Origin of the sequence: Clostridium sp. Ade.TY, from assembly GCF_000498355.1 — a bacterium.
Lineage (GTDB): Bacteria > Bacillota > Clostridia > Clostridiales > Clostridiaceae > Clostridium.
This window is the reverse complement of the sequence record NZ_AVSV01000022.1, coordinates 57,672-115,342: the sequence shown is the minus strand read 5'-3', so window position 1 is coordinate 115,342 and position 57,671 is coordinate 57,672. Positions and strand designations below refer to the sequence as shown.

General features: G+C 27.9%; 65 protein-coding genes, 2 riboswitches and 1 other annotated feature (2 of these 68 cut by a window edge). Of the genes, 5 read left to right on the top strand and 60 right to left on the bottom strand.

Annotated features, from left to right (window positions below):
• From O212_RS0107840 to O212_RS0107750, 19 genes are all read right to left on the bottom strand, one after another.
• Positions 1 to 882 carry the 5' portion of a penicillin-binding transpeptidase domain-containing protein gene (locus O212_RS0107840; protein ID WP_029699248.1) on the bottom strand. Its footprint begins 720 nt before the window's first position, so only the first 882 of its 1,602 coding nucleotides appear in the window; it begins with the start codon at positions 880 to 882; its stop codon lies off the left edge, out of view.
• A gap of 58 nt (positions 883 to 940) precedes the next feature.
• A complete protein-coding gene (gene udk, locus O212_RS0107835) occupies positions 941 to 1,558 on the bottom strand; it encodes a uridine kinase (protein WP_024614567.1) in 618 nt (205 codons plus the stop codon).
• 11 nt (positions 1,559 to 1,569) lie between these two features.
• Positions 1,570 to 2,814 (bottom strand): U32 family peptidase, encoded by a 1,245-nt coding sequence (locus O212_RS0107830; protein WP_024614566.1) that lies wholly within the window; start codon positions 2,812 to 2,814, stop codon positions 1,570 to 1,572.
• Between the two features lie 7 nt (positions 2,815 to 2,821).
• Positions 2,822 to 3,466 (bottom strand): O-methyltransferase, encoded by a 645-nt coding sequence (locus tag O212_RS0107825; RefSeq protein WP_024614565.1) that lies wholly within the window; start codon positions 3,464 to 3,466, stop codon positions 2,822 to 2,824.
• A 17-nt stretch (positions 3,467 to 3,483) separates the two neighbouring features.
• The gene (gene mltG, locus O212_RS0107820) at positions 3,484 to 4,494 is read right to left on the bottom strand and encodes an endolytic transglycosylase MltG (RefSeq protein WP_024614564.1); all 1,011 of its coding nucleotides are present in this window, start codon (positions 4,492 to 4,494) and stop codon (positions 3,484 to 3,486) included.
• Positions 4,495 to 4,592: 98 nt separating this feature from the next.
• Complete coding sequence (typA, locus tag O212_RS0107815) at positions 4,593 to 6,419, bottom strand: translational GTPase TypA (protein ID WP_024614563.1); 1,827 nt, start codon at positions 6,417 to 6,419, stop codon at positions 4,593 to 4,595.
• Positions 6,420 to 6,592: 173 nt separating this feature from the next.
• Positions 6,593 to 8,260, bottom strand: a complete 1,668-nt coding sequence (locus tag O212_RS0107810) for a ribonuclease J (protein WP_024614562.1) — start codon at positions 8,258 to 8,260, stop codon at positions 6,593 to 6,595.
• Positions 8,261 to 8,330: 70 nt separating this feature from the next.
• Positions 8,331 to 8,792, bottom strand: a complete 462-nt coding sequence (locus O212_RS0107805; RefSeq protein ID WP_024614561.1) for a Fur family transcriptional regulator — start codon at positions 8,790 to 8,792, stop codon at positions 8,331 to 8,333.
• Between the two features lie 21 nt (positions 8,793 to 8,813).
• Positions 8,814 to 9,077: a DUF1292 domain-containing protein gene (locus tag O212_RS0107800; RefSeq protein WP_024614560.1), complete on the bottom strand. Its 264-nt coding sequence runs from the start codon at positions 9,075 to 9,077 to the stop codon at positions 8,814 to 8,816.
• A 76-nt stretch (positions 9,078 to 9,153) separates the two neighbouring features.
• Positions 9,154 to 9,570 carry a Holliday junction resolvase RuvX gene (gene ruvX / locus O212_RS0107795; RefSeq protein ID WP_024614559.1) on the bottom strand — a complete coding sequence of 139 codons (417 nt, stop codon included), beginning with the start codon at positions 9,568 to 9,570 and terminating at the stop codon, positions 9,154 to 9,156.
• Positions 9,571 to 9,618: 48 nt separating this feature from the next.
• Positions 9,619 to 9,876: an IreB family regulatory phosphoprotein gene (locus tag O212_RS0107790; RefSeq protein ID WP_024614558.1), complete on the bottom strand. Its 258-nt coding sequence runs from the start codon at positions 9,874 to 9,876 to the stop codon at positions 9,619 to 9,621.
• Positions 9,877 to 10,015: 139 nt separating this feature from the next.
• A complete protein-coding gene (gene alaS / locus O212_RS0107785) occupies positions 10,016 to 12,664 on the bottom strand; it encodes an alanine--tRNA ligase (protein WP_024614557.1) in 2,649 nt (882 codons plus the stop codon).
• A 50-nt stretch (positions 12,665 to 12,714) separates the two neighbouring features.
• Positions 12,715 to 12,898: a binding site (T-box leader), on the bottom strand.
• Between the two features lie 96 nt (positions 12,899 to 12,994).
• On the bottom strand, positions 12,995 to 14,026 hold the full coding sequence (locus O212_RS0107780; protein WP_024614556.1) for an AI-2E family transporter: 1,032 nt from the start codon (positions 14,024 to 14,026) through the stop codon (positions 12,995 to 12,997).
• Positions 14,010 to 14,504, bottom strand: coding sequence for a PRC-barrel domain-containing protein (locus O212_RS0107775; RefSeq protein WP_024614555.1), 495 nt, complete (start codon positions 14,502 to 14,504; stop codon positions 14,010 to 14,012). Before O212_RS0107775 ends, O212_RS0107780 begins: the two co-directional genes overlap by 17 nt.
• A gap of 108 nt (positions 14,505 to 14,612) precedes the next feature.
• Entirely contained in the window at positions 14,613 to 15,275 is a 663-nt protein-coding gene (locus O212_RS0107770; protein WP_024614554.1) for a hypothetical protein, read from the bottom strand.
• 58 nt (positions 15,276 to 15,333) lie between these two features.
• The gene (mnmA, locus tag O212_RS0107765) at positions 15,334 to 16,413 is read right to left on the bottom strand and encodes a tRNA 2-thiouridine(34) synthase MnmA (RefSeq protein WP_024614553.1); all 1,080 of its coding nucleotides are present in this window, start codon (positions 16,411 to 16,413) and stop codon (positions 15,334 to 15,336) included.
• Positions 16,414 to 16,421: 8 nt separating this feature from the next.
• Entirely contained in the window at positions 16,422 to 16,856 is a 435-nt protein-coding gene (nifU, locus tag O212_RS0107760) for a Fe-S cluster assembly scaffold protein NifU (protein ID WP_024614552.1), read from the bottom strand.
• Positions 16,857 to 16,858: 2 nt separating this feature from the next.
• Positions 16,859 to 18,040, bottom strand: a complete 1,182-nt coding sequence (gene nifS, locus O212_RS0107755) for a cysteine desulfurase NifS (protein WP_024614551.1) — start codon at positions 18,038 to 18,040, stop codon at positions 16,859 to 16,861.
• A 1-nt stretch (position 18,041) separates the two neighbouring features.
• Positions 18,042 to 18,494 carry an Rrf2 family transcriptional regulator gene (locus tag O212_RS0107750; protein ID WP_024614550.1) on the bottom strand — a complete coding sequence of 151 codons (453 nt, stop codon included), beginning with the start codon at positions 18,492 to 18,494 and terminating at the stop codon, positions 18,042 to 18,044.
• Between the two features lie 223 nt (positions 18,495 to 18,717).
• On the opposite strand from O212_RS0107750, the gene O212_RS0107745 reads away from it, so the two are divergent.
• On the top strand, positions 18,718 to 19,434 hold the full coding sequence (locus tag O212_RS0107745; protein WP_024614549.1) for a hypothetical protein: 717 nt from the start codon (positions 18,718 to 18,720) through the stop codon (positions 19,432 to 19,434).
• A gap of 67 nt (positions 19,435 to 19,501) precedes the next feature.
• Here the strand turns inward: O212_RS0107745 and O212_RS0107740 are convergent, their stop codons facing one another.
• A complete protein-coding gene (locus O212_RS0107740; protein WP_024614548.1) occupies positions 19,502 to 20,749 on the bottom strand; it encodes a replication-associated recombination protein A in 1,248 nt (415 codons plus the stop codon).
• A 106-nt stretch (positions 20,750 to 20,855) separates the two neighbouring features.
• Positions 20,856 to 21,122 carry a hypothetical protein gene (locus tag O212_RS0107735; protein WP_051372996.1) on the bottom strand — a complete coding sequence of 89 codons (267 nt, stop codon included), beginning with the start codon at positions 21,120 to 21,122 and terminating at the stop codon, positions 20,856 to 20,858.
• 145 nt (positions 21,123 to 21,267) lie between these two features.
• On the opposite strand from O212_RS0107735, the gene O212_RS0107730 reads away from it, so the two are divergent.
• Positions 21,268 to 21,597: a thioredoxin family protein gene (locus O212_RS0107730; protein WP_024614546.1), complete on the top strand. Its 330-nt coding sequence runs from the start codon at positions 21,268 to 21,270 to the stop codon at positions 21,595 to 21,597.
• 47 nt (positions 21,598 to 21,644) lie between these two features.
• Here O212_RS0107730 and O212_RS0107725 read toward each other — a convergent pair whose 3' ends face one another.
• From O212_RS0107725 to O212_RS0107595, 27 genes are all read right to left on the bottom strand, one after another.
• Entirely contained in the window at positions 21,645 to 22,058 is a 414-nt protein-coding gene (locus O212_RS0107725; protein WP_024614545.1) for a hypothetical protein, read from the bottom strand.
• A 34-nt stretch (positions 22,059 to 22,092) separates the two neighbouring features.
• Positions 22,093 to 22,506 carry a HutP family protein gene (locus tag O212_RS0107720; RefSeq protein WP_024614544.1) on the bottom strand — a complete coding sequence of 138 codons (414 nt, stop codon included), beginning with the start codon at positions 22,504 to 22,506 and terminating at the stop codon, positions 22,093 to 22,095.
• A 33-nt stretch (positions 22,507 to 22,539) separates the two neighbouring features.
• Complete coding sequence (locus O212_RS0107715; protein ID WP_024614543.1) at positions 22,540 to 23,499, bottom strand: DUF4003 family protein; 960 nt, start codon at positions 23,497 to 23,499, stop codon at positions 22,540 to 22,542.
• Positions 23,500 to 23,629: 130 nt separating this feature from the next.
• Positions 23,630 to 24,445, bottom strand: coding sequence for an acetyl-CoA carboxylase carboxyltransferase subunit alpha (locus O212_RS0107710; RefSeq protein WP_024614542.1), 816 nt, complete (start codon positions 24,443 to 24,445; stop codon positions 23,630 to 23,632).
• On the bottom strand, positions 24,438 to 25,307 hold the full coding sequence (gene accD / locus O212_RS0107705) for an acetyl-CoA carboxylase, carboxyltransferase subunit beta (RefSeq protein ID WP_024614541.1): 870 nt from the start codon (positions 25,305 to 25,307) through the stop codon (positions 24,438 to 24,440). The genes O212_RS0107710 and accD overlap by 8 nt, the downstream gene beginning before the upstream one ends.
• Positions 25,300 to 26,652 (bottom strand): acetyl-CoA carboxylase biotin carboxylase subunit, encoded by a 1,353-nt coding sequence (locus O212_RS0107700; protein WP_024614540.1) that lies wholly within the window; start codon positions 26,650 to 26,652, stop codon positions 25,300 to 25,302. The genes accD and O212_RS0107700 overlap by 8 nt, the downstream gene beginning before the upstream one ends.
• Positions 26,653 to 26,661: 9 nt before the next feature.
• Positions 26,662 to 27,084 carry a 3-hydroxyacyl-ACP dehydratase FabZ gene (fabZ, locus tag O212_RS0107695; protein ID WP_024614539.1) on the bottom strand — a complete coding sequence of 141 codons (423 nt, stop codon included), beginning with the start codon at positions 27,082 to 27,084 and terminating at the stop codon, positions 26,662 to 26,664.
• 1 nt (position 27,085) lies between these two features.
• A complete protein-coding gene (gene accB, locus O212_RS0107690; RefSeq protein WP_024614538.1) occupies positions 27,086 to 27,580 on the bottom strand; it encodes an acetyl-CoA carboxylase biotin carboxyl carrier protein in 495 nt (164 codons plus the stop codon).
• An 11-nt stretch (positions 27,581 to 27,591) separates the two neighbouring features.
• A complete protein-coding gene (fabF, locus tag O212_RS0107685; protein ID WP_024614537.1) occupies positions 27,592 to 28,830 on the bottom strand; it encodes a beta-ketoacyl-ACP synthase II in 1,239 nt (412 codons plus the stop codon).
• Positions 28,831 to 28,843: 13 nt separating this feature from the next.
• On the bottom strand, positions 28,844 to 29,584 hold the full coding sequence (gene fabG, locus O212_RS0107680; protein WP_024614536.1) for a 3-oxoacyl-[acyl-carrier-protein] reductase: 741 nt from the start codon (positions 29,582 to 29,584) through the stop codon (positions 28,844 to 28,846).
• Between the two features lie 13 nt (positions 29,585 to 29,597).
• Positions 29,598 to 30,539: an ACP S-malonyltransferase gene (gene fabD, locus O212_RS0107675; RefSeq protein ID WP_024614535.1), complete on the bottom strand. Its 942-nt coding sequence runs from the start codon at positions 30,537 to 30,539 to the stop codon at positions 29,598 to 29,600.
• Positions 30,532 to 31,470: an enoyl-[acyl-carrier-protein] reductase FabK gene (fabK, locus tag O212_RS0107670; protein ID WP_024614534.1), complete on the bottom strand. Its 939-nt coding sequence runs from the start codon at positions 31,468 to 31,470 to the stop codon at positions 30,532 to 30,534. The genes fabD and fabK overlap by 8 nt, the downstream gene beginning before the upstream one ends.
• 155 nt (positions 31,471 to 31,625) lie before the next feature.
• Complete coding sequence (locus tag O212_RS0107665; protein WP_024614533.1) at positions 31,626 to 31,850, bottom strand: acyl carrier protein; 225 nt, start codon at positions 31,848 to 31,850, stop codon at positions 31,626 to 31,628.
• Positions 31,851 to 31,926: 76 nt separating this feature from the next.
• Positions 31,927 to 32,904 (bottom strand): beta-ketoacyl-ACP synthase III, encoded by a 978-nt coding sequence (locus O212_RS0107660; protein ID WP_024614532.1) that lies wholly within the window; start codon positions 32,902 to 32,904, stop codon positions 31,927 to 31,929.
• 10 nt (positions 32,905 to 32,914) lie between these two features.
• Complete coding sequence (locus O212_RS0107655; RefSeq protein WP_024614531.1) at positions 32,915 to 33,364, bottom strand: MarR family transcriptional regulator; 450 nt, start codon at positions 33,362 to 33,364, stop codon at positions 32,915 to 32,917.
• A gap of 212 nt (positions 33,365 to 33,576) precedes the next feature.
• Positions 33,577 to 34,404, bottom strand: a complete 828-nt coding sequence (locus O212_RS0107650) for an MBL fold metallo-hydrolase (protein WP_024614530.1) — start codon at positions 34,402 to 34,404, stop codon at positions 33,577 to 33,579.
• A gap of 22 nt (positions 34,405 to 34,426) precedes the next feature.
• Complete coding sequence (locus O212_RS0107645) at positions 34,427 to 34,771, bottom strand: tetratricopeptide repeat protein (RefSeq protein WP_024614529.1); 345 nt, start codon at positions 34,769 to 34,771, stop codon at positions 34,427 to 34,429.
• A gap of 83 nt (positions 34,772 to 34,854) precedes the next feature.
• Entirely contained in the window at positions 34,855 to 35,559 is a 705-nt protein-coding gene (locus O212_RS0107640; protein ID WP_024614528.1) for a response regulator transcription factor, read from the bottom strand.
• The gene (locus O212_RS0107635) at positions 35,534 to 38,242 is read right to left on the bottom strand and encodes a sensor histidine kinase KdpD (RefSeq protein WP_024614527.1); all 2,709 of its coding nucleotides are present in this window, start codon (positions 38,240 to 38,242) and stop codon (positions 35,534 to 35,536) included. Before O212_RS0107635 ends, O212_RS0107640 begins: the two co-directional genes overlap by 26 nt.
• Positions 38,243 to 38,261: 19 nt before the next feature.
• Positions 38,262 to 38,852, bottom strand: a complete 591-nt coding sequence (gene kdpC / locus O212_RS0107630) for a potassium-transporting ATPase subunit KdpC (protein ID WP_024614526.1) — start codon at positions 38,850 to 38,852, stop codon at positions 38,262 to 38,264.
• Positions 38,853 to 38,865: 13 nt separating this feature from the next.
• Complete coding sequence (gene kdpB / locus O212_RS0107625) at positions 38,866 to 40,929, bottom strand: potassium-transporting ATPase subunit KdpB (RefSeq protein ID WP_024614525.1); 2,064 nt, start codon at positions 40,927 to 40,929, stop codon at positions 38,866 to 38,868.
• Positions 40,930 to 40,944: 15 nt separating this feature from the next.
• Positions 40,945 to 42,684 (bottom strand): potassium-transporting ATPase subunit KdpA, encoded by a 1,740-nt coding sequence (gene kdpA / locus O212_RS0107620; protein WP_024614524.1) that lies wholly within the window; start codon positions 42,682 to 42,684, stop codon positions 40,945 to 40,947.
• On the bottom strand, positions 42,677 to 42,769 hold the full coding sequence (gene kdpF / locus O212_RS16410) for a K(+)-transporting ATPase subunit F (RefSeq protein ID WP_081705820.1): 93 nt from the start codon (positions 42,767 to 42,769) through the stop codon (positions 42,677 to 42,679). The genes kdpA and kdpF overlap by 8 nt, the downstream gene beginning before the upstream one ends.
• Before the next feature lie 185 nt (positions 42,770 to 42,954).
• Positions 42,955 to 44,349 (bottom strand): NCS2 family permease, encoded by a 1,395-nt coding sequence (locus O212_RS0107610; RefSeq protein ID WP_024614523.1) that lies wholly within the window; start codon positions 44,347 to 44,349, stop codon positions 42,955 to 42,957.
• An 85-nt stretch (positions 44,350 to 44,434) separates the two neighbouring features.
• Positions 44,435 to 44,536: riboswitch (purine riboswitch) on the bottom strand.
• A 42-nt stretch (positions 44,537 to 44,578) separates the two neighbouring features.
• Entirely contained in the window at positions 44,579 to 44,995 is a 417-nt protein-coding gene (locus O212_RS0107605) for a DUF3592 domain-containing protein (RefSeq protein WP_024614522.1), read from the bottom strand.
• Between the two features lie 116 nt (positions 44,996 to 45,111).
• Positions 45,112 to 45,984, bottom strand: a complete 873-nt coding sequence (locus O212_RS0107600; protein WP_029699246.1) for an NAD-dependent epimerase/dehydratase family protein — start codon at positions 45,982 to 45,984, stop codon at positions 45,112 to 45,114.
• Positions 45,985 to 46,164: 180 nt separating this feature from the next.
• Positions 46,165 to 46,401, bottom strand: coding sequence for a hypothetical protein (locus O212_RS0107595; RefSeq protein ID WP_024614521.1), 237 nt, complete (start codon positions 46,399 to 46,401; stop codon positions 46,165 to 46,167).
• A gap of 153 nt (positions 46,402 to 46,554) precedes the next feature.
• Here O212_RS0107595 and O212_RS17030 point away from each other — a divergent pair, with 153 nt between their 5' ends.
• The gene (locus O212_RS17030; RefSeq protein ID WP_278244695.1) at positions 46,555 to 46,686 is read left to right on the top strand and encodes a hypothetical protein; all 132 of its coding nucleotides are present in this window, start codon (positions 46,555 to 46,557) and stop codon (positions 46,684 to 46,686) included.
• A gap of 83 nt (positions 46,687 to 46,769) precedes the next feature.
• Here O212_RS17030 and O212_RS0107585 read toward each other — a convergent pair whose 3' ends face one another.
• The 4 genes from O212_RS0107585 to O212_RS0107570 form a co-directional block, all read right to left on the bottom strand.
• Positions 46,770 to 46,979, bottom strand: a complete 210-nt coding sequence (locus O212_RS0107585) for a hypothetical protein (protein WP_024614520.1) — start codon at positions 46,977 to 46,979, stop codon at positions 46,770 to 46,772.
• A 79-nt stretch (positions 46,980 to 47,058) separates the two neighbouring features.
• Positions 47,059 to 47,823 carry a peroxide stress protein YaaA gene (gene yaaA, locus O212_RS0107580; protein ID WP_024614519.1) on the bottom strand — a complete coding sequence of 255 codons (765 nt, stop codon included), beginning with the start codon at positions 47,821 to 47,823 and terminating at the stop codon, positions 47,059 to 47,061.
• Positions 47,824 to 47,835: 12 nt separating this feature from the next.
• Complete coding sequence (locus O212_RS0107575) at positions 47,836 to 48,495, bottom strand: hypothetical protein (RefSeq protein ID WP_024614518.1); 660 nt, start codon at positions 48,493 to 48,495, stop codon at positions 47,836 to 47,838.
• Positions 48,496 to 48,500: 5 nt separating this feature from the next.
• Positions 48,501 to 48,704, bottom strand: a complete 204-nt coding sequence (locus O212_RS0107570) for a helix-turn-helix transcriptional regulator (RefSeq protein ID WP_024614517.1) — start codon at positions 48,702 to 48,704, stop codon at positions 48,501 to 48,503.
• 132 nt (positions 48,705 to 48,836) lie between these two features.
• On the opposite strand from O212_RS0107570, the gene O212_RS0107565 reads away from it, so the two are divergent.
• Entirely contained in the window at positions 48,837 to 49,268 is a 432-nt protein-coding gene (locus O212_RS0107565; protein WP_024614516.1) for a hypothetical protein, read from the top strand.
• Between the two features lie 34 nt (positions 49,269 to 49,302).
• Here O212_RS0107565 and O212_RS0107560 read toward each other — a convergent pair whose 3' ends face one another.
• Genes O212_RS0107560 through O212_RS0107550 form a run of 3 tightly spaced genes read right to left on the bottom strand, consistent with a single transcriptional unit; the run spans position 49,303 to position 52,503 of the window.
• Positions 49,303 to 50,226, bottom strand: coding sequence for an FAD-dependent oxidoreductase (locus O212_RS0107560; protein WP_024614515.1), 924 nt, complete (start codon positions 50,224 to 50,226; stop codon positions 49,303 to 49,305).
• Positions 50,227 to 51,657, bottom strand: a complete 1,431-nt coding sequence (locus tag O212_RS0107555; RefSeq protein ID WP_024614514.1) for an NAD(P)/FAD-dependent oxidoreductase — start codon at positions 51,655 to 51,657, stop codon at positions 50,227 to 50,229.
• Positions 51,658 to 51,681: 24 nt separating this feature from the next.
• A complete protein-coding gene (locus O212_RS0107550; protein ID WP_024614513.1) occupies positions 51,682 to 52,503 on the bottom strand; it encodes a Cof-type HAD-IIB family hydrolase in 822 nt (273 codons plus the stop codon).
• A 306-nt stretch (positions 52,504 to 52,809) separates the two neighbouring features.
• On the opposite strand from O212_RS0107550, the gene O212_RS0107545 reads away from it, so the two are divergent.
• On the top strand, positions 52,810 to 53,619 hold the full coding sequence (locus O212_RS0107545) for a hypothetical protein (protein ID WP_024614512.1): 810 nt from the start codon (positions 52,810 to 52,812) through the stop codon (positions 53,617 to 53,619).
• 78 nt (positions 53,620 to 53,697) lie between these two features.
• Here the strand turns inward: O212_RS0107545 and thiE are convergent, their stop codons facing one another.
• The 5 genes from thiE to O212_RS0107520 all read right to left on the bottom strand — a co-directional run.
• Positions 53,698 to 54,318: a thiamine phosphate synthase gene (gene thiE / locus O212_RS0107540; RefSeq protein ID WP_024614511.1), complete on the bottom strand. Its 621-nt coding sequence runs from the start codon at positions 54,316 to 54,318 to the stop codon at positions 53,698 to 53,700.
• The gene (gene thiM / locus O212_RS0107535; protein WP_024614510.1) at positions 54,308 to 55,141 is read right to left on the bottom strand and encodes a hydroxyethylthiazole kinase; all 834 of its coding nucleotides are present in this window, start codon (positions 55,139 to 55,141) and stop codon (positions 54,308 to 54,310) included. The genes thiE and thiM overlap by 11 nt, the downstream gene beginning before the upstream one ends.
• Positions 55,120 to 56,322, bottom strand: a complete 1,203-nt coding sequence (gene cytX / locus O212_RS0107530) for a putative hydroxymethylpyrimidine transporter CytX (RefSeq protein WP_024614509.1) — start codon at positions 56,320 to 56,322, stop codon at positions 55,120 to 55,122. Before cytX ends, thiM begins: the two co-directional genes overlap by 22 nt.
• A complete protein-coding gene (thiD, locus tag O212_RS0107525) occupies positions 56,315 to 57,142 on the bottom strand; it encodes a bifunctional hydroxymethylpyrimidine kinase/phosphomethylpyrimidine kinase (RefSeq protein ID WP_024614508.1) in 828 nt (275 codons plus the stop codon). The genes cytX and thiD overlap by 8 nt, the downstream gene beginning before the upstream one ends.
• A gap of 109 nt (positions 57,143 to 57,251) precedes the next feature.
• Positions 57,252 to 57,368: riboswitch (TPP riboswitch) on the bottom strand.
• Positions 57,369 to 57,423: 55 nt separating this feature from the next.
• Positions 57,424 to 57,671 carry the 3' portion of an acyl-CoA dehydratase activase gene (locus O212_RS0107520; protein WP_024614507.1) on the bottom strand. It continues 514 nt past the right edge of the window, so the window shows 248 of its 762 coding nt (coding positions 515–762); its start codon lies beyond the right edge, outside the window — the gene reads right to left on this strand; it ends in the stop codon at positions 57,424 to 57,426.

Here is a 57,671-nt window from a genome sequence, read left to right as displayed (position 1 = left end):
TATGAATCCTTCTTCCAAAGCTGCAGCATAAGTTATTAGCTTGTATATTGAGCCTGGTTCATACCCAACTCCTTCAATTCCTAAATTTATATTAGCTTGACTTTCATCTTTTTGAACCATAGCCTTAATCTTTCCTGTATTACTTTCAATTAAAGTAACACCAACATTTTTATAATCTATATATTCTTCTTTTGATAAAACTCCCCTTATAATATCTTCAAATTCTTTATCTATAGTTAATTTAACATTTCTATTTTCTTTATTTAAATTAAGTTCATCTATTGAATAAGTATTTTTTTCATCTAAGTAAAAATTTTTTTTAGGTATTATGTTGTTCTTTATATTATTGAAAACTTCTTCATTCAAAGAATCTTTATACAATCCTTCTTCACTTATATTTGAAAACATAGCACTTACAGACCACGCTTCTTTCATATCTATCTCATCACTTATAAATGTGTATACGCCTTTTAAATTATTTAATTTATTTATTTTATCATATGTTTCCTCTGATATTTCATAATATAACTTTCCTTGACTTCTCATAACATCAGTATAATTAAATTCTTCTGTTTCTGCCTTCATTATAAAATTTAAAGCCATAAGATCTTCTAATGTTTCTCCATAGTTGTTTAAGCTAAATGGCCTTGAATCAATTACTAAAACATATTTCTTTTTATATGTCATTAAATCTTTTCCATTAGTATCTAAAAGCATGTACTTACTATTACTTATATTTTCTGTTTGATGATTTTTATAATTTGCTTCTACCCTCTCTGTTGGATGAACAGTTAAAAAATATAATCTAACTGAAAGAATAGCAAATATGCATAGGATTAAAATTAATATTCCATTATATCTTCTCAAATTCTTTTTTCTCATAAAAAGGAAACACCTCCTCCTAGCTAATTCTTGACTAAGAAAAGGTGTTTTATTCAACCTATTTTAATATATCTTTTATTTTTGAAACTAAGATGTCTATCGCTACCTTATTATGTCCACCTTCTGGAACAATTATATCAGCATATCTCTTAGTTGGTTCAGTAAATTGCATATGCATTGGTCTAACTACTGAAAGGTATTGTTCAACAACTGAATCTACAGTTCTTCCTCTTTCATTTATGTCTCTTACAAGTCTTCTAAGTATTCTTATATCTGCATCTGTATCAACATAAACTTTAATATCTAATAAATCTCTAATTCTTTCATCTTCAAGTACTAATATACCTTCAACGATTATTATTTCTCTTGGTTTTACTAAATTTGTTTCTTTTGCTCTATTATGTATAGTAAAATCATATATTGGTTTTTGAATTTCTTCACCTGAAATTAATGTATTTAAATGTTCTAATAACAAATCATTATCAAAAGCTCTTGGATGATCATAATTAGTTTTTGTTCTTTCTTCCATGCTTAAATGACTTTGATCTTTATAATACGCATCTTGTTGTATCATTGCAATACATTCTTCATTAAAGCTATTAAATATTTCATCAGCTATTGTACTTTTTCCTGATCCTGTTCCACCAGTGATTCCAATAAGTATAGGTTTTTTCATTAAATTACCTCCTAGTTGTTAACAATCTCTAAAGATTCTTTTTGTTTAATTAGCATATCATTTACTTTTAATGGAGTATCAACTTTCATTTTGAAAATCATATGAGCTCTATTTGCAACATCTGTTTCAACATTCTTTTCAACATCATACATTGATTCCATTTCTATTGAAAAATTAGGTGTATAAGGTCTTAATATATCAACTTTATCTCCCTTAAACACTCTATTTTTTTGTATTATTGTAGCTGTTTTAGTTTCTTCATCATACTCTTTTACCATTCCAACTATATCATAGTCTCTTATATATGATGAATCATCATAATTTTGTTCTCCAGTTTTTCCAAAGTAGAATCCTGTATGATAAGGTCTATGACTAACCTTTAATAATATATCCATCCACTCTTCTTTAAATTTATAGTTTTCTGGATCTTCAAAGTAGCTATCTACGGCTTCTCTATAAGCTTTAACAACTGATGCTACATAAAATTCACTTTTCATTCTACCTTCAATTTTAAATGAATATATTCCACTTTCAACTAATTCAGGTATATGTTTTATCATACATAAATCTTTTGAGTTCATTATGTAAGTTCCTTTATCATCTTCTACAACAGGGAAATAGACACCTGGTCTTGTTTCTTCTACAAGATGATATTTATATCTACAAACATTAGCACATGTTCCCTTGTTTGAATCTCTTCCTAATAAGTAGTTTGATATTAAACATCTTCCTGAATATGCTATACACATTGAACCGTGTACAAATGCTTCTATATCACAACCTTCTGGAAGATTGTCTCTAAATCCATAAATTTCATTAAAAGACATTTCTCTCGCAAGAACTATTCTCTTAACTCCTAAATCATACCAGAATTTAGCTGCTCTCCAGTTAACTGTATTAGCTTGTGTACTTAAATGTATTTCAAAATTCGGTGCTACTTCTCTAGCAATTGCAATAATACCAGGGTCTGAAACTATAATCGCATCTACACCTAAACTTTCAAGTCCTTTTATGTAATCTTCAACGCCTGTTAAGTCAAAATTTCTTGGAAAAACATTCATTGTTACATAAAGTTTTCTTCCTCTTTCGTGGCAATATTTAACCCCTTCTGCAATTTCTTCATTTGTAAAATTACCTGCAAAAGCTCTTAAATTTAATCTATTACCACCTATATAAACAGCATCAGCTCCAAAATCTACTGCGATTTTTAATTTTTCAAGATTTCCAGCTGGTGCTAAAATTTCTGGCTTTCTCATTTAAAAATTACCTCCTCTTTGTTATAGCAATCCCATCGCTCATTGGAATTACAGATGTAATTAAATTTTCATCTTCTGAAACCATCTCTAAATATGTTCTCATTCTTTTTACTATAGTTATTTTTCTTCTTTTAACTAAATCTTGTGATGCAACCATTCCTCTAAATAAGACATTATCAGCTATTATTATACCATCTTTTTTCAAAAGTCTTAAGCAATGAGGTAAAAAATGATTATAATGTCCTTTTCCAGCATCCATAAATATTAGATCAAATTCTTCATTCAACCCCTCTAATATCTCAAGACAATCGCCTTCTTTTATAATAATCTTATCTTCTAAATTATATTTAGTTATATTTTGCTTTGCAAGTTCAATCATTTCCTTGCTTCTTTCTATAGTAATAATATCTGGATTAGTTTTTGCAGCCTCATACATAAGTATAGCTGAATATCCTATAGCAGTTCCAAGCTCTAATATTTTTAAAGGTTTTTTCATACTAACCATAAACTCTAAAAATTTTCCCGCTTCTTTTTGTACTATAGGAACTCCATTTTCTTTTGCAAATTCTTCAAGTTCTTTAAATTTACCAGTACTTTCACCAATTAGGCCTCTTAAATACTCTTCCATATAGTCATAAGTAATTCCGCTCATAATTGCCTCCAATAAAATTAATATCCAAATTCAGATTTTTTCTTTTCAAAATCTGAATAACTATTTGTAAAATAGTGCTCTCCTGTTTTAGGATCTAATAAATAATACAAATAATCAGTTTTTGCTGGTTTTAATGCAGCAATTAAAGATGCTTTTCCTGGACTTGCTATTGGTCCAATTGGTAAGCCTTTATCTTTATAAGTATTATATGGTGAATTTATCTCCAAATGCTTATATAAAACTTTATCAACATGTTTACCTAAGGCATATATAACTGTTGCATCTATTTGAAGAGGCATTCCTTTTTGTAACCTATTATCAATTACAGATGAAATTAAAGGTCTATCTCTTTCAGTCCTAGCTTCCTTTTCAATTAATGATGCTTTAGTAACTATTTCATATATTTTATCATTAGGAACAGTTACTCTAGTTTCCTTTTCAACTTGTTTAAAAACTTCTAAAAATTTATCATTCATTGTTTTTATAACTTCATCCGGAGTTACACCAATTTTAAAGGAATATGTATCTGGATATAAAAAACCTTCCAAAGGATATCTAATATCTTTATTATTTTTTATGTAATTTGGAAGTTTATAATTTTTAACCGCTTCTAAAAATACTTTCTTAGTGAATAATCCCTTTTCTTGAAACAAATCTCCCATTTGATCAATTGTATACCCCTCCGGTATAACAACGCTTACAGTTTTTTCTGTTTCTAATTCTTTTATAAGATCTTTTAAAGATATATCACTATTAATTGTATATGTACCTTCAACTAATTTAGGCTTTACATCATTGATTTTCAAGTAAAGTTTAATAAACATTTCATTTCTTATTAAACCCTTTTCTTTTAAATCATTTAGTAAAGTATAAAATCCTTCTCCTTTATCAATCTTAACAACTATATTATCATTATCAGACTTTAAGGGATTATTTACAGTATTAGAATACATAAAAATTACTGAACCTAAAATTATTGCAAGTATAACAATGCAAATAATTATTATTTTACTCTTTGATTTCTTCATAAAATCCCCCTATATATAAAAGTAAATAGCCAGTATTTCGGCTATTCACTTTATTATAATACTTTTTTTTCATTTTATAAAGATACAATTTTAGACTATTATTTCTTGCTTCTTGATAATCTTCTTCTTCTTTCAGCACTATCTAAAACAGTTTTTCTCATTCTTACATTTTCAGGAGTTACTTCTACTAATTCATCACTATTTATGAATTCTAAAGCTTTTTCTAAGCTCATTTGAATTGGTGGAACTAATTTTATTGCTTCATCAGCTCCTGATGATCTTGTATTTGTAAGTTTCTTACCTTTACATACATTTATATCAATATCATCTGCTCTACCACAAACTCCAACTATCATACCTTGGTATACTGGTGTTCCTGGTTCTATAAATAATGATCCTCTTTCTTGAGCATTAAATAATCCGTATGCAATAGCATCTCCTTGTTCAAATGATACAATTGATCCTCTACTTCTTCCTGGAATTTCTCCTTTATATTGTTCATATCCATGGAATACGTGGTTCATTATACCATTACCTTTAGTATCAGTCATGAATTCATTTCTAAATCCTATAAGACCTCTTGCTGGTATTACGAATTCTAATCTTGTATATCCATTTACAGCTGAAGTCATATTAACCATTTCACCTTTTCTTGGTCCAAGCTTTTCCATTACAGGTCCCATAAACTCTTCTGGAACATCTATTGTTAAGTATTCCATTGGTTCTAATTTCTTTCCGTCTTCTTCTTTAAAGATTACGTTAGCTTTTGATACTTGTAACTCATATCCTTCTCTTCTCATAGTTTCTATCAGAACTGATAAATGAAGTTCTCCTCTTCCTGATACTTCATAACAGTCTGGAGTTATTTCTCTAACTCTTAAACTTACGTTTGTTTCAAGTTCTTTCATTAATCTATCTCTTAAATGTCTTGAAGTTATGAAATCTCCTTCTTGACCTGCAAATGGTGAATCATTTACCATGAAATTCATACTAAGTGTTGGTTCATCAATTTCAACAAATGGTAATGCTTCTGGATTTTGAGCATCTGCTATTGTTTCTCCTATGTTAGCATCTGTAACTCCACTTAAAGCTATTATATCTCCCATTGATGCTTCATCAACTTCTTCTCTCTTTAATCCATTATATCCAAATAATGAAGTAGCTTTATAATTTGATGTGCTTCCATCTTTTCTTACTAACACAACTTGTTGATTTTTCTTAACAGTTCCTCTATGTATCTTACCAATTGCAATTCTTCCAACGAATGCATTTGAATCTAATGTAGTAACAAGCATTTGTAAAGGTCCATCTGCATATCCTTCTGGACATGGTACATGCTTTAATATTGTTTCAAATAATGGAGTCATGTTTTCATTTGTATCTTCAACATTATATCTTGCAAAACCATTTCTTGCTGAAGCATAAACTATTGGGAAGTCTAATTGTTCGTCATCTGCTCCTAACTCTAGGAATAATTCAAATACTTCATCTATAACTTCTTCTGGTCTAGCATCTGGTTTATCAATTTTATTTATAACTACTGCTGGTTTTAATCCTAATTCTAATGCCTTTTTAAGAACGAACTTAGTTTGTGGCATTGGTCCTTCGTATGAATCAACAACTAGTAAAACTGAATCAACCATTTTAAGTACACGTTCAACTTCTCCACCAAAGTCAGCATGTCCTGGAGTATCAACTATATTTATTTTTACTCCATTATATTTTACTGCTGTATTTTTTGAAAGAATTGTAATTCCTCTTTCTTTTTCTAAATCATTTGAGTCCATAGCTCTTTCTTCTACTTTTTCATTTTCTCTAAAAGTGTGGCTATCTTTTAATAATGCGTCAACTAAAGTAGTTTTACCATGGTCAACGTGGGCTATAATAGCAATGTTTCTAATATCTTCTCTTTTAATTAATTCCATTCTTCTCCTCCAAAATTAGCTTTACTTTTATATTTTTTCTATGTAAACCTATAATATTTTTTTTCAAAAAGAAAATTGGATACTCGTGTACCCAATTCTCGCACTATTTTATATTCTAATCTTTACTTTTTAAAAAGTCAACATAAATGATTGTTAATTAATCCATCAACTATCTATATTTCCATTATTATTGGAAGTATCATAGGTTTCCTCTTAGTCTTTTCATATAGGAAATTTCTAAGTTCATCTCTGATTCTACTCTTTATAGTAGCCCAATCAGTGATTTTTGATTTTTCACATTCATTTAATACTTCTTTGACAATTTCTCTAGCATCATCCATAAGACCTTCTGATTCTCTAACATATACGAATCCTCTAGAAATTATATCTGGTCCTGCAATAACTGATGCGCTCTCTCTATCTAAAGTAACAACAACAGTTAGTATACCATCTTGTGATAAATGTTTTCTATCTCTTAAAACTATGTGTCCTACATCACCAACACCTAATCCGTCAACTAGTATTTGGCCTGATGATACAGTACCATTTTTCTTAATTGAATTACGAGTAATTTCAATTAAATCACCTGTTTCAGGTAAAACATAATTTCTTTGATTTAATCCAACACTTACAGCAAGCTCAGCATGTTGCTTTAGGTGTCTAAATTCTCCATGAACTGGTATAAAGAATCTTGGTCTAACTATAGTTTGCATAAGTTTTAATTCTTCTTGACAAGCATGACCTGAAACATGGACATTCTCATCTGAACCATATATAACTTCTGCACCTTTTTTAAATAGTCTATTTATTACTTTTGATACTAACTTTTCATTACCAGGAATAGGAGTAGCTGATATTATTACAGTATCACCTTCAACTATAGTTATTTTTCTATGTTCAGCTGCTGCCATTCTAGCAAGTGCTGACATTGGTTCTCCTTGGCTTCCTGTTGTTATAATAACCATTTCTTCATTTTTATATTTTGAAATTCCATCAATAGTTACTAAAGTATCTTTTTGTATTTTTAAATATCCAAGTTCTATAGCTACTTGTACGATATTCTCCATACTTCTTCCTGAAACAGCAACCTTTTTTCCATACATTTCTGCAGCTGTTATTATTTGTTGAATTCTATGAACATTTGATGCAAATGTAGCAACTATAATTCTACCCTTTGCCTTTCCAAATAATCTTTTTAAATTTTCACCAACAACACTTTCAGATTTAGTATATCCTGGACGTTCTACATTTGTAGAATCCGCCATCATTACAAGTACTCCCTTTCTTCCTAATTCGGCAAGTCTTGCAAAATCTGTTCTTCCACCATCTATAGGAGTATGATCAATTTTAAAATCTCCTGTGTGTAGCACAACTCCAAGTGGTGTATGAATAGCAATAGCTACTGAATCTGCTATTGAGTGGTTAGTTTTAATAAATTCAACTGTTACATTTTGTAATTTTATTTTATCTTTTGGCTTTACTCTTATAAGTGTTGTAGTATCTAAAAGTCCGTGTTCTCTTAATTTAGTTTCTACAATACCTAAAGTAAGCTTTGTTCCATATATAGGTACATCTAGTTGTTTTAACACATACGGAAGTGCACCGATATGGTCCTCATGACCATGAGTTAAAAAGATTCCTCTAACTTTTTCCTTATTTTTTAATAAATAAGATATATCTGGTATTACGATATCTATTCCGTACATATCAGCTTCTGGAAATTTTAATCCACAGTCGATTATAACTATATCATCTTTATATTCAACAACTGTAAGATTTTTTCCAATCTCATCTATTCCGCCAAGAGGAATGATTTTAACCTTAGCTTTTTCATTCTTCATATTTCCCCTCCTTATTCAAGAATATATATAAACAAAAGAACTTTTCTCTTAATATGTAAAGAGATATCCTTTAATTTTTCTCGCCCTTATTACATTCATCACATATACCATAAAATTTTACGCTGTGATCTTGTATTTTAAATTTATATTTTGTTTCTATTCTATGCTCTAATTCTTCTAATAAATCTTCTTCAACCTCAAAGACTCTGTTACATTTGTTGCAAATTAAATGGTGATGTCTATGTTCTTCATCTTGGTGAATAATCTCATATCTACTACATCCGTCGCTTAAATCTAACCTTGATAACAAATTTACTTCCTCAAGTAATGCAACAGTCCTGTATACAGTTGCTAAACCTATTTCTGGACAGTCTTTCTTTACTTCATCATATATTTCTTCAGCAGTAAGATGTCTTCCCTCATTTTTTATAATAGTATCAACTATAGCTCTTCTTTGAGGCGTTAATTTATATCCTTTTTCTTTTAAGTTTTCTTTAAGTTCTTGCATATCCACGGAAACTGTGCTTCCCATTTACAACACCTCTTTTCATGTCTATTGTTCTTCTTGCATTAATAAATTGTAAGCTTCTTCTACCATTGCAAATTCTGCTTCATCTTCTATATTTACAAGAGTATCTTCTCCCTCTTCATCAGCAACAACTTTAAGTACTACTGCTTCATCACTATCTTCATCAGCTGGAGTTAAAACAACATACTCACTGTTTAAATCATCTATCTTAAAAAAGCTAACTACTTTAAACTTTAGCTCATTTCCTTCTTCATCTAATAAATCAATGTATTCTATATCTTTTTCCATTTTCCGCATCTCCTTTTTTTATATTTTAATTATATTTGTTTGATTTTGTCAATAATTATTTTCATTTAATAATCATTTATTTTCTTGATATTCTATCTAAATATCCTTGTAATATATAAGTTGCAGCCACTTTATCAACTATTTTTTTTCTTTTTCCTCTTGATAAATCTGCTTCAAGCATAGCTTTATGTGCAGCTACTGTTGTAAGTCTTTCATCCCAAAAAACTATTTCCAAATCAATAGATTCTTTAAGCAAATTGCTGAATTCTTGAATTTTTTCTCCAGCAAATCCAATTGATCCATCCATATTTTTAGGAAGTCCTACTACTATAGTTTCTACAGAATACTCGTTACATATTCTCACAACTTCTTTTATATCTTCAACTTTTTTTGTTCTTCTTATAGTTGTTATACCTTGAGCTGTGAATCCAAGTGGATCTGAGATTGCAACTCCTATAGTTTTTTGCCCAACATCTAATCCTAGTATTCTCATATTGTCTCCTCTAAAAAACAAAAGGTGCCCTTCAACAGGGCACCTTGTTTATTTTATCTCTAAATAAGATTTTATAACTTCTTCAAGAATTTCATCTCTTTCAAGTTTTCTTACTAAAGCTCTTGCTCCGTTGTAATTTGTAATGTAAGTAGGGTCACCTGATATTAAATAACCAACAAGCTGATTAATTGGATTATACCCTTTTTCTTGAAGTGAATTATAAACCTCTGTTAAAATGGCTTTTGTTAGCACTTCTTTATTCTTTGATACATCAAATTGCATTGTATGTTCTAAATTGTTGCTCATACTCCTCGCTGCTTCTAGCAGCTCACCCCCTTACCTAATTGTTAAAGGAAATCTATATATTTAATAGTATTGTCCATATATATTATTTTATATTCAAATGCTATGATTTAATTATAACCTATATAAATTTAAAAGTACACTATTTTAATAAACTTTCCACTACAGAATATACTTTTTGTACAGCTTCATTTATTTTTTCAGCATTTTTACCGCCGGCTTGAGCCATATCTGGTCTTCCACCACCGCCGCCTCCAACTACTGAAGCTACTTCTTTTATTATTTTTCCGCAATGAATACCATCTGCTACTGCTTCTTTAGTTGCCATAGCTACTAAGTTAACTTTTCCATTTACATTGCTAACTAAAACTACTACTGATTTTGGTGATTTATTTCTTATTTTATCTCCTAAATCTCTTAAAGCATTTCCATCTACATCTTCTAAAGCATATGAAATAACAGTAACTCCATCTATTTCTTTAGCTGATTTTAATATATCATCTTCTGCTCCGCTTGTAAGTTTTGATTTTAGTTCTAATATTTCTTTTTCTTTTTCTTTAATATCTGTAGCTTGTGCTGATATTTTATTTATTATGTCTTTTTCATTACACTTTAATGCAGCACATGCATCTTTAAGCATCTTTTGCTTTTCTTCCATGTATTTTATTGCACTAAATCCAGTTACAGCTTCTATTCTTCTGATTCCAGCTGCCACACCTGATTCATTAACTATTTTAAATAATCCAATTTGACCTGAATTATTAACATGCGTTCCTCCACATAGTTCTTTTGAATAATCTGATACTTCTACAACTCTAACTTCTGATCCATATTTGTCATCAAAAAGAGCTGTAACTCCTCTTTCTTTAGCATCATCTAATGACATAAGATTAGTTTCTACAGTAAATACATCCATTATTTTTGCATTTACTAAATCTTCAACCTTTTGTAATTCATCTAAAGTTAAACCTTGGAAATGAGTAAAGTCAAATCTTAATCTTTCATCATCAACATATGAACCTGCTTGATTTACATGATCTCCAACAACTATTTTTAAAGCTGAATGTAACATATGAGTTGCTGTATGATTTTTACGAATGTTATTTCTTCTATTAACATCTATTTTTAATTCAACTTCATCATTTAATTTAACTATACCATTGTTAATTTTTACATAATGAACTGTCTTTCCTGCAACGTTATTCTTTGTATCATAAACATATGCTTCAAAACTATGTCCTTTAATTATACCTTTATCACCAACTTGACCTCCCATTTCTGCATAAAATGGTGTCTTATCAGTTACAATATAACCTTTTTGACCTTCTTTTAATTCTTGTAAAGCTTCTTCATCATTTGCTAAGAAAAGAACTTTTCCAATAGCTTCATCATTATTATATCCAACAAATTCACATTCTATATCATTGCTAATTGAGTTTATTGGTGATTCTTCACTTCCCATGTAAGTGAATTCGCCTCTTGCACTTCTTGCTCTTTCTCTTTGATCTTGCATTTCTTTATCAAATGATGCTCTATCTATAGTCATATTTTTTTCTTCTAATATTTCTTCTGTTAATTCATATGGAAATCCATAAGTGTCATAAAGTTTAAATGCCTTTTCTCCACTTAATACAGTTTCCTTTTTACCTTCTAATTCTTCAATATATCCTAAAAGTATTCCCATTCCAGAATCTATTGTTTCATTAAATCTTTCTTCTTCTAATGTAACAATCTTCTCAATATAATCTTTTTTAGCTAAAAGTTCATCATATTCTGAAGCGTAATTTTCAACTACTGATTCTACAACATCTTTTAAGAATAATCCTTTAATCCCTAAAACTCTACCATGTCTTGCAGCTCTTCTTAGAAGTCTTCTTAAAACATATCCTCTTCCTTCATTACTTGGTTGAACACCATCTGATATCATCATAGTAACTGATTTGATATGGTCTGTTATTATTCTAAGTGAGATATCTTTATTTTTATCTTCACCATATTTAACTCCTGAAAGTTCTGAAACTTTACCTAATATATTTTTAACTGTATCAATTTCAAATATATTTTCAACTCCTTGCATTAAAGTTGCAAGTCTTTCAAGTCCCATACCTGTATCTATATTAGGATTTTGAAGTCTTTCGTAGTTTCCTTTTCCATCTCCGTCAAATTGAGTAAATACTAAATTCCAAAATTCTATTACTCTATCTTCATCACTTGCTTTTACAAATTCCTCAGCAGTCTTTACAGGTTCTACACCTTCTTCTGCTCTATCAAAATGAATTTCTGTACATGGACCACATGGACCTGATCCATGTTCCCAGAAGTTATCTTCTTTTCCAAGTCTAAATATTCTTTTTGGATCTATATCTGTTTTTGTAGTCCAAATATCAAAAGCCTCATCATCATCTAAATATATAGTTACATATAGTTTGTCCTTTGGCATTTTTAATACTTCTGTTATAAACTCCCATGCCCATGGAATTACTTCCTCTTTAAAATAATCTCCAAATGAGAAGTTTCCAAGCATTTCAAAAAAAGTACCATGTCTTGATGTTTTACCAACGTTTTCTATATCACCTGTTCTTATACACTTTTGACATGTTGTTATTCTTTTTCTTGGTGGCTCTTGCATACCTGTAAAATAAGGCTTAAGTGGAGCCATTCCTGCATTAATTAATAATAAACTTTTATCATTTTTTGGAACTAAAGAAAAGCTTTTTAATCTTAAATGATCTTTACTTTCAAAAAATTTCAAATAAGCTTCTCTTAAGTCATTTGTTCCCATATACTTCATATGTTTGTTCCCTCCAGTTCAATATAAAAAAGCCTTCATCCCTATAACTAGTAAGGGACGAAAGCTAAAAATTCTTCCGCGGTACCACCCTAATTATGTAAAATTAAATTCTACATCTCTTTTAATGGCTATAGCTCATAGGTAGCTTCAAAATGACTTATTTAGAAGTTCACACCTACCACTTCCTCTCTGAAAAATAAATTCAAATTTACTCATCCTAATCAACGCTAAATATTAAATTATAACTAATGAAATTATATTTTATATGCTTAAATATGTCAATATTTTTAGATTATTTATTAATTTTCAAAAACTATATATGAATAATTTTTAAAATAAATAATAATTTAAATCGTCATATATAACCTTTAATATAACTCCTACAGGAACTGCAAGTATCATTCCAAATACTCCACCAATCTTTTCTCCTACAAGTAAAATTATTATTATAATTATTGCATGTATATTTGTACTGTCAGCAGTAAGTTTTGGGGCTAATAAATTCCCTTCTATTTGTTGTATTATAAGTATTCCAATTATAGTCCAAAGTCCTTTTGCAGGAGAATCTATTAAAGCTATAAAAACTGCTGGTATACCTCCAAAAACTGCTCCAAAATAAGGAACTATATTAAAAATCCCATTTATTATAGCTAATAAAAATGCAAATTTTAAGTCTAAAATTAAAAATAAAATTAAACACATAATACCAGTTCCTAAAGATAATAAAACCTGACTTAATATATATCTTTCTAGTAACATATTTACATCATTTATAATATTTTTAGTTATACGTCTCTTTTCTAAGGGAACTAATAAATAAGCTTTATTTGATATGCTTTCACCATCTGCTAAAAAATAATATGAAACTATTGGTATAACAGCAATAGAAAATATATCGCTTGTGAATTCAACTATCCAATTTATTATAGAACGTGAAAGTTCCATTATATAACCCCATATTTTTGTTTCTAATTCTTTATATATAGTTCCAGTTAAAGATGAATCATCTATTTTCATCTTTTCTCCAAACTCTTTTATGTATAAAGAAAACTCATCTATTATATATGAAGAATTTGAAAATTCATTTATTATATTAGGAAGTAATATTGATAATAAAATAGTTACTAAAATTATTATTCCAAACATTACAATTAAAGTTGATTGCCTTTTTGAAAATATCCCTTTAGCCATAAGTAAATTCCTTAAAGGCCTTAAAACATATGCTAATATAGCAGATATAATAATTATATTTACTACTTCTCTAAAGATTTCCCAATTAAAATATAATATTATAAATGTAATTAAAAGTATTGCAATTAATATTTTCAATATAAATAATCTATTTTTAATTTGAAATTTCATTTTTTTCTTCTCTTCTTGGCATTGATTTTAAAGTTATATTTCTATTACCTAAATATAAAACATACTCTTCCCCAAGAATGCATTTATTTATTAATATAACTTCTTTTCCTTTTAATAACCTTTCGATAAGTCCTGTACTAACTACTAAACCCTTTATTGTTAAATCATTTTCATCTATTATAAAATCTTCAACTACTCCTTTTAAATTCCCATTTAAATCTATTATATCCATTCCCTTAACTTCTTGTAATCTAAGTCCTATACCTTCCTTTGCCTCTTTTACTAATATATCTTTATCAATAGATATGATATCACTAGTAAAAACACAATTTTTCTTTGTTAAAAAAGAATGGGTTGATATTTTAATACCTACAATATTCCCCTTAAAAAAATCTATATATATATCATCTACTACCCCTATCTTTTTCCCTTTAATGTCATAAACATTTTTAAGTAAAAATTCTTTACTTCTAAGCATAATACACCTCCTATACTCATTTATAAAATATCTTTCCCAAAACAGTTTGTTTTTAAACTGATATACATAAAAATAAGCAAATAAAAAAAGCCCTAAATTACAGAGCTTTTATGGATTCAATATTTTATGTTTTATAAATTTAGCATAATCTTTTGTTATTACAAGTATATCAATAGGGCCTCCACATGTTGCAAGCCTCATGTCAAATCTTTGATATTTTATAGTTAAGTCTATTAAAAATTCTGCTAAATCTATTCCATCTTTAAGTTGCATAAAATTAAAGTTAAATTGCATTGGAGGTTCCCCTAGAACAAGTTTTCTAAGTGCTTCCGGATCTCCATTCCATGTAAATCCATTTCTTACATTTCCATTTTGATCTATATTATTTCTAATAACTTCTCCATTTACTATTTTATACACATATGGAATATCATTAATATATCCAGAGACATGATATATTACTCCATTCCCATGTAATTTTTTAGTGTATTCATTAAGTTCATAGGCTATATCTTCTACAGTATCATTTTCTTTTATTTCTTTTATTTCAAACTCTCTAATAAAATCTCCTACAAATTTCCCACCTATTATAGCATCCCCACAACAAGCTATTCCTATAGTATTATTTTTAATTAAAAATAATTTTTGAGAATTATCACTTAAAGTATGTTTATATTTTGTTCCATCTTGCAATGTAGTAGTTCCACTCATTCTACTATCTGCTGCCATAGCTATTCCTTCTGGAACATACACCGTTGAAATTATTGACATACAAAAACTCCTTTCTAAAATAAAAAGCTACGACAAATTTAATTGTCATAGCTTTATTTTATACTAATCCTTCAATTATACCGCCACCAACAACTATTTCGCCATCATAAAATACAACTGATTGGCCTTTTGTTATTGCTCTTTGCTTTTCAGCAAATGAAACTTTAACTCTTCCATCAGGTAATGGTGATATTATAGCATCTGCTGGTTTTGCAGCATATCTAACTTTTGCTTGAACTTTTAATTCTCCCTTTAATTCATCAAAAGGAATAAAATTAACATCTTTTGCAATTAAATCAGTTTTAAATATATTTTCTTCTGAACCTATAACAATTTCATTTGTTTTTGGTTTTATATCAATTACAAAAACTGGTTTTCCAAGCGCAAGACCAAGTCCTTTTCTTTGCCCTATAGTATAGTATACTATTCCTTTATGTCTTCCTAATATGTTTCCTTTACTATCTACAAAATTACCTGGCTTAACTTCACCTGGACGTGCTTCTTTTATAAATCTACCATGATCATCATCTGGTATAAAACATATTTCTTCACTATCTTTTTTATTATGAACAGCAAGACCTATTTCTTTTGCTATTTCTCTTATCTTATCCTTTGTGTACTCTCCACAAGGCATTAAAGTATGAGCTAATTGATCTTGTGTAAAGTTATAAAGAGCATATGTTTGATCTTTTCTATCATCATCAGATCTTATTAAAAGATATCTTCCATCTCTTTCTTCTATTTTTGCATAATGGCCAGTTGCAACATAATCAGCACCTATACCCCTAGCCTTTCTTAAAAGCTCATCAAACTTTAAATGTTTATTACAAGCTATACATGGATTTGGTGTTTTACCATCTATATATTCTTGAACAAAATACTTAATTACTTTTTCTTTAAAAGAATCTCTAAAATTTAAAACGTAAAAAGGTATACCTAGCTTTTCACAAACTCTTCTTGCATCATCAACAGCAGATAAAGAACAACATCCACCTTCTTTTTCTTCATATTCTTTATCTTCTTGCCAAATTTGCATAGTTATACCTATAACATCATATCCTTGTTTTTTTAAAAGGTAAGCAGCGACGGAGCTATCAACTCCGCCGCTCATACCTACTACAACCTTCTTCTTTTCCATACTATCTCCTATTCATCTCCGTGAACGTGGTCGTGTAAGTCATCTCCGTGCTCTTCAAAATCCCAAGCTTCTAATCCTTCTGATTTTCTATAATCATTTATAGCTTTATGGATTGCTTCCTCTGCTAGAACTGAACAGTGCATTTTAACTGGTGGAAGTCCGTCTAATGCTTCTGCAACTGCTTTATTTGTAAGTTCCCAAGCTTCTTCAACAGTTTTTCCCTTTATTAAATCTGTTGCCATTGATGATGAAGCTATTGCTGATCCACATCCGAATGTTTCAAACTTAGCATCTTTTATTATATTATCTTCTATTTTTAAGTATACTCTCATGATGTCTCCGCATTTAGCATTTCCAACTTCTCCTATACCATTTGCATCTTCTATAACTCCTACATTTCTTGGATTTCTGAAATGATCCATAACTTTTTCACTATATATCATAATTATCTTTCTCCTCTCTTAATAAAGTCAGTCCATAATGGTGACATTTTTCTTAGTCTTTCGATTATTGGTGGTACAACTTCTAAAACATAATTTACATCTTCTTCTGTTGAACCATCACCTAATGTTAATCTTAATGATCCATGTGCTTTTTCATGTGGTAAACCTATAGCAAGTAAAACATGTGATGGATCTAATGATCCTGATGTACAAGCACTACCACTTGATGCACATACCCCTTCAAAATCTAATGAAAGAAGTATTGATTCCCCCTCTATAAATTCAAATGATACATTAACATTTCCAGGAAGTCTTTTATCTCCTCTTGGACCATTTAATCTAGTATAAGGGATTTTTAACAATCCATCTATTAATTCATCTCTTAGTTTAGTTAATCTCTTAGAATGTTCTTCTAAGTTTTGAGTAGCCATTTCAATAGCTTTTCCAAGACCAACTATTGCAGCAATATTTTCTGTTCCTGCTCTTCTATTTCTTTCTTGTCCACCGCCGTGAATTAAGTTGTGTATTCTAACACCTTTTCTTATATAAAGAACTCCAATTCCTTTTGGTCCATAAATTTTATGTCCTGCAATAGATAATAAATCTATGTTCATATCTTTTACATCAATTTCAACATTACCAATTGCTTGAACTGCATCTGTATGGAATAAGACTTTTCTTTCTCTACATATTTTTCCTATTTCTTTTATTGGTTCTATTGTTCCAATTTCATTATTTGCAAACATTATTGAAACTAATATAGTTTTATCAGTAATTGCATTTTTAAGTTCTTCTAAATTGATGAATCCTTCTTCATCAACATCTAAATAAGTAACTTCAAAACCTTGTTTTTCTAAATATTCACATGTATGTAATACAGCATGATGTTCTACTTTTGTTGTAATTATATGGTTTCCTTTATTCTTATAAGCTGACGCAATACCTTTAATTGCCCAGTTATCAGCCTCTGATCCACCACCTGTAAAATATATTTCATTAAGATCTGCATTTAAAGCATCAGCAACTTGACCTCTTGCTTTATCTACAGCCATCTTAGTTTCTCTTGATATTGCATAAAATGATGATGGGTTTCCGAATTTATTTGTAAAGTATGGAAGCATTTCTTCTAATACTTCTGGTTTAACATATGTTGTTGCAGCATAATCCATATATACTGATTTCATTTTATTCACCTCTGTCTAAAAGATTTAACTTTTCATTGTTTTGTTTTATTTGTTCATAATCATTAACTATATCTTGAAGTGTTATAGATTCCATAACACTATCTATACTGTCTTTTATTTTTTTCCAAAGAATTCTAGTTGCGCAGCAATCAATATTATTGCAGACAGCACCTTCTATACAGTCAGCTATCTCTATCGGTCCTTCTAATACATACATAATATCTGAAACTTTAATATCCTTAGGTTCCCTATTAAGTACATATCCTCCTTGAGCTCCTCTTATACTTTTAATAAGTTTTGCCTTTCTAAGGGGACTAAATAATTGCTCTAAATAATATTCTGATATATTTTGTCTTTTTGATATTGTTTTAATAGATACCGGAGCACCTCCATAGTTAATAGCTAAATCAACCATAGCTTTAACACCATATCTTCCTTTTGTTGAAAGTTTCATTTTCTCACCCCTTAAAGTAGAGTAACTTACTACGATTTCTGAATATATCATACCAAATCACTCGGTTATTGTCAACAATCTTATGTAAATTAATTATGAAGATTATATTTTTATTTTTATAGTACTTTTCTTATTAAAACCAATCACCCTTTTACATAATTGAACTATTATATTATTAGATAAATATTTATAATAAACTAAAGAATATGGAGATGATATTTTTATGTTAATTAAACTTTTAAGTTATGATTTTACTACTACTGGTTCATATAAGTTGAACGCTATATTACTTGACAATGATAATACTACAGCTATAAATACAACCACTCCACCAGATAAAGCCCTTTTTAGACTTGAAAGATTTCTTTCAATAACTCCAGCAACTATTACTATAACTAGTATAGCAGCTGGTACTACACCAGCAAGTGGAGAAATAGTTATAACTTTTGATGAAAGTGCAGTTAGTGATCAATCAACTAATGGAAATATAAAAATAGGTGATGTTTTAGTTCTTTCTCAAGGTACTACTGTAGGAACAACTCCTTATAGTAGAATAATGAATACAGCTTCAATGGATACAGGTCTTGGTACAACTCCCCTAACTGAAGTTGATCAATATACTGTCACTCCATCCCCTAATTCAACAAAAGATAAAAATTATAGTTACGGATTATCTTTCTTCCAAGAAGGAGGAACAGAAGTAGTTATTCCTCTTAATCAAATTTTAGGTGGACCTATTACAATTGCAGGAAAGACTATAAATAGTATAAGATTTTCAATGATTACTGCTTCTGATGTTTCAGGAAGCAAATATTCAAATGGCTTACCTGTTCAATTTAAAGCATTATTCTATACTTCAACTGATGGTTCAGGCACTCCATTAACACTTGAAGGTAATGCTAATGATATATTCTCAATGGCATTTATACCTGCCCAATAGATTTTAATATAAAAATTTGAGCTAGTATTTAAATACTAGCTCTTTATTATTTATTATTTATTATTTATTATTTATTTTTTACTATATCCCAATATTTTTTTATATTTTCTTCATACTTATTTTTTTGTGGTTTATAATATTCTCTTTTTCTTAATTCATTTGGTAAATATTCTTGTTCAACATAATGATTAACATAATCATGAGGATATTTATAACCTCCTACACCTAGTTTACAAGCTCCACTATAATGTGCATCCTTTAAATGACTTGGAACATCACCAATATTATTTTTCTTTAAGTCAGCAATTGCTTCATTTATAGCTAAATAAGCACTATTAGACTTTGGAAGTGTCGCTAAATATATAACAAGTTCTGATAAAATTATTCTAGCCTCTGGGAACCCTACTTTAAGAGCTAAATCAAGACCTGAATTGACTACTGTAAGTGCATTTGGATGAGCAAGCCCAATATCTTCAGCAACAATTACAGAAAGCCTTCTTGTTATTGCAATTATATTTCCACTTTCTATAAGTCTTGCTAAGTAATGAACAGAAGCATCAGGATCGCTTCCTCTTATACTTTTTTGAAGAGCACTTAAAAGGTTATAAAACTCATCTCCACTTGAATCTGCTCTCATATGAGATTGACCTAGACTTTCTACATATTCTATTGAAATATCTTTTTTAATTTTAAGTTGAGAATTAATAGCAAGTTCTAATATATTATAAGCTTTTCTATAATCTCCTTGTGCAATTTCTGATATATAATTTAATGCATCTATTGAGTATTCTATTTCTATTCCTTCTTCTATTAGTTTATGTAAAGCTCTCTCTAAACCTATAATTATATCTTTAGAACTTAAAGGTTCAAATTTAAATATATTACATCTACTTATAATAGCTTTATGTATTGCAAAATATGGATTTTCAGTTGTACTTGCTATTAATGTTACCCTTCCATTTTCAATAAATTCAAGTAATGCCTGTTGTTGCTTCTTGCTAAAATGTTGAAGTTCATCTATATAAATTACAACTCCATTATAATTAAGTAAATTATCTAAATTAGAAGTTATATCTTGTATATCCTTAACTGATGCCGTCGTTGCATTTAACTTATAAAACTTTTTATCAACATAATTTGCCATAATATTAGCTAATGTAGTTTTTCCAGTTCCAGGTGGACCGTATAATATGCAATTTGGAATAACTTTTTTACTTATTAAATTATATAAAGGCTTTCCTTTGCCTAATATTTGCTTTTGCCCAACAAAATCTTCTAAAGAGCTTGGTCTCATAAGCTCTGCCAATGGTTTCATACTTCCACCACTCTTTCATATTTTTAATAAATAGATTATATCACATAAAAATAAAGCTACTAAATAAAAATTCTATTTAATAACTTTATAAAATAATTATTAATTTTTAAAAATATCTGTTTCCATGAAATATGTTATTTTTGCATATAAGTTCTAAAATTTCTTTATCTGTTTTTTCTATAACTTCATATGAAAAACCACAATATAAAAGTCCTCCTATTGGTATAGATTTAAAATTTGATTCTGTAAGATAAATTATAACTATTCCGCCACCTATTAAAGAATATATAGCTATTCTTTCCTTTGTACAATATTTTTTAAGTTTATTTTTTATTCTTTTAGGAGTTGGAATAGTTATAGCCTTTATAATCATATATTCACCTAAAATATTACTACTCTTTTAATTTATATTCTTTTAATTTAAATATATTTATTAAAACTTCCATATCGTTTTCAATTATTTTCCAGGAAATATATTTGACAGTAGTGCTAAAATTAAATTAAAGGAGATGTTTTTTATGAAAATATTAAATGATAAATTAGAAATAGATAAAGTTTTAAAAGAAAAAGGAATGACTCTTTTATATTTTTCATCTGCTACTTGTAGTGCTTGTACTGCAATAAAATCTAAACTTGAAGTTGCACTTAAAAACTTTCCTAAGTTAAAAGCTTATGAAATACCCCCTTTTAATACAAACGAAATATTAGCTAGCTTTAGTATTTTTACATTTCCAGCAGTTCTTTTATATATAGATGGAAAAGAATACATAAGAGAAGCAAGATACTTTAGTGTTGAAAAACTTTTAAAAGATATTGATAGATATTATACTCTTTCATCACAAAATTAAAAATATAAAAAAATCGAGGCCAAAACCTCGATTTTTTAAACTAAAACTTATTCTACTTGTGTTAATAATCTTTTTAATACATCAAATAATTTATTTTCTTTTATTTCGTCATTTCCAACAACTAATATACCTCTAATATCATTATCTGATAAATCCCATTTATAAGTAACAAATCTAACTTGACTTTCATCTGGAAGATAATCCTCAACTTCCATAGCAATCTCCTCTGCTATTGCAACATACTCTTCAAAAAGAGTATCTTCATCAAGTTCTTCTATGTTATAATCATTTTCTATTTCCTCATTTAATATTTCTACAGGAATACTTAAATTATAAGCAGCAACATCTTCTCTCTTTGTTCCTTTACTCATATCCTTAAGAATTTTAAATTCAGTATTATCTTCTATATTTTTTGCTATATCTTTAGTATCTAATATTTTAGTTCCAAATACAATATACATAAATTTTCCTCTTTCTTTCTAGGTATATAATAAACTATTTTGAGATAGCTCTATGACCAATACCAATTACAACTTCATCTAAATGTAACAATCCAATACTTAAAAATATACAAATTGATATATGTTCCCCTTTTCTTGCTATACCAATTTTTCCACCAACATTTTGTCCACTAGCTCTCATTTGAACTTGCATTAATGCATCTCTAGTTGCTCCTATTATAGCCCCTTCATGAAGATGCTCTTCTCTTATAAGTCCATTTCTTTTAGATGCAACAAGAGCCCTTTCTAAAATTTTATGAATAGAATCATTTATATTACCACCAACATTTACAGCAGTAACTAAACATCCCTCTTGTTGATACATTATTTTTAATTCTTCTTCTTCCTCTCTGCTTGAAATTGCCATTCTTGTCGCAATTCTAGCAATATCAGTACTAGTATTTTTCATAATTAACATCTCCATCCTCTAAGAGAATTACTTTTATAAAATAATCGAAAAAACTATATATTCTTCAATTAAGTATATAAGGTCATCTTCTTCCATAGTATCAACATCTATTATATCACCTTTAATATATTCTAAGTACCTCATAAGTGTAATACTTAAAGAAATTTTTAAAATAGTATTATCAGTTAATCCAGTAGTTTTAAAATTATCCTCTTCAATTAACATGTTGTATATATCACATACACCTTTTGAAAATACATCAGCATTTTTTACAAAACTTGATGCTAGTCCTAAGAAAAGATATATGCTATCATCTATACAATTATATTTATCTATTAAATTGCATCTTATTTTCAAAGCTTTTTCTATTTTGCTTTCAAGCTTCGTATTTGTGACAAGTAATGCTAAATAAAATAAATTTAAGTTTTCAACCTCTTTTAAACTTATACTACTTAGTTTTGAATCTATATATTCAATACCTTCTATTAGTTTATCAAAATTTTTATATTCAATACCTAAATACGCATAGGACAAATAATCATCTTTTTTGAAAAAATTATAATTTGTCTCAATTAATTTTTCTTTTACAGTAAGCAATTTATTCAAGACTTCTTCAAGTTCATCTTCATCAAATTTCTTTGCTAACAAAAGTGATGTATATAAAGTATTTTTGTTATCCAAAAACCCTCTATCTACCAATAGTTCATTTATATATTTGACATTTTGAAAAACTTTCTCGTAATCTTTTCTATTGCTCATAAGAATAGAGAAAACATTCTTAAACTCACCTCTGAATTTAGAATTAAATTTAGTGTTTTTCATAACATACTTTCTTATACTTTTAATATTTTTTTCATCAAGTTCAAAACCTGCCTCATTTCCTATTAAAGCACCTAAGAAATTAATTTCTTTCTTATCCCACTTAAAATTTTTCTTTAATTCATTAGTAAGATCAATAAAAATTCTTACTTTCTCTTTCAGCTCAATATCCATTTCATCATCCTCATAAAATTATTTATATAATTATATATTATTTCTAATATAATCTCAATGTCAATAATATGTATTAAATTTTAAAAAGAATTAGAATAAATAAATTTACTCTAATTCTCATAAAAAAACACTATATAAGATTACCATATGATCTAAATTTATCATATCTTCTTTTTATAAGTTCTTCTTTGTCTAGTTTTTTAAGTATTTCAAGTTCTGTAAGTATAGCTTTTTTAAAGCTATTTACAGTTCTTTGAGGATTTTTATGTGCTCCTCCATTAGGCTCTTTTATAATAAAATCTATTACTTTAAAATCTTTCAAATCTTGAGCTGTAATTTTCATAACTTCTGCTGCTTCTTCTGCTCTATTTGCATCCTTCCATAAAATTGATGCAAAACCTTCTGGTGACAAAATAGAATAAATTGAATGTTCAAGCATTCCAACTGAATCAGAAACTGCAAGTGCTATAGCACCTCCACTTCCACCTTCCCCTGTAATTACAGAAATTATAGGTGTTTTTAACTTACTCATTTCAAAGAGATTAATAGCAATAGCTGATCCTTGACCTCTCTCTTCTGCATCAACTCCACAAAAAGCTCCTGGAGTATCAACTAAACAAATAACAGGTCTATTAAATTTTTCTGCCTGTTTCATAAGTCTAAGTGCCTTTCTATAACCTTCTGGCTTTGGCATTCCAAAATTTCTCTCTATATTTTCTTTTGTGTTTTCGCCTTTAGTTATAGATATAACAGTAACTGGAGTTCCACCTATTTCAGCAATTCCACCTACTATAGCCTTATCATCTCCAAAATTTCTATCACCATGAAGCTCTATAAAATCATCAAACATATTTTCTATATAAAACTTTCCTGTAGGTCTATCTTTATGTCTTGCAATAGATACTTTATCCCATGCTTTCATATTTTTTGCCATTCTTCTATTCATAGCTTTTCACCCCATGTAGCTTTAATATTTTATATACATATGTTCTTAAATCTTTTCTATCTATTATTTTATCTATAAATCCTTTTTCTAATAAAAATTCTGCTTTTTGAAAATCATCAGGCAATGTTTCTTTTATAGTATTTTCTATTACTCTTCTTCCTGCAAAACCAATTAAAGCGTTAGGTTCACTTAAGATTATATCACCTTCCATAGCAAAACTTGCAGTAACTCCACCTGTTGTAGGATCTGTAATTACTGTTATATATAAAAGTCCTGCATCACTTAATTTTGCTAAAGCAGCACTTACTTTAGCCATTTGCATAAGAGAAAAAATACCTTCTTGCATTCTTGCTCCACCTGATGTTGTAAAAATTATAACTGGAAGATTATTATCTATTGCATATTCAATCATCCTTGTTAATTTTTCACCAACAACAGTTCCCATACTTCCCATCATAAAGAAACTATCCATAATTCCAGCACAAATTTTTATTCCATTTACAAGACCTACTCCTGTAACTACAGCTTCTCTGCTATCTGTTCTAACTTTAGCACTAGCTAATTTTTTATCATATCCTTCAAAATCTAAAGGATTTTTTGTTTTTAAATTTCTATCAAATTCTTTAAAAGAACCTTTATCAAAAAACATTTCTATTCTTTCACTAGCTTTAAGTCTAAAGTGATGATTACACTTTGGACAAACATGCTTATTATTTACAAGATCTTCATGATATATTATTGAGTGACAAGATTCACATTTAGTCCACATTCCTGAAGGAATATTAGGTTTTAAACTATCTTCTATATTTACTTTTTTTATAGTTCCATAACTTTTTTTCTTGCTAAATAAATCCTTAAGCATCTTTCTTCACCATCTTATTTCCTAAAAATCCAGTATCATATTCGCCTTTTATTACTTCTTCCATTTCTAAAAGTGAATATTGAAATTCAATATTAGTTTTAACTCCTCCAATTCCAAATTCACTTAGAGCTCTTTTCATTCTAATTATTGCATCTTCTCTTGTTTTCCCATAAGCAATAAGTTTTGCAAGCATTGAATCATAACAATGTGGTATTTTATAACCACAATATATTGCTGAATCAAGTCTTATTCCTAAACCTCCTGGTATATAAAGTTCATCTATAAGACCAGGACAAGGTCTAAAATCATTTTCTGGATCTTCAGCATTTATTCTACATTCAATTGCATGACCTTTTATCTTTATATCTTCTTGCTTAAATGATAGTTTTTCACCACTAGCTATTTTTATTTGCTCTTTTAAAAGATCTATTCCTGTAACCATTTCTGTTACTGGATGTTCAACTTGTATTCTAGTATTCATTTCCATAAAGTAATAATTATTATTTTTATCAACTAAAAATTCAATAGTTCCAGCATTTTTATAGTTACAAGCTTTAGCCGCCCTTTTTGCAACTTCACCCATTTCAGTTCTAAGTTTTTCTGTTAAAATTGATGATGGAGCCTCTTCTAAAACCTTTTGATTTTTTCTTTGAAGAGAACATTCTCTTTCACCTAAATGAACTACATTTCCATATTCATCAGCTAATATTTGAAACTCTATATGTCTTGGTTTTTCAATGAATTTTTCAATATATAATGTATCATCACCAAAACAAGCTAATGATTCAGCTTTTGCAGTATTATAACCCTTTTTAAATTCTTCATTATTAAAGGCTATTCTTATACCTTTTCCGCCACCACCAGCTGCTGCTTTTATCATAACAGGATATCCTATATTTTTTGCAATATTTAAAGCATGTTCCTCATCTTTTATAATACCTTCAAAACCTGGTACTACTGGTACATCAGCTAATTTCATAAGTTCTCTTGCTTTAGCTTTATTACCCATAAGTTCAATAGATGTATAATCAGGTCCGATAAATTTTATATTACATTCTTTACACATCTTAGCAAATTTAGAGTTTTCTGAAAGAAACCCAAACCCTGGGTGAATAGCATCTGCTCCTGTAAGTACACATGCACTTAATATATTAGTTATATTTAAATAACTATCTTTTGCAGGATATGGTCCAATGCATATAGCTTCATCTGCAAGTTGCGCATGAAGTGCTTCCTTATCAACTTCTGAATATACAGCCACTGTTGAAATTCCAAGTTCTCTACAAGCTCTTATTATTCTAACTGCTATTTCGCCTCTATTTGCAATTAATATTTTCTTAAACATAAATTTCACCTATCCTATAGCAAACATTATTTCTGCTTCACATACTTTCTTGCCATCTACTTTAGCAACACCCTTTCCTATTCCTACTGGTCCTCTAAGTTTTATTATTTCACAAGTTAATTCTAATTTATCTCCTGGCACTACTTTTTGTCTAAATCTAACTTTATCAGCACCAGCAAATAGTGGAATTTTGCCCTTAAATTCTTCCTTTTTTAAAATAGCAACAGCTCCAACTTGAGCTATAGCTTCAAGTATTAAAACACCTGGCATTACAGGCTCTTCTGGAAAGTGTCCTTGAAAAAACTGTTCATTTGCAGTTATATTTTTATAACCACTTACCTTTACCCCTTCCTCTAATTCAGTTATTCTATCTACTAATAAGAATGGATATCTATGTGGTAATATTTCTTTTATCTCTTTTATTCCTAACATTTTATGCACCTTCCTTTATTTTAAATAATGGAGTTCCGTATTCAACCATATCTCCATCCTTAACTAAAATTTCTACTACTTCGCCTTTAAAATCACTTTCTATTTCATTCATAAGCTTCATAGCTTCTATAATGCATAGAGTGTCTCCTACATTTATTTTATCTCCTACATTTACAAAACTATCGCTATCTGGTGATGGAGATGCATAAAATGTTCCAACCATCGGTGATTTAACTATAGTCCCTTTAATTTCTATATTTTCAACTAATTCTTCTTTTTCTTCTTTTATTTTCTCTTCTTTAATTTCTATATCATTAACTTTATTTAAAACTTCTTTATTAATAGTATCTTTTTTAACTTCTCTTACTTCTTCATTTAAATTCCTTGTTAAAGATTTATCCATCTTTAATAAAAAGTCTCCTTCTTTAAATTCAAAGTAAGAAAGATCAGAACTATTTATAAGCTCTATAAGTTCTTTTACCTCATTAATATTCATAAAAAAGCCTCCTATTTTTCGTCCCACTTTTTAAATAATAGTGTTGCATTATGTCCTCCAAATCCTAATGAATTTGTTAAAGCATAATTAACCTCATGGCTTCTTCCTTCATTTGGAACATAATCTAAATCACAATCTTCATCTTTATTTTCATACCCTATTGTTGGTGGTACAAAATTATCTATTATTGATTCTATACAAATTATAGATTCAATAGCACCAGCAGCTCCTAAAAGATGACCTGTCATTGACTTAGTTGATGATACTGGAATTTTATATGCATCATCTTTAAATGTTCTTTTTATAGCAATTGTTTCAAATTTATCATTAAAAGGTGTTGATGTACCATGTGCATTTATATATGATACTTCATTAGGATTTATATTAGCTTCATTTATAGCTTGAAGCATTGCACGTGAAGCTCCTTCGCCCTCTGGATCTGGTGATGTTATATGATAAGCATCACATGTACTACCATACCCAACAACTTCTGCTAATATTTTAGCTCCTCTTTTTTCAGCTGATTCTAAGCTTTCTAAAACTAATATTCCAGCTCCCTCACCCATTACAAAGCCACTTCTATTTTTATCAAAAGGTATTGATGATTTTCTTGGATCATTTGAAGAATTAAGTGCTTTAAGACTAGCAAATCCTTCAATTCCTATTTTAGTTATAGGTGCTTCAACTCCACCTGCTAATATACAATCTGCATATCCATGCTTTATTTGTCTAAAAGCTTCCCCAATACTATTTGTTCCTGTTGCACAAGCTGTTACAATTGATGTTGATGGTCCTTTTAGTCCATATTTTATAGATATATTTCCTGCAGCCATATTTATAATTGCCATTGGTATAAAAAATGGTGAAACTCTTTTAGATCCTGTTGCCATTTTAGTTATTTCAGTTTCTATAGTTTGGAATCCTCCAATACCTGAACCAACAAGAACTCCTATTCTATTTTTATCCATATTATCTAATTCTAATCCCGCTGATTTTATTGCTTCATCAGCTGCAACTAAAGCAAACTGTGAAAATCTATCTAATCTCTTACTTTCTTTTTTCCCAAGTGATTCTGCAGCATCAAAATTTTTAACTTCTCCTGCAACTTTTACACTTACTTCATCTTTATTTACTAAAGTTACAAAATCTATTCCAAGTTTTCCACTCTTTGCATTATTCCAAAATTCATTTACATTATTTCCAATAGGAGTAATTGCTCCCATTCCTGTAACTACAACTCTTCTTTCCATAAACTTTTCTCCTTTACATTACCATTCCGCCATCAACATTTAAAACTTGACCAGTTATATATGAAGCTTCATCTGATACTAAAAAAGCAACAGCATTTGCAACATCTTCTGGATTTCCAAGTCTTTTAAGTGGTATGCTCTTCTTAGTTTCTTCTTTAAATTTCTCACCTAGAACTTCTGTCATATCAGTATCTATAAATCCAGGTGCAACAGCATTTACTGTTATTCCACGACTTCCCACTTCTTTAGCTAATGATTTAGTCATTCCTATAACTCCAGCTTTTGATGCCGCATAGTTTACTTGACCTGCGTTTCCAACTAATCCAACAACAGATGAAAGATTAATTATTTTTCCTTCTTTTTGTCTTACCATTATTGGTGTTATAGATTTTAAACAATTAAATACACCTTTTAAATTAACATCAATAACTTTATCAAAATCTTCTTCTTTCATTCTAAGAATAAGAGTATCTCTCGTTATTCCAGCATTATTTATCATAATATCTATTTTTCCAAACTTTTCTTTTACCTCTTTAAGCATTTCTAAAACAGCTTTACTATCACTTATATCACATTTATATAAAGTTGCATTAACACCCATAGCTAATATTTCTTCTTGTACCTTGAATGCCTCTTCATCATTGCTTCTATAATTTAAAACTATATTAGCACCAAGTGATGCAAGTTTCTTGGCTATAGCCTTTCCTATTCCTCTTGAAGCCCCTGTAACTACGGCACATTTATCTTTTAACAACATAAAAAACCTCCTATATTCCCTTTATTTTACTTATTGTTTCATTCAATGATTCCATATCAAAAACATTATAGACTTTAGCTTTTCTATCAATTTTTTTAACAAATCCTTTTAAAGCTTTTCCTGGACCTACTTCTATAAAAGTATTAACTCCTTTGTCTAACATGTCTCTAATTATTTTTTCAAATAATACTGCACTTCTTATATGCTTACTTAATAATTCCTTTAAATTATCTCCTTCTTTAAAAGGAGCCCCTAATGTGTTTGAATAAATTACTTTATCAAACTCTTTAAATTCAACTTTATTTAATTCTTCTAAAAACTTTTTACTTGCATCTTCAAGTAATGAACTATGAAATGGTCCACTTACATTTAATTTAACTCCCATACCACCAAGTTCTTTTGCTATTTTTATAGATTCATCTATAGCCTTATCTTCTCCAGATACAACAACTTGACCTGGACAATTATAGTTAGCTCCTTCAATCATTCCAAAATCTGAAGCTCTATTTAATAACTCATTTATTTTTTCATTATTTAATTTAAGTATTGCAGCCATACTTCCAAGTCCTTTTGGAAGTGAACTTCCCATTATTTTTCCTCTTTCACGAACAAGCTTTAATCCATCTTCAAACCCTAAAGCTCCTCCATATATTAGTGCTCCATACTCACCAAGAGAAAGACCTGTTGTATAATATCCTGATATTCCATTAATATCTAAAGCCTTAATAGCTGCTAAAGATGTTAAAAGTATTGCTGGCTGAGCATTTTCTGTTAATTTAAGTTCTTCTTCTTGGCCATTAAAGATTAATTCTTTAATGTTCATATCCAATACTTCTTGACCTTCATCAAAAATTTTTTTACATTCTTCAATATTTTCGTATAAATCTTTTCCCATTCCTATATATTGAGATCCTTGCCCAACAAATAATATAGCAATATTTTTACTACTCATATAATCCTCCAAAATCATTTATTACAAAACTTGCACCATTTATTAAGTCTTCTATTATTTCTCTACAAGTTTCTTCTTTATTTACTAATCCGGCAATTTGACCTGCCATTACTGACCCATTAACAACATCACCTTCTTTTGCTGCTTTTGGAAGAGAACCTTTGCCAAGTTCTTCTAAGTCATTTGCAGAAGCACCGCTTTTCTCAAGCTTTTGGAATTCTCTTGATAATTTATTTTTTATTACTCTAACTGGATGTCCTGTTGGTCTTCCTGTTACCTCTGTATCTATATCTTTTGCTTTTAATACTTTTTCTTTATAGTTTTTATGAACTGTACATTCTTTGGCAACTAAGAACCTAGTTCCTATTTGAACTCCAGAAGCTCCAAGCATAAATGATGCTGCAACTCCTCTTCCATCTCCAATTCCTCCAGCTGCTATTACAGGTATTTTAACTGCATCAACAATTTGTGGTATTAAAGCCATTGTTGTTAATTGGCCAACATGACCACCTGATTCAGTACCTTCTGCAACAATCATATCGGCTCCCATTTTTTCCATTCTCTTTGCAAGTGCAACTGATGCAACTACAGGAATAACTTTTATTCCATTTTCCTTCCACATTTCCATGTACTTACCTGGACTACCAGCACCTGTTGTTACTACAGGAACTTTTTCTTCACATACAAGTTTTGCTACTTCTTCAACATGTGGTGACATAAGCATTATATTTACACCAAATGGTTTATTAGTTGCCTTTTTAACTTTTCTTATTTCTTCTCTTATCCACTCAACAGGTGCTGTACCTGTTATAATTCCAAGCCCTCCTGCTTCACTAACAGCTGCTGCAAGTGATGCATCAGCTATCCAAGCCATACCTCCTTGTAATACTGGATATTTTATATCTAACATTTCACAAACTCTATTACTCATTAAGTTTCCTCCTAAATTCACTTATATAATTAAACTTCTTCTCTATATAAGTAAAATCGGGTTCTATTTTAAAGAGCCCGATTTTTGGTTATTATAGCTATTCTGTTAACTCTAATTAAAACTATTATGAGCAACAGATGAAAGATGCTTAAAGATTAGTTGTTTTTCATTTTTTCAACATATTCTACTGCGTCTTTTATGCTCTTAATGCTTTCAGCATCTTCTAATTGGATACCAAACTTTTCTTCTATTTCTATTACAACTTGGAATAAATCTAATGAATCTGCTCCTAAATCTTCAAAAGTTGTTTCCATTGTTACTTCACTTTCATCTACTCCTAATTGATCACAAACTACTTCTCTAATTTCTTCAAATATCATAATATAATACCTCCATGATTTACGAATTTATTTTATTTTTCTAAATTTCTATTTATATTAAAGCTTTTTTTGCTTTTTACCATTTAATTAATGTAGCTCCACAAGTTAAGCCACCACCAAAACCTACTAATACTATTAAATCACCAGGCTTTAATTTATTTTCATTATATAACTGAGCTAAAGCCATAGGTACAGATGCTGATGATGTATTACCTAATTTTGAAAGATTAGTATAAAATTTTTCAATAGGTAATTTAAGTTTTTTAGCTGCATAATCTATTATTCTTAAATTAGCTTGGTGTGGAATTACATAATTTATATCTTCTAAAGTATATCCAGTATCTTTTAAAACATTCTTTACTGAATCAACCATAGCTTTTGTTGCAAATCTAAATACTTCTCTTCCATTCATAGATACATATTTACTCTTTGTTTCTTCTTTTAATACAAAAGGACTTCTAACATCATTTGCACCACAAAGTAATGCATCTCCATTTTCTCCTTCTGATATTGAATAAGTATTTATTATTCCACTTTCTGAATCATTTAAACTTTCTATAACACATGCACCTGCTCCATCTCCAAATAATACACATGTACTTCTATCAGTCCAATCTACTATTTTTGAAAGCGTTTCAGCACCTATTATAAGAGCATTTTTATATCTTCCTGTTTTTAATAAACTTTCTCCAACTTCTAGAGCATATATAAATCCAGTACATGCTGCATTTATATCAAAAGCTGTTGCATTCTTTGCATTAAGTTCCTTTTGAAGTATGCAAGCTACTGATGGAGTAAAATAATCTGGTGTTATAGTTGCAACTATTATTAAATCTAATTCTTCACCTTTAACAGCTGCATCTTTTAGTGCTAATTTTGCTGCTTTATATGCAATACTTGAAGTATCTTCACCATCTGAAATTCTTCTCTCACATATTCCTGTTCTATCAACTATCCATTCATTGTTAGTATCAACTAATTTACTTAAATCATCATTAGTTACTATTCTAGATGGAACATATGAACCTACTCCTTTAATCTTTACTTTATTCATTATTATCTCCTTAATTACAGTTATACTCCTTTTTGAAAAACTCATTTAATCTTTCTAATGAAGAAATCAAAACTTTTTCTTCTGAATCTGATAGCCCTTCTATAGTTTTATTAATCATATCATTATGGAACTTTTCATGTAATCTAAATGCTAGTTTTCCCTTTTTAGTAAGTTTTATTAAAACTACTCTTCTATCTTCTTCTATTCTTTTTCTTTCAACATATCCTTTTTTAATTAACTTATTTATAGCTGTTGTTAAAGTACCAACTGTTATCTTTAAGTCTTGTGCAACTTCTGACATAGTTCTTTCACTATACATTCCTATAGCATCTATAGTATGTACTTCTGTAACTGATAAGTCATTAAGCACACCTTGCTTTAAAGCTTGTTCTTCAATTTGAAGTATGTCATTAAAAATCTGTACTAATAATTCATTTAATATTTGTTTTTTCTTATCCATCTTAATCCTCCATTTATCTGTCCGTATAAATACTACTATAATAATTTTCTTTTATTATTTCAATGGAGTCAAATATTTTTTATGTCAAATGTTTTGATAATCAAAATATAATACAATCAAACTATTTTGTCAACAAAGTATTTTGTATTTTCCATAAAATAATCCAATTTTTTTATAAATTTTACTTTACCAAAAAAGAAAAAAACAGTATACTAATAAAAATATACTGTTCCTGTAATCCCTTTAATTACCTCGTGTCCCAATGACTTTAAAATAATATTTATATCTTCTCCACTGCAATGACAAAAAGAAAAATTTTTTATATTAAAATTTTTAAATTTTTTTGCTACTTCTAAATTTTCTTCATATGATTTTTTTGAAAGATGTATTCCTCCAATTAAATTATCAATATTTTTATTCAAAAATTCTTCTGCCTTATTAATTATATTTAATATTCCTGTATGTGAACAACCAGTTATTAATGTTACTTTATCGGAATTTTTTATTAATATAAGCTCCTCATTGAAATTATCTAAAATATAATTATCGTTATATACCCTAATTAAAGAATCTAACTTATTATAATCTTTTATTTCTTCTTTCTCAGAAAGATTGGATAATAAATAAATATTTTCTCCTATACTAAGCTTATCTTTAACTTCTATAACTTCTATTCCTTTATTAACTATATCTTCATAATTAAAATTTGTTCCTATATATTTATTTTCCCCATTTGTTATATGCCACTTATTGCTTCTTTTAAAAAAGTTAGCTCCTACTATTATTTTGCCATTAAAACCATCATTTATAAAATAATTTAATCCTCCTGCATGATCATAATGTGCATGACTTAAAATGATATAATCTATATCCTTTGTTTTAAATCCTAGTTTTTTAAAATTATATAAAGATTTATCTGATTGTCCACTATCAAATAATATTTTCAATTTATTTGTTTCTATAAAATAACATAATCCATGTTCATTTTTTAAATTTTTATCTTCACCTAAATTATTTTCTATAGCTGTGTTTATTTTCATAATTTTTTCTCCTAAATTTAAATTATCCTAAATCAATATTATATATACCACTATTATACATAACAGTTCTTTTTAAATTATTATCGGCAGGTTCATAAGTTGGGTCTAATGATAAAGCTGCCCTATAATATTTTTTAGCTAATTGCTTATTTCCTAAACACTCTTCTATAACACCAAGTAAATTATAAACTTTTACATTACTACTATTTATTATAAAAGCCTCTTTCAATGAAAGTTTTGCATTATAATAATCTTTATGAATAATAAAATTCCTTGCCTCTTCTATATAATATTCTTCTTTATCTAAACATTTTTCAAGCTCAATTCTAATATTATTTTCATCATCAACTATTAATATTTTTTTCATTACTTATACAACCTCCAAGCTTTAATATAAAATGTCATGTAACATTATTCTTTTTCTTTAAGTTGCACAATTTATTTTATATACTATAACTCATCATTATATATGCGAATTAATCTATATCCAACTCCAACATGAGTTTGTATATAATTTGAATTATCAGAACTTTTACCTATTTTCTTTCTTAATGTTGCCATAAATACTCTTAATGAAGGTATATCACTTTCAAGTGTACTTCCCCATATTTCCTTTAATATATAAGTATGAGTAATAACTTTCCCTACATTTTTAGAAAGTAAACATAATAACTTATATTCAATAGGAGTAAGGTGTATTTCATTATTATTGTTATATACACATCTTGACACATAATCTATTTTTAAGCTGCCATTTATAAATTCTATATTTTCTACAGATTTATTATCATAAACCATCTTTCTTATAGAAACTCTAATTCTTGCTAATAACTCATCTATACTAAAAGGTTTAGTTAAATAGTCGTCTGCTCCTAGATCTAATGCTTCTATTTTATCTCTATCATCACTTCTTGCACTAACTACAATAATTGGACAATTAGACCATCCCCTTATTTTCTTTATAATATCTACACCATCTAAATCAGGTAATCCCAAATCTAAAATAATTATATCTGGTCTTTTTGATATAGATGATAATATAGCTTGCTCTCCATTTTCAGCAGTAAAACAATTATATGAATTAGCTTCTAAAGTTGCACTTATAAAATTTCTTATAGCTTTATCATCCTCAACAACTAAAATTGATGTTTTCATTTTTATTTACCTCCACCTTATTTAAAGAAAATCCTATAATAGTACCAGATGGTTTATTTGGTTTCACATATATTTCTCCATCATGTGCATTCACAATAGACTTGCATAATGCTAAACCTAATCCTAAACCTCTACGGCTATCTCCCGTTTTATTATTAGCTGTATAAAACATATCAAAAATATGATCTCGATCTTGTTTTTTTATTCCTTTCCCATTATCTAAGATTTCTATTATAGCTTTATCATTTCTAACAAAAGATCTTATCTTAATAAACGATCCTCTTTCTGTATATTTTATTGCATTATCTACAATATTTATTATTACTTGAATAATTAACCTAATATCTACATCTACCATTAATAAATCATTTTTAATTTCAACTTCTATATTATGCTCATTAATCTTTCTATTTACATGACTAATTGCTTCCTCAATTATATCTTCTACAAGATTAGGTTCTTTATTTAATCTAACAGAACCATTATCTAATCTTGAAGCAGATAAAAGATTTTCAACTAAATTAATAAGCCAAAGCGAATCATCATAAATATCTGTTATCAGTCTTTTCTTTGTTTCCTCATCAAAGTTATTATTTAAAATCGAACTTGCACTTCCAGATATACTTGTAAGCGGTGTTCTAAGATCATGAGAAACTGCTCTTAATAAATTCGCTCTAAATCTTTCATTTTCAGCCTCCATTAATGTTTTTTTTCTCTCTTCATTTAAAATATACTTTTCTATTGCAAAAGAAATTTGATTTAAAAGGGCTGTACAAAGAGATTTTTCTAAGTTATCTAATTCTTCCCCATCTGAAATTACTATCCCAACAACAGCCATAACATTTTCTTTTCTAAGAAGAGGAATATATATTGCCCTTGCCCCAGGAAGAGTATCAGTTAAAGCTCCTGCTCTCTTTTTATTTTTAATAACCCAACTAACTACAGCTTGTTCTGAAGTTCCTATATATTCCTTTTCAAGTTCTTTTCCATTTTCAAATTTATAATTATATATTTTTTCTATTTTTTCATACTTTGATTTATATATAATTACTGGTTTTTTTAATAATTTATATAACTGCATTTGAGATTTTAAAATTATATCATCTAAATCTTCACTTCTTTCAAGTTCTATACTTGCATCTAACAATACACTTGTTCTATAAGCTGTTACAGCAGAAACTTTTGCTTGTGACTTAACCCTAGTGGTTAAAGTACTTGTAATAAAAGCAGCTACTAACATTATAAAAAATGTAACTATATATCCAGGGTCATATGCTTCAAATGTAAATTTCGGATCTGTAAAGAAAAAATTAAATAATAAAACGCTTAAAAGTGATGATACCGCACCATATATTCTCCCATTAGTTTGACTTGATATTATCAATACACCAAGTATAAACACAGTTATTGTATTTGCTTCACTAAATCCTACATAATTAAATATTGAACTTATTAAAATCGATACTAATAATATTGCTATTGTTTTTAATAAGTCTTGTGATGATAACTTTATCTTTTTAAAATATTTCTTTTTTGATAAATGCTCATCATAGTTTCTATCTGGAATTACATAAACATCTAAATTAGGAGCCAATTCAATTAATTTATCTACGAAACCTAATTTTGTTCCAAATAATATTCTTTTACGCTTAGTCCTTCCAACTATAACTTTAGATATACCACTAACTTTAGAAAACTCAGCAACTTGATATGGAATATCATCACCATAAACAGTTTCTACAGAAGCACCAAATTCCTCTGCTAACTTTAAATTATCTCTAAGTCTTTGTATATTTTCATCACTTAAATCTTCTGTATTTATAGTTTCAACAAAAAGTGCAATTAATTCTCCATGAAAAGCTTCAGACATTCTTGCAGCTGTTCTAATAACCTTTGCATTTGATGGTGAAGAACTTAAACATACTAATATTCTTTCAGTTACACAATATTTTTCCGTATTATTTTTATTTATATATATTTCTTTATTAACTCTATTTGCAGTTTGCCTTAAAGCAATTTCTCTTAATGCAACTAAATTTTCTCTTTTAAAAAAATTTTTCAACGCTTTTTTAGCTTGATTTTTTTTATATATTTTTCCACTTTCCAATCTGTTTATAAGATCAGCCGGTTCTATATCTATTAATTCAACTTGATTTGCATCATTGAAAATTCTATCTGGAACCCTTTCATTAACTACAACATGAGTAATTGATGCAACTATATCGTTTAAACTTTCTAGATGCTGAACATTAATAGTTGTATAAACATCTATTCCAGCATCTAACAACTCTTCAATATCCCTATATCTTTTTTTATGCCTTAATCCAAAAGCATTTGTATGAGCAAGTTCATCAACAATAATTAGCTTTGGATTTCTTTTTATTGCTCTATCTAAATCAAATTCTTTTAATGTTATTCCTCTATGATAAACTTTTAGGGCTGGAATAATCTCCAAGCCCTTTAAAAGTTCTAATGTTTCAGGCCTTGTATGTGGTTCCACATAACCAACAACAACATCTATCCCCAATTTTTTAGCCTCTTGTGCCGCCTCTAGCATTGCAAATGTTTTTCCAACACCTGCAGCATAACCAAAAAATATTTTTAAATTTCCTTTTTTCTTATTTGTATTTTCAATATTAATTTCTTTTAACAACTCGTCTGGATTCGGACGAATTTCTGACATATTTAAAATCACCTCATTATTAAAGTATTCCATCAAGAGCAAGATTTACTTTTAAAACATTTACTCTTTCTTCTCCAAATATACCTAAAAATCTACCTGTTGTATACTTATCTATTACTTTTTTAACCTCTTCTTTGCTTAAATTTCTTTCATTTGAAATTCTATCAACTTGATACTCCGCCGCTTTAACAGATATATGAGGATCTAATCCACTACCAGATACAGTTACTAAATCAACTGGAATAGGTTCATTACTTTTTGTTTTATTAGATTCCTTAATTTTATTTACTCTATCCCTTATTAAGTTCTCATATTCTTTACTTGCTGGACTTAAATTCGATGGAGTAGCATACATAAGTTCTTTACCATTCGTATCTTTAAATGTTTTAATATCAATATTCATAATTCTTCCCCATAAATATTTATCATCTGTAAATTGTTGTGCTAATAATTCACTTCCATATTTTTTGCCATTTACATCTATGATACTACCATTTGCCTTATTTTGGAATAATATTTGTGATATACCAGTTATAAAAACCGGATATATAATTCCACATAATATTGTGAAAAATAATATAAACATGGTTGCTTTTTTTATATACTTCATATAATAATTCCTCCTAAACCAATCCAAATAAAGTTATTAAAACATCTATAATTTTTATCGCTATAAATGGAATTATTATACCTCCAATTCCATATACCAAAAGATTTTTTGATAAAAGCTTACTTGCTTTAACTTCTTTATATTTAACCCCCTTAAGTGCAAGAGGAATAAGTGCAATAATAATTAATGCATTATAAATAACAGCTGAATATATAGCACTTTCTGGACTATTTAATTTCATAATATTAAGTTTTGAAAGTTCAGGATATAGGCCTATAAATAAAGGTGGAATTATAGCAAAATACTTTGCTAAATCATTTGCTATACTAAATGTTGTAAGTGCCCCCCTAGTCATAAGTAATTGCTTACCTATACGAACAATTTCTATTAATTTTGTTGGTGATGAATCTAAATCAACCATATTTCCAGCTTCTTTAGCTGCTTGTGTACCAGTATTCATAGCAACGGCTACATCTGCTTGTGCAAGAGCTGGTGCATCATTTGTTCCATCTCCTGTCATCGCAACTAAATGTCCTTTACTTTGGAAATCTCTAATCATTTGAAGCTTTCCTTCAGGAGTTGCTTCTGCTAAAAAATCATCTACACCAGCTTCTGCTGCTATAGCTGCAGCTGTAAGTGGATTATCACCAGTAATCATAATAGTCTTTATTCCCATCTTTCTAAGATCCGAAAATTTTTCTTTTACTCCTTTTTTAACTATATCCTTCAAATGAATTATTCCTAAAACTTTACCATTTTTAGCGACAACAAGAGGTGTTCCACCAAGCTTGGCTATTTCTTTAACCTTATTTTCACACTCATTAGAAAATATCTGATTATTCTCTAATGCATATTTCTTTATTGCATCAGCCGCTCCTTTTCTAATTTCATTACCATTAAAGTTAATTCCACTCATTCTAGTTTTAGCTGTAAAAGGGATAAAAGTCACATTTAATTCAGATATATTTCTTCCTCTTATTCCAAATTGATCCTTTGCTAAAATAACTATACTTCTTCCTTCTGGAGTTTCATCTGCAAGAGATGATAATTGAGCAGCATCAGCAAGTTCTTTGATATTAACTCCATCAACAGGAATAAATTCACTAGCTTGTCTGTTTCCTAATGTTATAGTTCCAGTTTTATCAAGCATTAATATATCAACATCTCCTGCTGCTTCTATTGCTCTTCCACTCATTGCAAGTACATTAGCTCTATTAAGTCTGCTCATACCTGCAATACCTATTGATGATAACAATGCTCCAATAGTTGTTGGTGCAAGACAAACTAGCAATGCTAAAAGTGATGTTACTGAAATTTTATTTACAATTCCTGCTTGATTAGATATAAAATCAGAATAAGCATACAAAGATACTGTAACAACTAAAAAAATCATACTGAGAGATACTAACAATATTTGAAGTGCAATTTCATTTGGTGTCTTTTTTCTTGATGCTCCTTCAACCATTGATATCATTTTATCCATGAAACTTTCTCCCGGATTATTACTTACCCTAATTATTATCCAATCTGAAATTACTGTAGTTCCTCCTGTTACTGCACTTCTATCACCACCACTTTCACGAATAACTGGAGCTGATTCACCTGTTATTGCACTTTCATCAACAGATGCTGCACCTTCTATAACATCCCCATCAGCTGGTATTTGTTCACCAGCTGATACTATAATAATATCTCCTTTTTTAAGATCTATTGAATTTACCTTTTCTATATTATTTTTATTTGCTATATCTAAAATTTTATTTGCTAATACATCTTTTTTAGTTGAACGCATAGCATCAGCTTGAGCTTTTCCTCTACCTTCTGCAATAGCTTCTGCAAAGTTAGCAAATATAACTGTAAACCAAAGTAATATTGTTATTCCTAATATAAAACTTGATTTATTATCTTGTATTCCAAACAATGATGCTATATATAATATAGTTGTTAATATTGATGATACATAAACTATAAACATAACTGGATTTTTTATTTGAATTTTAGGATTTAGCTTTTTAAATGAATCTTTTATAGCTCTTTTTATAATTTCATTATTAATTAATGATCCATCATGTTTCATATATATTCCCCCTTACTACCCAATCATTTGAAAAAATTCAGCTATTGGTCCTAAAGAAAGTGCTGGAAAAAAGCTTAAAGCTCCAACTAAAAGCACCACAAAAATTAATAGACCAATAAATAATGCATTATGTGTTGGTAATGTTCCAGAACTTATTGCAAGTTTCTTTTTACTAGATAAAGACCCTGCTATAGCTAATACTGCAATCATTGGTACAAAACGTACAAATAACATAACTACTCCTGTTGTTATATTTATAAATGGAGTATTTGATAAAAATCCAGCAAATGTAGATCCATTATTTCCTCCTGCTGATGAATAAGCATATAATAATTCTGAAAATCCATGTGCTCCAGAATTAGTTAAGCTTTTTGAAACTTCAGGAAATACTGAAGCCAATCCACTACTAATAAGAATAGCTAGAGGTGTTGCTAAACAAACAATCATAGCCATTTTCATTTCATATGGCTCTATTTTTTTACCTAAATATTCTGGAGTTCTTCCAACCATTAGTCCTGCAATAAATACTGTAATAATCGCAAATGCTATCATCCCATATAATCCACATCCTACTCCACCAAAAACTACTTCTCCAATTTGCATTAAAAGCATAGTTATCATACCTCCAATAGGAGTATAACTATCGTGCATTGAATTTACTGAACCATTTGATGCAGCTGTTGTAAATGCTGCCCATGTACTTGAAGAAGCAATTCCAAATCTAGTTTCCTTTCCTTCCATATTTCCACCTGCTTGTCCTATAGCTGATATATCAACAGCTCCTCCTTGAGCTAATTGTGGTGTACCATTTGCTTCACTTATAGCAATGACTCCTAGTGCTACTATAAGAATAATCGACATTGAAATAAATATTGCTATTCCTTGCTTTTTATCTTTTATATTTCTTCCAAATGTGAAACATAATGCAGCAGGAATTAGTAATATAGAAATCATTTCTATCATATTAGAAAATGGTGTAGGATTTTCTAATGGATGTGCTGAATTAGTCCCAAAAAATCCACCTCCATTTGTACCTAATTGCTTTATAGCAACTTGACTTGCTGCAGGACCCTGAGGAACTATTTGTTCTGTTATAAGAGTTCCATCTTCTAAAACAATAGGTTCCACTAATTGAACTTTTTCATAAGCTGAAAAATTTTGAATAACTCCTTGAGATGCTATAAGTATAGATACTAATATAGACAAAGGTAATAAAATATATAAAATGCTCCTTGTTAAATCAACCCAAAAATTTCCCAATCCTTTTTCCTTAGCTTTAGTAAATCCTCTTATTAATGCAAATAATACTGTAATGCCAGTAGCTGCAGATAGAAAATTTTGAACAGTAAAACCTAACATCTGTGTTAAATAGCTTAATGTACTTTCCCCGGAGTACGCTTGCCAATTTGTATTGGTTACAAAGCTTGCAGTTGTATTAAATGCTAAATCTAAAGACGTTCCTTTTACACCTTCTGGATTTAATGGCAGAACACCTTGTAACATATTAAATACAAATAATAATATAAAGCCTAATGCATTAAATGCAATTATTGATATAGCATACTTTTTCCAATTCATTTCTTCTCTTTTATTTACTTTGAAAATCTTATATATAAAACTTTCAATAGGTCTCAATATTTTTGATAAAAATACTTTTTCTCCATTCATAACTTTGCCAATATAATTTCCTAAAGGAATGGCTAATACTAATAAAATTACAAAATATAATATATATTGTAGTATTTGATTACTCATTTTTATCACCTCTTAATAAAACATAACAAAGATATACAAAAAGCAATAATATAACTGCTCCTATAAAACTAATAATAAATTTCATATAATAACTCCCCCTTTTTTTAATTATTATATTTAAAAAAACATTAAGATGGCGTTAAGGTTGTTTCTCTAACATTAAGATTGTATAAAGATTTTAAATAAAAAAAGCTACCACTAAAGTTAATTAGTAGTAGCTTAAAATTTATATAAAATAAAAGCACCTAGAAATTCTAGATGCTAAAAATTTTAATCTGGCATTAAAATAAATCTCAATATAAATAATATTGCGAATATGTATAAAAGTTTATGAACTTCTTTTCCTTTTCCTGTCACAACTTTAACTATTGGATAAAAAATCATTCCAACAGCAATACCATTAGCTATTGAATATGTAAAAGGCATCATAGCTATTGTGAAAAAAGCTGGTACTGCTTCTGTAAAATCTGAAAAATCTATTTCTTTAACTGCACTCATCATTAAAATACCAACTATAACCAAAGCTGGTGCTGTAGCACTTTGTGGAACTACTCCAACAAGACCACTAAAAAATAATGATAATATAAGCATAATACTTACAATTACATTTGATAAACCAGTTCTAGCTCCTGCTGCAATTCCTGAAGCTGATTCAACTACTGTTGCAAGAGTTGTAGTTCCAAGTATTGCTCCACAAGTTGTTCCAAGAGCATCTGAAGCTAATGCTTTTCTTAAATTTTTAACTTCTCCATCAGCTTCAACCATACCTGAACTCTGTGCTGTTCCAAGTAAAGTTCCTATTGTATCAAAAAGATCTACTAAGCTTAAAGTTATTACAACCATAAACACTGTAAGTAAAGCGCCTATTATACCGCCTCCATTACTTGTAAGTAGTCCTTTTAAATCCATAGCAAAAAATGTATCTCCAATTACAGGCATTGAAAATATGTGCATTCCTGTAAGATTTGTAACTCCCATTGGTATTCCTATTAATGTTGTTATAATTATTGATATTAAAAGTGCTCCTGTAACATTTCTTGCCATTAATACAACACTTATAACTAATCCTATTATAGTTAAAATAACAGCTTTATTAGTAAAATCTCCAAATGCCATTAAAGTACCTGGATTTGCAACTACAATGCCTCCACTCTTTAAACCTATTAAAGCTATAAAAAGTCCTATACCTGCTGTTATTGCAAATTTTAAATTTTTTGGAATAGCCTGTACAATCTTTTCTCTTATTGATGTTAAAGTAATAATTATAAATAAAATTCCTGAAATAAATACTGCTGCTAATCCTTCTTGCCAACTAAACCCTAGTTTTAAGCAAATATTATATGCAAAAAATGATACCAATCCTAATCCTGGCGCTAAAACAAATGGTAAATTAGCATGAAATGCCATAATTAATGTTCCAACAGCAGCTGCTATACAAACAGATGCAAATGCTGATGCAATAATTGGGTCCTGAGCCATAGTAAGATTCGCTGCTGCATCTCCTTTAAGTCCTAAAGAATTCATTCCTCCAACTTTTAAGATGTTAGGAATTACAAGTAAAGCATAAGCAAAAGTTACGAATGTAGTTAATCCACCAATTACTTCTCTCTTTACATTTGTCTTATTTTCTTTAAGCTTAAAGACTTTTTCTAAAAAGTTCTTCATTTAGGTTCCTCCCTTAAGTTTATCTTCCTTTAAAAACAAAAAAACTAGCTAGGTTTAAAAGGTAAACCAATGCTAGTTAAGATAAACTTCATTAAGATTTACCCATAGTGAAAAGATTAATGGTCTTTTCGTAGAAACTTCTGAACCTTATTATCAGATTTATATGGGTTTTCGTTTTATTTTTTATAATTATACACAAAATCACTTAACTAATCAATGTCAATATTTTCTAAAGTATATGCAATGTAAAGGCAAATGAAAAAAACAATATAGATAATATTAATAATATCAATGGAAATCTAAAAAACTCCATTTTTTCATCAACATAAAAATCATTTTTATTTTTTTTATTACAAACTATAGTAATATCTTCCCCAACAACATAATCTTTTATACTTCCTGGATTATTATGAACAAATACAACATCTTCTCCTTCTTTGCTTGTAAATCTAATTACAGGCCTATATAATGTTATAAAATTTACTTGATTAAACTCATCAATAATTGCTTCATCAAACTTTTTTAAATCTATTATCTTACCAATAATTCTCTCTCCACTTTTGTAAACGTTATACTTAATTATGAGAATAGTAATACCAGATATAACTAATAAAATACCAATTAATAATAATACATATACCTCCATTAAGCTCCCTCCTTAAGTAAATATATAATTTGGCTTAATATAATATATGATTACTATTATTTTTTAGTGAAAAAAAGGGCTAATAAAAACTATTAGCCCTTTTTGTGTTTAATATACTAAACATTATATGATTTTATAATATCTTTTATTTCTGAATGAATATTTTTAAATCTATAACCACCAAGCTCCATAATATTCATAATATTAACTGTAAGACCTAAATATTTATTATATGGTGATGTATCAATGTTATCTGTTTTATTATCAATTAAAGCTTTAGTATTAATTTCTTCCTCAATACATTCAATGATTTCTTTTAAGTTTATTTCACCACTACATGATGCATTTATAGGTCCATATATATCTTTATTGTAAAGCCATGCTAAAAATATACCTGCTTCGCTTTGTGTTATTAAATTCATCTTTTCATTTATTTTTGTTGAATATATTTTTTCTTTATTTTTTATTTTTTTGAAATACTTAAAAAGTCTTCCTGTATAATCATCTTTTCCTATAACTACTGGAAATCTTACTGATACAACTTTAAAACTAGCATTTTGATACATATATGATTCCATTTGTCTTTTTCCTTCAGCATATGAAAAATCATTTTCTTCACCCATTATAACTTTATATTTTTTAGGATCAAACTCTCTTTCATTTAACATATATCCTTTTTTATAAACTGCTACTGATGACACAACTATATATTTATTAGTTTTTCCTTCTAAAACTTTACACATTCTTAAAGCATCATTTGAACTATATGATATAGTATCATATACTACATCAAAAAATTTTCCTTCAAGAGCTTCTCTTAAAACCTTTACATCCATTTTATCAATAATTAATCTTTTAACTTTATCACCAAACTCATCTCTCCTTTTTCCCCTAGTTGCTATTGTTATATTATGTCCATTAATTATAAGTTCTTTTACAAGTTCCTTGCCTAAAAATCTTGTCCCACCAAAAACTAATATTCTCCCCATAAAAATTTTCCTTTCATAATTAATATAACAATAATTATCTTATTATAATTATATGATACTACATATGTATATATTATCCAATTTTGAATTATATAAAAAAATTAGCATTATTATATGTATTAATTATATTTTTATAAACATTAATAATACATATAAATAATGCTGCTTTTTTTAATTATGTTATATTCCTATTATATACTTTATTGCTATAATAAAGCTTATAAATATTATAAAAGGAACTAAAATTACAGAAATAAGCATATACTTACTTCCTTTTTTATTAATTTCTCTCACCTTTTCATCATCATTTTCTCTTTTTGAAACATTAAAAGTCCTAATAGCCTTAATAAAAAATATTATCATTATAACAATTAAAATTGCATCTAATAATCCAAATCCTAACATTGAAATTAACATTATATCACTTCCTTTTTTCTATATATAAAGTGCTATTATATAAATATTATCATATTTTCTATATTTAGTTTATATAGAATTTCTTAAAAATATAGTTAATTATTTTTTATTATTGTAAAATGATACTAGAAAATAAATTTTAGGAGGTTTAATATGAGTCCAATATTTTACTTTATAATTGCGGTTCCTCTAATATTTGTAATTATATTATTAATATATAATATTAAGAGAATTAAAAAATCTAGAGATGAAGCTATAAATAAGAAAAATAATTTTAATAAATAAATTTTACATAAATATATTATAAAAGCTAAATAATAAACTCCTAAATTATAGTTTATTATTTAGCTCTCATCTCTTTTAATATATTAAAATGCTCTAAATATCATTATTCCAGTTAAAATTAAACTTATTGGAACTAATGCTATTGATATCATCATATATTTCTTTGCTTTCTTTCCTTCAACTTCTAAATCGCCATCATTTTCAACTGCTTTTTTAAATATACTTGAAGCTTTAAAAAACAATAATAACATTGCTATTATAATAACTACGTTAACTACAATTAAATATTGCACAAAAACTCCTCCTTTGTTTTTTAAAAGATATTTCTATTTTATCACATTTATAAATCATTTAAAGTTATTTTTATTTTAACTAAATAGTAAAAACTAATTCAGACTCATTACTTAAATCTTCCCTATAAATATATCCTTCTTCATTAAACCTTTTTAAACCTTCTATGTCTTCTATTTTATTTTTCATTATATAACTTGCCATAAGACCTCTAGCCCTTTTTGCATGTACAGTTACAACTTTATATTTTCCATTTTTAAATTCCTTAAATATAGGTGTTATAACTTTTATTTTATCCATTTTATTAATTTTTGCTGCCTTTGAATATTCATTTGAAGCTAAATTAACTAATATATCACTTTCTGTATTCTTTATATCTTCTAATAGGATGTCTTTTATTTTATCTTCCCAATAAGAATATAAAGATTTATGGTTATAAATATTAAGTTTAGTTCCCATTTCTAATCTATAAGTATATATTTGATCTAATGGTCTTAAAACTCCATAAAGACCTGATAAAACTCTTAAATGAGTATTTGCATATTCTAAGTCTTCTTTTGAATAGCTTTCAATATCAAGCCCCCTAAAAGCTTCTCCATCGAATCCTAATATACATGGAAATAATTCTTCTTTATTATCTATACTAAATTTATGTATTTTCAAAAATGTATCCTCTGTAAGTTTTTCTGATATTTTCATAAGTGATGATAATTCATAAGGGTCAAGTTCCTTAAGTCTGTTATTTAACTCTACTGCCTCATCTTTAAAGCGTACATCTGTTAATTCTATATTATAATTCAATTTTTTGTTTTCAATTTTTTTAGCTGGTGATAAAATTACTAACATATTCTCTCCTTTTTATTGTGCTTCCTTATCTGAATTTTCAGTTGATATTTTTACTAATAAATTCATTGTAAAGTAAAATGGAATTCCCCACACTAATGCATACAATAAAATAGACAGGATTAATTTAAAATTAAATTGAAATCTTTCTATTTTATCTAAATTCATTAATATACCAAAAACAAGTGCACCTATTACATAATTTATTTTTTGATTTTTTATATCTTTTTTAGGCTTAACAAGTGTCCCTTTTTTTACATAATTATAAGTAGCGTAAATACTTGGAACAAACCATATTAAACTACTATAAATTATATTACTAAAATTTTTAAATACAAAAACTAATATAAATTGTAAAAAAATAGTTAAATATACTCCAATATTAAAAGCTTGTGATATAAATTTATTTTTAAATTCTATAATTGCTTCATCATTACATTTTTTAAATAAATATTTTAAATTTATTCCTAAAAATAAAAATCTTAAAATTATATAGCTATTACATACAAGTAAAATAACTAATGCTATTCCAAACCCTGGAAATTTTATATTTTTATTAAATAAACTTAATCCTACAACTATAATAGCAAATAATTGCATTAATATATATGGTCTTACATTAATTAATTCACTCTTTTTTTCTATTCTTTCATCATTTGAATAATTAAATTTCATAGCCTCTATTCCTCCCAAAATAACTCATCTAAAGTTTTATTAAGCTCCTTACATATAGAAACACATAATTTTATAGTTGGATTATATTTTCCAGATTCTATCATACTTATAGTTTGACGTGTTACACCAACTAAGTTTGCTAAATCTTCTTGTGATAAATCTTTCTCTATTCTTGCAATTTTCATTCTTTTATTTTTCTTATTTTCCATATTAATCCTCCTATATTTAGGGTAATATATATCATTCTTTATGTCAAATATATATGACATGCACTATATCTTTTTTGCCCTTTAACTTAAAATGTTATATACTAAAAATAAAATATTGAAAGGACTTATAAAATGAATAATTTAAAGGATATTTTAGGAATAGATTTAAATACAGTTTCTATTTTAGATATAGATGAAGAAATTCTAATAAAACTAAAAAACAATGACTACTATACTCAAAGTAACTTTTACTTTTATCTTGTAAATAAACTTAATGAATTAGAAGACTCAGATGATAAAGTTTCTTTAGCTCATATAAACTTTTTAATTTCTTATTATGTTTATATAATTTTTAACCCTTTATTTTTTGAAGAAATTTCTTTTAAACATGGGGTAAAGGCTAATAATCTTAATCCCTGTTTAAAATACAAAGAATGGCTTCTTATGTTTGCAATGACTGAAAAAAGCTTTTTAAAGCCTTATTATGCATTAACTTATGCAGAAGAAATATTAGAAAAAAAACCAGATAATGAAATAGCAAAATTTATAATATCAATATTTTAAAAAAGGTATGCAATTTAATTGCATACCTTCTATATTATATAATTATTTTATTTCTATCGCTTTTTAAATACTTAGAAACAGCCTCAACAGTTTTCCCTACTTCTTCCAAAATTTCTTCCATTGATTTATGAATCTTAACTGAATATCCTAATGCAAATATTCCATTACTTGATGTCATATTTGTTGATGATACTTCTGCTCCCATTGTACTTAAATTTAATTTTATTCCACTTCTCATAAATAAAACTGGGTCACATATCATAGGGTTTGCAATTATTAAAGTATCGCAATCTACATATTCACATAAATTTCCTTTACTTATTTTTATTTTTTCTAATCTTCCATTACCCTTTACTTCTTTTAATTCATATCCTAGATATAATTTTTTACTTAATGCTAAAATATCATCACTTAACTTATCGCATATTATACCTTTAATATTAACATTATTTTTCTTTAATTTTTTACATATTTTATATAAATTATCAGTTCCAAATATAACAACTTCTTTACCCGGAATTAATCCCATATTTAATATTTTTTCTGTCATTCCAACAGTTAAAATACCTGAAACCCTATCTCCTGTTACTTTTAAATTGTTTAAGCCTGTTTCTTTACCACCAGTTGCTATTATTATAGCTTTAGCTTTTATTTTTTCGATACCACGTTCTTTACTTGTACAAACTATGATTTTATCATAATCAATTCTTAAAACCATAGTTCCTAAATAAGTATCTATATTTAAAGATTTAAACTCTTCAATTCTCTTTTGTCTATAACTTTCTCCTGTAAAATAACTTCTTTCACTTAAATTATAATCACCAAGAGTTAATGCTCCACCTAAAATATCATCTTTTTCTATTAATAATATATTTTCTATTCCCATATTTTTTGCAAATATTGCTGAGTTAAGTCCACTAGCTCCGCCACCTATAATTACTAAATCATAATGCTTCATCTATTGTACCTCCTTGTATCCTAGAACAACTGATCCTTCTTTATCTTTAACTACTTTATCTATATCTAAATCAAGTTCTTCTCTTATTAATTTTACTATAGGAATTAAACATCCAACTCCTTGACATCCTCCCATAGTGACTCTTGTTCTTCTTTTAACTCCATCAACTGTAGTTGCACCAAGAGGTCTATTTATAGCATCTCTAACTTCAGCTTCAGTAATAAGCTCGCACTTACAAACTATTTTACCGTAACTTGGATTTTCTTTTATTAAATTATTTTTTTCTTCTACTGAAAGTTCGTTAAACTTTATTATTCCTTTTCTTTTACTAATAAAGTTTTCTTTTTCTTTTAAATCAATTAAATTTTTAACTATATCTTTTACGAATACTCCTATAGCAGGTGCTGCTGTAAGTCCTGGTGAATCAATTCCTATAACATTTATGAAATTTTTAACATCTTTTGCTTCACCTATTATAAAATCATCTGCTATATGTGGTCTTATACCAGCAAATGTTTTTATAACTTTTTTAAGAGGTAACTCTGGAATTACTTCTTTTCCTTTATTTAAAATTTCATCTAATCCCATTATTGAAGTATCTACAGCTTCTTTATCATTAACTTCTTCTGAGTTTGGTCCAACTAAAATATTTCCATCAACAGTTTTTGTAACTAAAACTCCTTTAGTAACTTTGTTTGGAAGTCTAAATAAAGTTTTATTAAGCATAGTTCCTATACCTTTATCAAATAATGCATATTCACCTTTAGCTCCATTTACTTTATATTTTTCACAGCTTATCATATTATTTATTACGTCACCATAAAGTCCAGCTGCATTTATAACAATTTTACTTTGAATCTTTTCTCCGCCTTCTATTTCAACTTCAAAAATATCATTTACTTTTTTGATATTAATAACTTTTGAATTTAATTTAAATTCAACGCCATTAACATTCGCATTTTCTGCCAATGCAATTACCATTTCATAAGGACTTACAATTCCTGAAGTTTTAGCATGTAAAGCACCACATACTTTATCTGATATATTTTTTTCCATTGATAATACTTGTTCTTTATTAAGTATTTCAAGTCCTTTAACTCCTAAAACTTCTCCTTTATGTTTAAGTTCTTTTAATCTATTTATATCCTCTTCACTAAACGCTAAAACAAATGCTCCATTTCTCTTAAAAGGGAAATCTAAATCTAATGATAATTGATGAAACATTTCATTTCCTAAAACATTTAATTTTCCTTTTAGTGTTTCTGTAGTTTCATTAAATCCAGCATGGACAATACCACTATTTGCTTTTGATACACCTTCTGCAACATCACTGTCTTTTTCAATTAAAGTTATATCTAGCTCATATTTTGAAAGTTCTCTTGCTATTGCTGAGCCTACAACTCCTCCACCTATAATAACTATATCCTTCATCTTAACAACTCCTTGTCCTATATGTTAAATTACAAATTTTCTAATAGCTTTTGCTACACCATCATTTACATTAGTATCTGTAATATAATCTGCAGATTTCTTAACCTTTTCTATTGCATTTCCCATTGCAACCCCAACACCTGCATATTTAATCATAGATAAGTCATTTTCACTATCACCAATACACATAACTTCATCTTGCTTTAATCCTAAATATTCTGTAAGTGCTTTAACTGCTTCCCCTTTGCTGCTTCCCTTCTTCATAATTTCAAAATTATCATCCCATGAAGAAACAATCTCAACATCCATATTTAAATCTTCTAATTCTTTTCTTGCTTTAACAAGTTCATCAATATGTTCTCCATCTACACAAACTCCTTTAAGAATTTGTCCATTATATTCTTCCATAGCTTTATTCATATCATTAGTTACTAATAATTTGATTCTTTCATCTTCATTTAATATTTTATTTAAAATTTTATAAACATGAGTTTCTGGAAGTTCATAATCTGAGATTATTCCAAAATTTGCTGTAACATAAGAATTTAAATTATATTTTTTTGTTACATCTAAAAATGCTTTTATATTTGAAATACTAAGTGGATTATTATATATAACTTCATCTTTATATCCTATAAATGCTCCGTTTGAAGCTATTATTGGAGTATCTAAACCTATTTCCTTTGAGTAAAGTTTGGCACAATCATACATTCTTCCTGTTGTTATAGCAACTTTTACTCCTTTTTCTATAGCTTCTTTTATAGCTTTCTTATTTTCTTCTGAAACAATTTGTTGATCTTTTAAAAGAGTTCCATCCATATCTATACAAATTAATTTAATGCTCATGTCAAATTCCTTCTTTCTTTACTTACCTTTCTTTACCTTTATAATACACCCAGAAAGTAAATAAGTTAAATATTATTATATAATATCTTAGATAAGCAAATAGTTATATATTTGTCCAAAAAAAACCAAAATTAACTTTTACATAATAATACACTAAATATTACTAATTAATCTATATAAAATAATTAAAGTTATCAAATTATTAAAAAAATTAACTTTTTTGATGATACATTTTATTAGACTATTAACATAAAATTTACTATAATATATTGAAAACAAAAGATATTTATTTTAGGAGGACATAAAATGTTAGAAATATTAAAACTTAGTCTCCTTTTATCATTATCTATAATTGGATCTTTCGTAATATTTGGCTTTTTAATCGGGAAAATAGAAAGTAAAAGTAATGAACTTATTTATAATAGTGTTGGAAAGTATGGAATTATAGGTACTGGAATTATAGGAACTACAATACATGAATTTAGTCACGCTCTTTTATGTAAAATATTTTTTCATAAAATTACTGATATAAAATGGTTTTCTTTAAATATTGATGATAGAGAACTTGGACATGTAAATCATACATTTAATAAAAACAGCTTTTATCAAAGAATAGGTAACTTTTTTATTGGGGTTGCTCCTATATTAATTGGATCTATTATATTAACTTTATTTTATAAACTATTTTTAAGTAATAGTTTTGATACAATATTAAAAAATATAAATATTAATAGTTATTTATATTTAGGTAATAACTTTAGTATAATTGACTTTTTCAACCTTTTACTTAATCAATTTATACTGTTTTTAAAATCAACTTTTACAATCAATAATATATCATCAATTAGTTTTTGGATATTTTTATTTATTGCTATATCAATAAGTACTCATATGTCTCTTAGTAAAGCTGACCTTAAAAACTCACTTGATGGTATAATTTTTATATTTATTATAAGCTTTATTATTAGTATAGTTTTAGTATTATTTAAAATTCCTGAAACTATAATATTAAGTAGATTAATAATATTTAATGTGTTTTTAATAAGCTTTTTATCAATAGGAATATTTTTTTCACTTATATCACTTATAATTTCAAAGATTATATCACTTTTCTAAATAATTTTATAAAGTATAATAAAATACATATTCTATAAAAAAAATAAGGAAAGACTTAAAGCCTTTCCTTATTTTTTATTATAACTTATCAAACAAACATTTAGCTGAAGTATAAATATCTTCTCTTCCTAATATATCTGAAATAACAGCAACTCCATCAATATTAGTCTCTTTTAATAAAGTTACATTTTCTCTATTTATTCCACCAATTGCAACTACTGGTATGGAAACTTTTCTTTTTATTTCTTTTAATGTTTCTATTGAAACATCATCTGCATCTTTTTTAGTATTTGTACTAAATATTGCTCCAACACCAATATAATCAGCACCATCTTTTTCAGCCTTTAAAGCTTCTTCTAATGTACTTGCTGAAATACCAATTATTTTATCTTTTCCTAAAATTCTTCTTGCAATACTACATGGCATATCATCTTGACCTAAATGAACTCCATCTGTATTAATAGCTAATGCTATATCAATTCTATCATTTATTATTAATGGTATATTATATTTATCTGTAACGCCTTTAATCTTTTTTGCTACATTATAAAAATCTAATGTTTTTATATCTTTTTCCCTAATCTGTACAACTGTAACTCCACCCTTTATTGCATCTTCAACAGCTGTACATATATCTGTATTTTTAAGTATATTTCTATCTGTTACAAGGTAAAGCTTATAATCAATATTATGCTTCATTTAAATTCCCCATTTCATTTATTGTTTCGTCGCTCATATTGTATATTGCATCAATTATTTTAACTTTAAGACTTCCTGAACCTTCTAAATCTTTAAGATTTTTAAATCCTATATCTCCTGCAATCCCCATAGTTAAAATTCCAAGTATTGCTCCAATTAAATTATTTTTTGTAGCTCCTAAATATGAACCAATTAATGATGTACACATACATCCTGTTCCTGTAATCTTTGACATAGCTTTATTCCCATTTTTTATTGTATATACTTTGTTTCCATCTGAAATAACATCAACTGCTCCAGTTACTGCAATAACAGAACCTATTTCTTTTGAAAAACTCTTAACTATATCTTTTGTTATTTCAAAATCACTTGTTTTATCTGAGACTTCTTCTACAGAGTCAACACCTTTAGTTTTTGAATTAATTCCAAATAAAGTTTTTATTTCTGATAAATTACCTCTTATAACAGAAAACTTAACTTCATTTAATAATTTTTTTGCAATCTCTGTTCTATAAGGTGTAGCTCCAGCTCCAACTGGGTCTAAAACTATAGGAATATTTAATTCATTTGCTCTCTTACATGAAACTATCATAGATTCTACAGTTCTACTATTTAATGTTCCTATATTAATTACTAATGAAGATGCTATTGATACCATATCATAAACTTCATTAATATCATCAGCCATAACTGGTGATGCTCCTATTGCTAAAGTTACATTTGCGCAATCATTTACTGTAACATAATTTGTTATATGGTGAACAAGAGGACTGTCCTCTCTTAATTTTTTTAATACTCCATTTATTTCTCTAAAATTCTCCATTTAAATACCCTCCCTGAAAATAAAATATTTATAAATCCTGTTATAATCATAGCTGGTAAAGTTGATCCAACTATAAAGTCTAGTTTTACAAATATGTAATAAATAATTATACCAATTACCCATACAATAATTGACTCAATATTTATAAGAACATCCTTTCTAAGTCTCTTTTTAAGTACAAAATAATCAGAAATTAAAATAGCAAATAAAGGTGCAAAAACAGAACCTATTGCATATAAGAAGTTTTCGTAATTTTCCATTTGAACTATTAAAGCTACTATTGTTCCTATAATCGTCATAATAATGCCAATTTTTCTTTCATTAAGTTTTGGCATTATGTTTAAAAATGATATACCTGCTGAATATACATCTAAAAATGTAGTTGTTACTGTTGATAATACTACAATTCCAAGTGCCATAATTCCTAAATTAGCAGCAAGCATTATGTAAGATGGATCTGAACTATTTGACACAATTGAAGCTCCAAGACCTATTACAAACATCCATGAACTTCCTAAGAAATAACCTATAAAACTTCCAAAGACAGCACTCTTTCCATTCTTTGCAAATCTTGTATAATCTGCAATAAGAGGAAGCCATGAAAGTGGCATAACTATATTTAATTCTAAAGCTTGTCCTATAGATATAGCCCCATCAAAAGATTTCTTAAATACTAATCCGTCTTTAAATATTATAAATCCAAGTACTAAAGTTAAAATAAATAATAAACTTACAGCTATAATATTTAAATTTTTCATACCATCTCTTCCAAACCATATCCATACTCCAGTTAAAATTCCAATTAAAATAATACATAAAAATAAATTATCAAATCCCCAAATACTTTTTGTTATTAATTGAACTGATGTAGCTGCTGCTCTTATCATAACAGCTGTCCATCCAATAAGCTGAAGTACGTTTAATATAGAAAATAAATAAGTTCCATATTTCCCAAAGGATATTCTTGTTGATGTTATGGAAGGAACACCTTCCTTAAATCCTATAAATCCACCAAGTACTAATATTGTTGTTCCAATTAAATGTCCAACAATTATTACTTCTAATCCTTTTAAAAATCCAATAGGAGCAAGTAGTCCTCCTGTCAATATTTCAGCTATTGAAATAGCTGCTCCAAACCATAAGAAGGCTAATGTGAAAAAGCCTAGTTTCTTATTATTCATTTATTAAACCTGCCTTTTTATATAATTCATAAAAATGATTTGTTGGTCCAACACCATGACCTATATCTAATGAATGTATAATAGCAGTTGTTATATAATCCTTTGCTCTTTTAATAGATTCTTCAATACTAAAACCTAAAGCTAAATTTGAAGCTATTGCAGAAGATATAGTACAACCTGTTCCATGAGTATTTTTTGTATTTATTCTTTCTGCATAAAATTTATATATATTTTCTCCATCATATAAAATATCAACAGCTGTATTTCCTTCCATATGTCCACCTTTTAAAAATACATTTTTGCAACCAAGCTTATAAATTTCTTTAGCAGCAAATTCCATATCTTCAATAGTTTTTATTTCTACCTTTTCTGAAGTTACTTCACTTATTATTTCTAGAGCTTCTGGTACATTTGGCGTAATTACATAAGCTAAAGGAATAAGTTTTTTAATTAATGCACTTTTTGATTCTGGCTTCAATAAAGAATATCCACTTTTTGATATCATTACTGGGTCTAAAACTAAATTTTTAGGTTTATATTTTCTTAATTTCTCACTTATTATATTTATTGTAGAAATTTTTGATACCATTCCAATTTTTACTGCATCAACATTAATATCTTCAAATATTGCATCAATTTGAGCACCAATAATTTCTTCATCAATATCTTGTACTTTAAATACCCCCATAGTATTTTGAGCTGTTATAGCAGTTATTACACTCATGCCATAAACTCCATTTGCACTGAAAGTTTTTAAATCTGCTTGTATTCCAGCTCCCCCACAGCTATCTGATCCTGCAATTGTTAAAACATTTTTCATATTTAGCACCTATCCTTCTATTAATTTTAAAGAAGAGTATTTAACTATATTTTTAAAATAAAAAAGGTACAAGCGGAAAAACGCTTGTACCTAAATACACAAAATATTAAAAACATACTCAAACATCTTCCTACGCTGGTATTATCCATCTCAGGTTCATAGGGTCAGAAAATTTTTAGGTTTTCAATCTCAGCTGGCCAAAATCCCAGCCCCCCTGTGTCTTAGATTATTTAATTTTTACAGGTTAATTTTAGCACTATATTAAAATTTATTCAATGTTTTTATAAATTTATTTTATTCCATCCTATTACTGCAGCTCCAATAGCACCTACAAATTGACTTAATTTATCAGTATATACATTTTTATTTAGATAGCTTTTTAATGTATCTTTAAATACTTTTGAATTAGCAAGCCCTCCACTAAAAAATATATCTCCTTCTAAATTTAATTTATTTGCAAAATTTGCTGTTCTTTTACTAATTGAATGAATAACTCCAAGTGCAATATCACCTCTATCCACATCATTTG

Coding starts and splice junctions, on each gene's coding strand:
- udk (WP_024614567.1), bottom strand. CDS start 1,558: ATGAAAAAACCTATACTTATTGGAATCACTGGTGGAACAGGATCAGGA.
- O212_RS0107830 (WP_024614566.1), bottom strand. CDS start 2,814: ATGAGAAAGCCAGAAATTTTAGCACCAGCTGGAAATCTTGAAAAATTA.
- O212_RS0107825 (WP_024614565.1), bottom strand. CDS start 3,466: ATGAGCGGAATTACTTATGACTATATGGAAGAGTATTTAAGAGGCCTA.
- mltG (WP_024614564.1), bottom strand. CDS start 4,494: ATGAAGAAATCAAAGAGTAAAATAATAATTATTTGCATTGTTATACTT.
- typA (WP_024614563.1), bottom strand. CDS start 6,419: ATGGAATTAATTAAAAGAGAAGATATTAGAAACATTGCTATTATAGCC.
- O212_RS0107810 (WP_024614562.1), bottom strand. CDS start 8,260: ATGAAGAATGAAAAAGCTAAGGTTAAAATCATTCCTCTTGGCGGAATA.
- O212_RS0107805 (WP_024614561.1), bottom strand. CDS start 8,792: ATGGGAAGCACAGTTTCCGTGGATATGCAAGAACTTAAAGAAAACTTA.
- O212_RS0107800 (WP_024614560.1), bottom strand. CDS start 9,077: ATGGAAAAAGATATAGAATACATTGATTTATTAGATGAAGAAGGAAAT.
- ruvX (WP_024614559.1), bottom strand. CDS start 9,570: ATGAGAATACTAGGATTAGATGTTGGGCAAAAAACTATAGGAGTTGCA.
- O212_RS0107790 (WP_024614558.1), bottom strand. CDS start 9,876: ATGAGCAACAATTTAGAACATACAATGCAATTTGATGTATCAAAGAAT.
- alaS (WP_024614557.1), bottom strand. CDS start 12,664: ATGAAGTATATGGGAACAAATGACTTAAGAGAAGCTTATTTGAAATTT.
- O212_RS0107780 (WP_024614556.1), bottom strand. CDS start 14,026: ATGAAATTTCAAATTAAAAATAGATTATTTATATTGAAAATATTAATT.
- O212_RS0107775 (WP_024614555.1), bottom strand. CDS start 14,504: ATGCTTAGAAGTAAAGAATTTTTACTTAAAAATGTTTATGACATTAAA.
- O212_RS0107770 (WP_024614554.1), bottom strand. CDS start 15,275: ATGTCAATAATTTCAACGGTGTATGTTCCAGAAGGAATAGCTATGGCA.
- mnmA (WP_024614553.1), bottom strand. CDS start 16,413: ATGGAAAAGAAGAAGGTTGTAGTAGGTATGAGCGGCGGAGTTGATAGC.
- nifU (WP_024614552.1), bottom strand. CDS start 16,856: ATGATATATAGTGAAAAAGTTATGGATCATTTCAGAAATCCAAGAAAT.
- nifS (WP_024614551.1), bottom strand. CDS start 18,040: ATGAAATCAGTATATATGGATTATGCTGCAACAACATATGTTAAACCA.
- O212_RS0107750 (WP_024614550.1), bottom strand. CDS start 18,494: ATGAAACTTTCAACAAAAGGAAGATATGGTGTTAAAGCTATGGTTGAT.
- O212_RS0107745 (WP_024614549.1), top strand. CDS start 18,718: ATGTTAATTAAACTTTTAAGTTATGATTTTACTACTACTGGTTCATAT.
- O212_RS0107740 (WP_024614548.1), bottom strand. CDS start 20,749: ATGAAACCATTGGCAGAGCTTATGAGACCAAGCTCTTTAGAAGATTTT.
- O212_RS0107735 (WP_051372996.1), bottom strand. CDS start 21,122: ATGATTATAAAGGCTATAACTATTCCAACTCCTAAAAGAATAAAAAAT.
- O212_RS0107730 (WP_024614546.1), top strand. CDS start 21,268: ATGAAAATATTAAATGATAAATTAGAAATAGATAAAGTTTTAAAAGAA.
- O212_RS0107725 (WP_024614545.1), bottom strand. CDS start 22,058: ATGTATATTGTATTTGGAACTAAAATATTAGATACTAAAGATATAGCA.
- O212_RS0107720 (WP_024614544.1), bottom strand. CDS start 22,506: ATGAAAAATACTAGTACTGATATTGCTAGAATTGCGACAAGAATGGCA.
- O212_RS0107715 (WP_024614543.1), bottom strand. CDS start 23,499: ATGGATATTGAGCTGAAAGAGAAAGTAAGAATTTTTATTGATCTTACT.
- O212_RS0107710 (WP_024614542.1), bottom strand. CDS start 24,445: ATGAATAGAAGAATGGCAAAAAATATGAAAGCATGGGATAAAGTATCT.
- accD (WP_024614541.1), bottom strand. CDS start 25,307: ATGCTTAAGGATTTATTTAGCAAGAAAAAAAGTTATGGAACTATAAAA.
- O212_RS0107700 (WP_024614540.1), bottom strand. CDS start 26,652: ATGTTTAAGAAAATATTAATTGCAAATAGAGGCGAAATAGCAGTTAGA.
- fabZ (WP_024614539.1), bottom strand. CDS start 27,084: ATGTTAGGAATAAAAGAGATAAAAGAAATATTACCACATAGATATCCA.
- accB (WP_024614538.1), bottom strand. CDS start 27,580: ATGAATATTAATGAGGTAAAAGAACTTATAGAGCTTATAAATAGTTCT.
- fabF (WP_024614537.1), bottom strand. CDS start 28,830: ATGGAAAGAAGAGTTGTAGTTACAGGAATGGGAGCAATTACTCCTATT.
- fabD (WP_024614535.1), bottom strand. CDS start 30,539: ATGAGTAGTAAAAATATTGCTATATTATTTGTTGGGCAAGGATCTCAA.
- fabK (WP_024614534.1), bottom strand. CDS start 31,470: ATGAGTAATAGAGTTTGTGAAATGTTAGATATAAAATATCCAGTATTA.
- O212_RS0107665 (WP_024614533.1), bottom strand. CDS start 31,850: ATGATATTTGAAGAAATTAGAGAAGTAGTTTGTGATCAATTAGGAGTA.
- O212_RS0107660 (WP_024614532.1), bottom strand. CDS start 32,904: ATGAATAAAGTAAAGATTAAAGGAGTAGGTTCATATGTTCCATCTAGA.
- O212_RS0107655 (WP_024614531.1), bottom strand. CDS start 33,364: ATGGATAAGAAAAAACAAATATTAAATGAATTATTAGTACAGATTTTT.
- O212_RS0107650 (WP_024614530.1), bottom strand. CDS start 34,404: ATGAAAATAAACACAGCTATAGAAAATAATTTAGGTGAAGATAAAAAT.
- O212_RS0107645 (WP_024614529.1), bottom strand. CDS start 34,771: ATGAAAAAAATATTAATAGTTGATGATGAAAATAATATTAGAATTGAG.
- O212_RS0107640 (WP_024614528.1), bottom strand. CDS start 35,559: ATGAAAACATCAATTTTAGTTGTTGAGGATGATAAAGCTATAAGAAAT.
- O212_RS0107635 (WP_024614527.1), bottom strand. CDS start 38,242: ATGTCAGAAATTCGTCCGAATCCAGACGAGTTGTTAAAAGAAATTAAT.
- kdpC (WP_024614526.1), bottom strand. CDS start 38,852: ATGAAGTATATAAAAAAAGCAACCATGTTTATATTATTTTTCACAATA.
- kdpB (WP_024614525.1), bottom strand. CDS start 40,929: ATGAAACATGATGGATCATTAATTAATAATGAAATTATAAAAAGAGCT.
- kdpA (WP_024614524.1), bottom strand. CDS start 42,684: ATGAGTAATCAAATACTACAATATATATTATATTTTGTAATTTTATTA.
- kdpF (WP_081705820.1), bottom strand. CDS start 42,769: ATGAAATTTATTATTAGTTTTATAGGAGCAGTTATATTATTGCTTTTT.
- O212_RS0107610 (WP_024614523.1), bottom strand. CDS start 44,349: ATGAAGAACTTTTTAGAAAAAGTCTTTAAGCTTAAAGAAAATAAGACA.
- O212_RS0107605 (WP_024614522.1), bottom strand. CDS start 44,995: ATGGAGGTATATGTATTATTATTAATTGGTATTTTATTAGTTATATCT.
- O212_RS0107600 (WP_029699246.1), bottom strand. CDS start 45,984: ATGGGGAGAATATTAGTTTTTGGTGGGACAAGATTTTTAGGCAAGGAA.
- O212_RS0107595 (WP_024614521.1), bottom strand. CDS start 46,401: ATGTTAATTTCAATGTTAGGATTTGGATTATTAGATGCAATTTTAATT.
- O212_RS17030 (WP_278244695.1), top strand. CDS start 46,555: ATGAGTCCAATATTTTACTTTATAATTGCGGTTCCTCTAATATTTGTA.
- yaaA (WP_024614519.1), bottom strand. CDS start 47,823: ATGTTAGTAATTTTATCACCAGCTAAAAAAATTGAAAACAAAAAATTG.
- O212_RS0107575 (WP_024614518.1), bottom strand. CDS start 48,495: ATGAAATTTAATTATTCAAATGATGAAAGAATAGAAAAAAAGAGTGAA.
- O212_RS0107570 (WP_024614517.1), bottom strand. CDS start 48,704: ATGGAAAATAAGAAAAATAAAAGAATGAAAATTGCAAGAATAGAGAAA.
- O212_RS0107565 (WP_024614516.1), top strand. CDS start 48,837: ATGAATAATTTAAAGGATATTTTAGGAATAGATTTAAATACAGTTTCT.
- O212_RS0107560 (WP_024614515.1), bottom strand. CDS start 50,226: ATGAAGCATTATGATTTAGTAATTATAGGTGGCGGAGCTAGTGGACTT.
- O212_RS0107555 (WP_024614514.1), bottom strand. CDS start 51,657: ATGAAGGATATAGTTATTATAGGTGGAGGAGTTGTAGGCTCAGCAATA.
- O212_RS0107550 (WP_024614513.1), bottom strand. CDS start 52,503: ATGAGCATTAAATTAATTTGTATAGATATGGATGGAACTCTTTTAAAA.
- O212_RS0107545 (WP_024614512.1), top strand. CDS start 52,810: ATGTTAGAAATATTAAAACTTAGTCTCCTTTTATCATTATCTATAATT.
- thiE (WP_024614511.1), bottom strand. CDS start 54,318: ATGAAGCATAATATTGATTATAAGCTTTACCTTGTAACAGATAGAAAT.
- thiM (WP_024614510.1), bottom strand. CDS start 55,141: ATGGAGAATTTTAGAGAAATAAATGGAGTATTAAAAAAATTAAGAGAG.
- cytX (WP_024614509.1), bottom strand. CDS start 56,322: ATGAATAATAAGAAACTAGGCTTTTTCACATTAGCCTTCTTATGGTTT.
- thiD (WP_024614508.1), bottom strand. CDS start 57,142: ATGAAAAATGTTTTAACAATTGCAGGATCAGATAGCTGTGGGGGAGCT.